Here is a 57,671-nt window from a genome sequence, read left to right on the forward strand (position 1 = left end):
TTGTGGCTATTTTTGTACTAACGCTCGCTGGAGTTTTTGGCTGGCGTTATTGGCAATCTCATCAAATTGCGCAAAATCAACAACGTTCAGTGCAATATGAGCAACTTGCCAGCCAATTCCAAGCAGATAAAGTAAACGTGGATAGTGTAGAACAATTTGCACAAAGTAATGATAAAACCGCTTATGCCGTGTTTGCTTTATTGGATGCAGCAAATGTTTCTGTGCAAAAACAGGATTATGCTCAAGCAGAAAATTTATTAAAACAAGCGGTAACTAATGCCAATGATGACATTTTGCGTTCTGTGAGTGCATTACGTTTGGCGGCAGTACAATTCCAACAACAGCAATTCGATAATGCGTTAGCCTCGCTTGATCTCATTAAAGGAGAGGCGTGGAACAGCGCAGCTTTCTTATTAAAAGGGGATATTCAACTCGCTAAAGGCGATAAACAAAACGCCAAAGCCAGTTTTGAACAAGGGCTAAAAAATGCCAGCCCAGTGGAAACAGATTTAATCCAAGTGCGGTTAAATAATCTCTAATCTTTTCAAGGCTTGCCAAGTGCAAGCCTTTTTCTTATAGCTAACTTTGCCAAACATTAAAAGCGTATGTAATGTGTATGGATGTATCCGTCCGCGAATTTTGGGAAACGTAACTACTAAAAGTGAGAAATTTGAAAAATTGAACGTTTCCCATGTTAAGCGGTTATTGTTCGCTAAAAGTGAGAAACAAAAACGCCCTTTAAATCATCATTAAAGGGCGTTTAAAATTTATACTTTATAACTTGTAAACCATATTATCCTCATACTTACCTGAATAGCTTGCTGAGGTATTGACTACAATTTATTAGAGTTTGTATCTTTAAAAGAATTCAATTGTTTTAATTATTTAACTGCTGATGGTGGTTGAGGTTTAGGTGGGTGAGAATCTCCTTTTTGAGGTGATACTCTAACTTTAAAGTTTAGTCCTTCATTGAGGGGGCGTAGTGTTATCCCTTCCATGGAAACTACATTATTTTTTATTGGGTTAGTATTTTTTTTATCTGCCATTTAATTCCTACCATTTATAGCTTGAAGGTGGTCTATTGGGTGATTGCAAGATCAGGTCTTTATAACTACAAGCTAAGCAGACATGATCCATTTCAGATATTGGTTTTAAATTACCACTATCTTCAATCCTATATAGTGTTACATCTCTTAAAATCAACTCATATTCATTTTCTTTTTCATTGATAGAATCAATAATTCCTCGGTACATCAGATTTTTGCTATAAAATAGAGCATCTATGTAATTACCTTCGTATTTTTTTGACATTAGGACAAAAACACTATAGATTCCATACTTATCAGTAATACCACATTTTTGCAAAAATCTGGATAAAACCTCTGTTTTCTCTAATCGACATAAAAGCATGGCATTAATCAATGCAACAACTCCAGCCCACATAATTTCCGAATAAGGGATTTCATTCTTTTGCGAAACATTGTACACAAATTGCCAAGAATCAAGGAAAACCACCTTATATTCTTTCCAATTATCTATGCCTACATGTAGAAATTGGCAAAAAAGTTGTATTAGTTGCAAGGTAAAATAAGCCAAGATTCCATAAAAAATGATCAATAATGAGTAGATATAGTTCCCCCAAGGTTTATGTTCTGTAAATTTATCAAGAAATATCGTTGTAATAATACCAGGAAATAGTAGCATCACGATTTTTATACTTAATTCATCCATATAAAGACTCCTTTACGCCTATTTCCTGTATTCTACATTAAATGTTTTTCAAAAAGCAGCTATTTCACAAATCTTTCTGAATTATTCAAATACTTCAAAATCTTGCAATTTTCGATATTTTTGAATTGTTTAGCCGCTTGTGTGTAACAACCTTTGCCACCATCAAATAAAGCCCATCCAATAACTTTTGTTTGCTTGTCGAGATTGTCTGATTTTCGTTTGTTGTTTCAACCATTAAATTTTCCCTTTCTTAAACATTGCCGCCAACTGATTCGGGCTAAATAGCCAGCCTTCTTCATTGCCTGAAAGCGCATTAAAACACCATTCAGAACAAAAATACTTACTGCGTTTTTGCTTAATGCTCAACACAATGCCAAGCGCTCCCCACCAATCATAAGTTTAAACGACTATAATGAATGAGTAGTCTGATGGCTAAAGTGATAAATAAGCCATTATTAGTGGATGAGCAGTATTTAGCGTTCTTTAGTGATACTTAATGTTCATAGGATTGTGGGAAAGCTGAAAATCCACATCAGTTAGATGTGGATTATGGTCTTGGTGCAGAGGAAAAAGAAAAGTCGTATATAAAGGGCAAACTTTATATTTTAACTTACTCTTCCATATATCCTAGACTACGCAATGCTCTTTCATCATCAGCCCAGCCGGATTTTACTTTTACCCAAAGTTCTAGATGCACTTTGTTGTCAAATAAACGTTCCATATCAGCACGCGCTTCTGTGCCAATGACTTTGATTTTTTGTCCCTTATTTCCAATCACCATTTTTTTCTGACCTTCTCGCTCAACGAGGATGAGTCCATTGATTTCATAAGTGCCGCGTTCATTTGTTTTGAATTGTTCAATTTCTACCGTAACCGAATAAGGGAGTTCTTCGCCCATAAAACGCATTAATTTTTCACGAATGATTTCTGATGCCATAAAGCGTTGCGAGCGGTCGGTAACGTAATCTTCAGGGAAGTGATGAACCCCTTGACGTAATGATTGGCGTACAATTTTCTCTAGTTCTTGTACGTTATTGCCACGTTGTGCAGAAATAGGAATAATGGCTTTAAAGTCAAATTTTTGGCTGATTTCTGTGATGAAAGGCAATAAGGCTTCTTTATCTTTGATGTTGTCAATTTTGTTTATCGCTAACACCACGGGTGCTTTGGCTCGGCGAAGTTTATTCAATACCATTTCATCATCGTCGTTCCAGTGCGTGCCATCTACCACAAAGATAATTAAATCCACATCGCCAATTGCACTGCTTGCTGCTCGGTTCATTAAGCGGTTAATTGCACGTTTTTCTTCAATATGTAATCCGGGGGTATCAACATAGATAGCTTGATAAGCGCCTTCAGTGTGAATTCCCACAATACGATGACGTGTTGTTTGTGCTTTTCTTGAAGTAATGGAAATCTTTTGCCCTAAGATTTTATTTAATAAGGTTGATTTTCCAACATTTGGGCGCCCTACGATAGCAATAAATCCACAATAAGTGGGATGTTCGTACTGATGTTCTGTTATTTGTGTCATTTTATATCCAATATTTTTAAGATTTGTTGCGCGGCGGCTTGTTCGGCTTTGCGACGGCTAGAACCAACGCCAATAAAAGTGCGGTCAATTTTTTTTACGTTTTCCACACGGCATTCAACGGTGAAAGTTTGATTATGTGCTTCACCTCTGATATTGACGACATTGTAGCTAGGAAGTGGCAGATGATCTGCTTGCAAATATTCTTGTAAACGAGTTTTCGGATCTTTCTGATTTTCCCCCGGCTTAATCTCGCGTAATAACCGTTGATACCATAAGCGTGTTACTTCGGTACTTGTGGCAAGATCGCGATCGAGTGAAATTGCGCCAATAATCGCTTCCATACAATCAGCAAGGATAGAGGCTCGACGAAAACCGCCGCTTTTTAACTCGCCAGAGCCTAATAGCATATACTCGCCTAATTCAAATTCTTTGGCGAGTTGAGCCAACGTTGGTTCGCGCACAAGGGTTGCACGCATACGTGTGAGTTCGCCTTCATTGCATTGAGGAAATTGTTGATATAAAGCATTGGCGATAGTGTAGTTCAAAATTGCATCACCTAAAAATTCCAAGCGTTCATTATGGTTTTTTGCGGCACTTCGGTGAGTCAGTGCTTGTTTGAGCCAATTGATATCTTGGAATTGATAGCCGATGTTACGCTGTAAGCGATCTAAGTTTTTTGTCATTGTGTTGATTATTCAATTTTTTATTTAATTGTGCTAAACATTCTGTCAAAACGCAGACCCGTTGGCCATTCGCCTTGTTTTTTATCAAGGCTTAACCAAATATATTTTGCTTTGCCTACAATATTTTTTTCTGGCACAAAACCCCAAAAACGGCTGTCTGCACTGTGATTACGGTTATCTCCCATTACAAAATATTCGCCTTGTGGCACAACCCATTCTGTAATGTAATTTTGTTGCTTGTCATAGCCTTGATATAAATAAGTCGCATTCGGTGGCTGTGGATCCCAATGAATTTGATGTGTAACATCGCCTGTTTCGGTTACTTTCAATGGGTGCATATCGCTATATATCGGTTTACCTTGACGGTCTTGCCCAATAATAATGTTGAAATCTGTATCGGGCTGCGGTTCGTTATAGGTAAATTCTTTTGTTACGCAATTTTCTGTACATTCTTTGCCATCTTTGCCATAAGTAATTGTGATGTGGCGATCGACTTCATTATATTTAATGCGATCCCCAGGAATGCCAACAATGCGTTTAATGTAATCTACGCTCGGCTCTGGCGGGGCTTTAAACACGATAATATCACCACGTTGCGGTTTGCCTGTTTCAATCAAGGTGTTTTGAAAAACAGGATCTTTAATACCGTAAGCATATTTTTCTACCAGTAGAAAATCGCCAACTCGTAAAGTCGGCTCCATAGAACCCGATGGAATTTGGAATGGCTCAAATAAGAAAGAGCGTAAAATTAAGACAAATGCGAGTACTGGAAAAAGTGAAGCTAAAAATTCACCGCCTTCTGAAATCGGTTCAATGCTGGCTTTTTCTTCCTCAGTTAAAGGTTTTCCACTACGTTGCTCTGCACGGGTAATTTGGCGGAGACGTTTTGGCAAAACAGCAAAACGGTAATAGCACCATAAGATCCCGCAAACTGCAGTGAATAAAATAAGTACAATGGTGAACGTATTCGGTAAGGCTAAATGTTCTAAATATCGCCAAATACCATAACCGACTGCGACAAGTAGCACAAAAAATAAATTTGATTTTGACATAATGCTTCCTTATTAGTCTTTACCAACGTGTAAGATAGCTAAAAATGCTTCTTGTGGCACTTCAACGTTACCTAAAGACTTCATTCGTTTTTTACCTTCTTTTTGTTTCTGCAACAATTTTTTCTTACGACTGACATCGCCACCGTAACATTTAGCTAGGACGTTTTTACGTAATTGTTTCACCGTTGAACGTGCGATAATGTGGTTACCAATAGCCGCTTGAATGGCAATATCAAATTGCTGACGTGGAATGAGTTCACGCATTTTTTCAACCAATTCACGACCACGATAAGGGGCGTTATCTTTGTGTACAATTAACGCAAGGGCATCAACACGCTCACCATTGATCATAATATCCACACGTACCATTTCTGAGGCTTGGAAACGTTTGAAACCATAATCTAATGATGCATAGCCACGAGACGTAGATTTAAGACGATCAAAGAAATCAAGCACCACTTCTCCCATTGGGATTTCATAAGTCAGCGCTACTTGGTTGCCGTGATAGACCATATTGGTCTGCACACCTCGTTTTTCAACACAGAGCGTGATGACATTACCTAAATAAGTTTGTGGCAAGAGCATATTACATTCTGCAATCGGCTCACGAATTTCACTAATATTATTAAGTGGTGGCAATTTTGATGGACTGTCCACATAAATCACTTCACCATTGGTTTGCAACACTTCATACACTACTGTTGGGGCAGTGGTAATTAAATCAAGATTATATTCACGTTCTAAACGCTCTTGAATAATTTCCATATGCAATAAGCCTAAGAATCCGCAACGGAAACCAAAGCCCAGAGCGGTAGAATTTTCTGGCTCATAGAATAGAGAGGCATCATTTAGGCTCAATTTGCCTAAGGCATCACGGAATGCTTCATAATCATCTGAACTAATTGGGAATAAGCCCGCATAAACCTGCGGTTTGACTTTTTTAAAGCCCGGTAACGCGGTGCTTGCTGGATTATTATGTAGGGTTAAGGTATCCCCTACTGGCGCGCCTAAAATATCTTTAATCGCACACACAACCCAACCAACTTCACCACAATTTAATACTTGAGTATCCACTTGTTTCGGGGTGAAAATGCCTAAGCGATCTACATTGTAAGATTGTCCTGTGGACATCACTTTAATCTTATCGCCTTTGCGTAAAGTACCGTTTTTAATACGTACAAGAGAAACCACGCCAAGGTAATTATCGAACCAAGAATCAATAATTAAGGCTTGTAGTGGGGCATTAGGGTCGCCTTCAGGTGCGGGGATTTTTTTTACGATTTCTTCTAGTACATCTTCAATGCCTTGCCCGGTTTTGGCAGAACAACGTACCGCATCCAGCGCATCAATACCAACAATATCTTCAATCTCTTCCGCAACACGCTCTGGCTCAGCCGCAGGCAAGTCAATCTTATTGAGAATTGGTACGACTTCCAAATCCATTTCAATGGCGGTATAACAGTTTGCCAAGGTTTGGGCTTCCACGCCTTGTCCCGCATCAACCACTAACAATGCCCCTTCACAAGCCGCAAGAGAACGCGATACCTCGTAAGAAAAATCCACGTGTCCCGGCGTATCAATAAAATTCAGCTGATAGGTTTCGCCATCTTTCGCTTTATAATTGAGCGTGACGCTTTGCGCTTTAATGGTGATCCCACGCTCACGCTCTAAATCCATTGAATCTAACACTTGCTCTGCCATTTCACGGTCAGACAGCCCCCCACAGGTCTGAATTAAACGATCTGAAAGGGTTGATTTCCCGTGGTCAATATGCGCAATGATTGAAAAGTTACGAATGTTTTTCATATTATTCTAAATAAACTAAACTCTAAAATTTGACAAAATTTAACTGGTCGATTGTACCTGAATATCGGTTTTTACGCTATATAAAAGGGAAAGTATTTGTGCGTTTAGAAGAGTTGTTAAAGAAAGCACCAATGTTATTGTTTAATGAAATTTATTTTTTTGTTTTAAATAAAAAAAATCAAGAAATTACAAGAACTTTCTGGGTTATTGCTATTCTAACAAGCACATACTTTTTCTTTTTAAGGGCTATTATGAACAGTCTTAAAAAACGGCTTAGTGCATTTTTTCCCATTTTTATTTTTTTCTGTATTAATCTCATTATCTTATCTATTAGCCGAGTCGCCCTTGGGATATGGCAAGCCGATCGAATTTCTGCCGTTAATGGCTGGTTTTCGTTATTCTTACAAGGCGTTAGGATTGATGTTGCAAGTCTATGCTGGTTATTTTCTTTTCCTATTTTGCTTACTTGTTTTTTTGCTGGCAACTGTTTGATTGGGCGAGTAGTAAACGGATTTGTGCGTTTATGGCTTGTGCTAAGTAGTGTGTTTATTATTTTTATGGAAATTGTTACGCCAGCTTTTATTGAAACCTATGATTTTCGTCCAAATCGTTTGTTTGTGGAATATTTAGTTCATCCGAAAGAAGTGTTTACAATGCTGGCAAACGGGCATTTTGTGGTGTTAATTTTAACGCTAATTTTGACCGCACTTTTTGCTTATAGCTTTTGGCGTTTGTCTGTGAATTTATGGAAAAATTTATCTTATCCTAAATGGTATTGGCGTCCTGTCGTTTTCTTGCTTATTGGGGCAATGACCTTTATCGGAGCAAGATCGAGCTTTCAGCACCGCGGTATTAACCCAGCAATGGTAGCATTTTCTTCCGATCCTTTGGTGAATTCTTTGGTATTGAATTCCAGTTATTCCGTGCTATTTGCCGTTCAACAAATGAAAGATGAAGATCATTCTTCAGAAATTTACGGCAAAATGCCGTTAGATGAAGTTGTGGCAATCCTTAAACAGGCGAGAGGACGACCAGCAAGTGACTATATTTCTGATATTTTGCCAACAATGACACACAATGTGGCGAGTTATCAAGGTAAAGCAAAAAATTTAGTCATTATTTTGGAAGAAAGTTTTGGGGCGCAATTTGTCCAAACCTTAGGGGGGAAACCACTTTCCCCTTATTTTGATGCATTGGCGAAAGAAGGCTGGCTATTTGAAAATCTTTATGCCACAGGGACACGTTCTGTGCGTGGTATTGAAGCAATAACGGCAGGTTTTACGCCAACACCCGCGCGCTCGGTGGTGAAATTATCAGGTTCACAAACTAATTTCTTTACCATTGCGGATTTTCTTAAGAAACAAGGCTATCACACCTCTTTCATCTATGGTGGAGAAAAACATTTCGACAATATGGCGAGCTTTTTCTATGGTAATGGTTTTGAAACCATTATTGATGAAAAAGATTATAAACACCCCCACTTTACTGCGACTTGGGGGGTAAGCGATGAAGATCTTTTTGCCGAAGCCAATGAACAATTTACCCGATGGCAAGAAAGCGGAAAGCCATTTTTCAGCCTTGTGTTTAGTTCCAGCAATCACGATCCTTTTGAATTTCCAGATGGCAAAATTGAACTTTATGAGCAACCAAAACAAACCCGTAACAATGCGGCGAAATATGCTGATTATGCGTTGGGTTATTTTTTCCAATTAGCGAAAAAATCTAATTATTGGCAAGATACCGTGTTTTTAGTGATTGCAGATCACGATTCGAGGGTAAATGGGAGTGCCTTAGTGCCAATCAAGCATTTCCATATTCCAGCTCTAATTTTAGGAGAGGGGATTACACCGCGCCGTGATAACCGTTTAGTGAGCCAAATTGATATGCCTACTACCTTGCTTTCTTTAATTGGTGCAAGTGGTAATTATCCAATGTTAGGTTATGATCTAACCCAACCGCAAGATCCTAATCGTGCGTTAATGCAATTTGACCGTACAATGGCGTATCGCAAAGGTAACGATGTTGCAATTTTACAGCAAAATCAACCCATTCAAGGTTTTCATTATGATACGCAAGCTGGTAAATTAACCCCTACAGAGATTCCTGAATTAATCAAAAAAGAAGCCTTAGCTTATGCATTATGGGGTAGTTATGCCTATAAACAAAAGCTGTATCGCCCAGAATCTCCTGTAAAAGAGCAATAAACAAAGTGCGGTACTTTTTTGTCGTATTTCATTTTTTTGAGGGTAAGGAAAATCTTCATAATCGCTTGCCCCGTAGTTAAGTTTTGATATGATAGTGCGGACATATTTTGATTAAACCTCCCTCAATTAACGATAAGAGAGAACAAAATGACCGATGATAGCCAAAATACTGGCTTAGAAACCACAAATAAAAAGAATTTTTTGCAATCCCTATTTGGGCGATTTTTCCAAGGTGAGTTGAAAAACCGTGAGGAATTAGTGGAAGTGATCCGTGATTCCGAACAAAATGAATTAATTGATCAAGATACCCGTGAAATGATTGAAGGGGTAATGGAAATCGCTGAATTACGTGTGCGTGATATTATGATCCCGCGTTCGCAAATTGTGTTTATTGAAGCCGATCAGGATCTGGATGCTTGCTTGGAAACCATTATTGAAAGTGCGCATTCACGTTTTCCAGTGATTACCGATGAAAAAGACAATATCGCTGGGATTTTACACGCGAAAGACTTGCTAAAATTTTTGCGTTCTAATGCGGAAGAATTTGATTTACTTTCTCTGCTTCGCCCAGTGGTCATCGTGCCGGAAAGTAAGCGTGTAGATAGAATGTTAAAAGATTTCCGTTCTGAGCGCTTTCATATGGCGATTGTGGTTGATGAATTTGGCGCGGTGTCAGGATTAGTAACTATTGAAGATATTTTAGAGCAAATTGTTGGTGATATTGAAGATGAATTTGATGAAGAAGATGTGGCAGATATTCGTCAGCTTTCTCGTCATACTTACGCTGTGCGTGCATTAACGGATATTGAAGATTTCAACCAGCAATTCCACACGCATTTTACGGATGAAGAAGTGGATACGGTGGGTGGTGTGGTAATGCAAGCCTTCGGTCATTTACCAAAACGGGGGGAAGAGATTACCCTTGAAAACTTACACTTTAAAGTGACTTCCGCAGACAGTCGTCGCATTATTCAGTTGCGTGTTACCGTGCCTGATGAATGTTTGGAAGAAATAGCAACTCACGAAGAAAATTACAATAGCGCGCAATGAAATCACAATTAATTTATCTTATTGCTTTATTATCTGGGGGATTAGGTGTTTTTGCTTTTTCTCCTTTTGATTTTTGGGGCGTCGCCTATCTTTCCCTATTAGGGTTATTATGGGTGGCAAAAACAGCGAAAAAAAGCACCGCACTTTGTGGTGCATTTTTATGGGGCCTGAGCTTTTTTAGCTTTGGCGTGAATTGGCTACACGTGAGCATTCACCAATTTGGAGGCTCACCGTTGTGGCTCAGCTATGTGTTAGTGGTATTGCTGGCGGCGTATCTTGCCTTATTTCCAACACTGTTTGCCTATTTTATTCAACGCTTTAAGGTGAATAATCTCGCACTGTATCCTGTGCTTTGGACATTCACAGAGTTTTTACGCGGTTGGTTATTTACCGGTTTTCCGTGGCTACAATTGGGTTACACACAAATTGACAGTCCATTTTCAGGACTTGCGCCAATTTTTGGTGTACAGGGGCTAACTTTCTTTGTTATGTGGGTAAGTGCGGTGCTTTTTTCACTGATTTCTCACTTATTACAGAAAGATAAAAAATGGTTAATGATTGCTTCACAATCGGTGTTATGTCTGATTATTAGCGGTTTAGCAATGTGGCCATCTTCCGCGAATTATGTGCAGGAAAAGCCAGAGAAAGCCTTAACCATCACCCTTGTGCAAGGGAATATTGAGCAAAACTTGAAGTGGGAACCACATTATCTTAGCCAAACCTTAGGAATTTATGGGCGTCTTATTGCTCAGTATTTAGGTAAAACAGATCTTATCATTTTGCCTGAGGCCGCATTACCAACTTTAGAAAATGATATTCAGCGATTTTTACTTTCCTTACAGCAAGCAACCAAAGATACAGGGACGCAAGTGATGATTGGAACCATTTATCAAGATTGGCAAAAAGGAAAATTATTTAATTCTATCATAAACTTAGGTGATCCTGATTTACCTTATAGCGAGCAAACTCACAACCGCTATAATAAACATCATCTTGTCCCATTTGGTGAATATGTGCCATTGGAAAACCTCTTGCGTCCGCTGGGTTCGGTGTTTAATTTACCGATGTCGGCATTCCAATCAGGGGAAGAAGTACAAAAGCCATTTTTAGCTAAACAACGGAAATTTACCCCAGCAATTTGCTATGAAATTATTTTTGGTTCACAAGTGCAGAAAAATCTGAACGTGGAAACCGATTTCTTGCTGACCATTTCCAATGACGCGTGGTTTGGCAACAGCATCGGTCCTTGGCAACATTTACAAATGGCAAGAATGCGTGCTTTAGAATTTGGGAAACCTGAAATTCGCGCCACCAATACTGGAATCACCGCCTTTATTAATGCGAAAGGTGAGGTGATCGCTCAAGCTCCACAGTTTGTGGAAACCACTTTAACACAACGTATTGCACCAACAGTAGGTAAAACGCCTTATGCTCAATTAGGTGATATGCCTTTGTATTTCTTATGCTTTTTACTAATGCTATTGCGTGGCGTGAACCTATTATTATGGCGAATACTAAAACGAACAGCGGTGTAAATTTAACGGATTTTTTCCTTTGGTAAAAGAAAGTGAGCAAGTGAATTAATGCTTGCTTTCTAAACGAAAAAGCGTATTATAGCCGTCTAGACGCAAAAACATCTAAAATTTAATTTTAATCTTTTAAGGAAAGCTATGTCATCTTATTTATTTACTTCCGAATCAGTGTCAGAAGGGCATCCAGATAAAATTGCTGACCAAATTTCTGATGCGGTATTAGACGAAATTCTCAAACAAGATCCCAAAGCTCGTGTGGCGTGTGAGACCTATGTGAAAACAGGTATGGCACTTGTAGGGGGGGAAATCACCACCTCTGCTTGGGTGGATATTGAAAATCTAACACGCCAAGTAATTTGTGATATTGGTTACAAACATTCTGATATGGGGTTTGATGGCCATTCTTGTGCGGTGTTAAATGCTATTGGAAAACAATCTTCCGACATTAATCAAGGGGTGGATCGTGAAAGCCCATTAGATCAAGGTGCAGGCGACCAAGGTATTATGTTTGGCTATGCCACCAATGAAACTGATGTATTAATGCCGGCAGCGATTACTTATGCACATCGCTTAATGGAACGCCAAGCACAAGTACGTAAAGACGGCACCTTGCCTTGGTTACGTCCAGATGCGAAAAGCCAAGTTACCCTAAAATATGAAAATGATAAAATTGTTGGCATTGATGCAGTGGTGCTTTCTACTCAACACGCAGATAGCGTGAGCCAACAAGACATCTATGACGGTGTAATGGAAGAAATTATTAAACCAGTCTTACCAACTGAATGGTTTGGCAAAGATACCAAGTATTTCATTAACCCAACAGGGCGTTTTGTAATTGGTGGTCCAATGGGAGATTGTGGGCTAACTGGACGTAAGATCATTGTTGATACCTATGGTGGCGCTGCTCGTCACGGTGGGGGGGCATTTTCGGGCAAAGATCCTTCAAAAGTGGATCGCTCTGCCGCTTATGCCGCACGTTATGTAGCAAAAAATATTGTTGCCGCCGGTTTAGCTGATCGTTGTGAAATTCAGCTTTCTTATGCCATCGGTGTGGCTGAGCCGACTTCCATTATGGTGGAAACCTTTGGCACGGGCAAAGTGAGCAATGCATTATTGGTAAATTTAGTGCGTGAGTTTTTTGATTTACGCCCTTATGGATTAATTAAAATGCTTGATCTCATTCAACCAATCTACCGCCAAACCGCAGCTTATGGGCATTTTGGACGTGAGCAATTCCCTTGGGAAAAAACGGATCGTGCTGAAGAATTGAGAGTTGCTGCAGGCATAAATTAAGATAGTCTGAAAAAGCGCTATTGCAATGATGTGTGATCTGCACCCCAAAAGTTGGACTAAACAACTAACTGATTAAGGTGCAGATTTTTTATGACGAAATATACTTAAAGTTTCAAACAACAAGTGCTTTGGGTCAGATCAGTGTAGTAGTGCTTTTTATTACTTAGGCTGGCTAAAAATAAGCGATAAAAATGTAAATAAGGCAATATGTGAGCTGGCGGAGAGTTTTGTTAAATTTAGTTTATTTTTATTTTCTTAGCAATTTTTTTATGATTGATTTTTGGTCAGTTATTTTTTATTCATTTTATTTATGTATAGATAAAACCTCGTAGCTATTATTTATAGCTATATTTAACCTACTTACTAGGTCTTGATATAAGGGAATATAACTTGAAAATTGAGAAATATTTATTGAAATGGTAAAAAGATTGGCGGAACGGACGGGACTCGAACCCGCGACCCCCTGCGTGACAGGCAGGTATTCTAACCAGCTGAACTACCGCTCCGAATCTAGGATGCTAAATTGGCGGAATGGACGGGACTCGAACCCGCGACCCCCTGCGTGACAGGCAGGTATTCTAACCAGCTGAACTACCACTCCGCATTAGCGAGAGGCATAATAATAGTGAACGAAAAGTTCGTCAAGCAATTTTTATGCCTCACTGTTTAACTGATTAATGAATGAGCGTTAATGTAAGGTTTCGTCCTCAGTTCGCTTCATCCATAGGCAATTATCTTTGCTTTTTTTGTTAATCAATTTTAAATAATCTAAATGTGCTTGCTCTTCTGCATCGTCAGGGGTAATCACCGTGAAATCTTGCGAAAAAAGCACCGCACTTTCAATTTGTACCTCTTCCTCAATTTGTTGTATTGGCTCTTCGGTTTCTGCTTCGTCAAATAAACTCGTTTGCCCACCGGTCATGGCTAAATAGACATCACCCAGGATCTCCGCATCAAGCAACGCCCCGTGTAAGGTACGTTTGCTATTATCAATGTGAAGGCGATCACAAAGGGCATCTAAGCTATTGCGTTTGCCGGGATATTGTTGGCGAGCCATTTGTAAGGTATCGGTAACGGTACAAATATCGCTGGTTTTCACATTGCATTTATGCTTTTGAAATTCATAATCCATAAACCCGACATCGAAGGGCGCGTTATGAATAAGCAATTCAGCCCCTTGGATAAAATCAATAAATTCCTGCGCAATTTCAGAAAAATTTGGTTTATCAGCCAACATTTCATCGGTAATCCCGTGAACTTTAATTGCCTCGGGATCAACGGGGCGATCTGGTTTGATGTATAAATGCAGTTTTCGCCCTGTGTATTTGCGATTGATTAATTCAACCGCACCAATCTCAATAATGCAATGTCCTTCATAGTGCGCACCAAATTGGTTCATCCCCGTAGTTTCGGTATCCAGTACAATTTGACGTTCAGGAAGAAGTGGCGTTGTCATAGTTTTCCTATCTCTTTACTCAATTTTGCGGTATTATCGCCCCATTTGAAAAAAAATTATAGCTAAATTTATTTGAATTTATGTTAAAGCATATTGACGTTTTCACTGATGGTTCGTGTTTAGGCAATCCCGGCAGGGGGGGCATTGGTATTCTATTGCGCTACAAACAGCACGAAAAACAAATTTCACAAGGTTATTTCAAAACAACAAATAACCGAATGGAACTGCGAGCCGTCATAGCGGCTTTAGCGAGCTTAAAAGAACCTTGTCAGGTAACGCTACATAGCGATAGTCAATATATGAAAAATGGTATGACTAAGTGGATTTTTAATTGGAAAAAAAATAATTGGAAATCTAGCACGGGTAAACCTGTGAAAAATCAAGATTTATGGCTATTGCTCGATAATGAAACACAACGACACCAAATTCATTGGCAGTGGGTGAAAGGACATAGTGGACATCGAGAAAATGAAATTTGTGATCAACTTGCAAAACAAGGTGCAGAAAATCCAACGTTGGAAGATGTGGGCTATGAATCTTAAAAATATAAAGCGGTGAAGGAAAGTTCACCGCTTTTTCTTGATGTAAGGAGCATTATAATTGTGTTGGTAACCTCGCAATCACAGCGTAGCCTTCTTCAATTCCTGTTATTGAATATTCAGAGTCTGCGCTGATAAAGGTGGATTGACCTTGTTTTAAGTGAAGTGCGGTGGAATTTTCGCTAATTTTTAATTCGCCACGCATTACTAATAAAATTTCTGCACTTTGTGAATGTAAACGATGTTGTTCACCTTGTTGATAGCTCACTTGAGTGAGGGCAAAGTCTTTTGCGGGTGTTTGGTAAGTAAAAACTGGCTCATTTTTTGGTGCAATAGGGATAATTTGCGGTATGACTTCTCGGTAGTCAATAACTTTCAACAATTCAGCAATATCAACGTGTTTTGGGGTTAAACCACCACGAATAACATTGTCGGAGCAAGCCATTAATTCAATATTTTGACCGCGTAAATAGGCGTGTGGAATCCCCGCATCTTGGAAAATACCTTCACCTTTTTTTACTTCGACAATATTAAATAAGTAGAAGCAAATCAGTCCTACATCAAGTTTTTCAGGTGGAATTTGCATCGCTTCCATCGTGTAAAGTACCCAATAATCAGGATTATCAAGGCTAAGTTGCTGTTGTGAATAAGCCGTTTGATTAGCTTGAATAATCGGATTAAGCCACATAGCGAGTGCTTGTTGCTCTGCTTGCATCAGATCAGCATAAAAATCCGCTAAAGATTGTTGTGCAAGTTTTTCAGCAAGCGGTACAAGAGACGGGCGAGCTTGTAGTGTTTTGATAATTGCTTGCTTGGTTTTGAAGCCGTGTAAGAGCCAAAAATTGGACAGCGCGATCATCATTTCCGGCTTATGATTATTATCTTTATAAGTTCGCGTTGGATCATTAAGTGCAATACCGAGGGCATTTTCTTTAGCAAAACCCGCTTCTGCTTGTGCTTTTGTTGGGTGAAGCTGAATTGAGAGGGGCTGTTTTACATCTAAAATTTTGAGTAAATAAGGTAAGCTGCGACCAAATTGAGCTTGGCTTGCTTCCCCAAGTGCGGTGGGATTTTTGGCTAAAAATGCGTTTAATGGTTGTGATGTACCATTTTCTTCAATGAGCGATGGCGCAGAATTGTGATCGCCTAACCACCATTCGGCGTAATATTGATTTTTTTGCGCAGGAATGCCCAGAAATTCTGGTAAAAATTGCTGTCCGCCCCAAACATAATGTTGAAGCTTGCCGTTTAATGGGTAAAGCATAGTTATTTTCCTTTTTTATTTTGTTTTTCGCTGTGGTGTGCGGTAGATTTTTGTTTTGCTTGCTCTACAGCATTTTGAGCTTGTGAAATGCGTCCGCTATCAGTGAGATATTGCAAAATTTTTTCCACATCTTTAGGATTTTGTGCGGCTAAAGATACCGCTTTTCCATTTTTTAGCACTAACTGCAAGAAACTATTTTCACCAATATTAATGGTATTAATGTAAGCATATTGCAAATAAAGATTATTTAAGAAAAAGCCTTCTTTTTTCAAAATAAAGACAGGGTAGCGGATAAAGAAATGATAAATCATTAAAATGCCAAACATTACCAATAAAAACATTGTGTAAGGTTCAATGCCTTGTGGTAAGGCTTGATAAATCGCGATACCAACTAGCGCAAGCATAATAATGCCTTCAATTTTTGATTTACGACGTAAACGCACATTTAAGACCGTTTCACCAAAGCGTTTTTCCATAAGGAATTGATCGTAGAAAGCATATAAAAAATAAAGAATGATAAAGACTAATAAAGCGGTATTGATCATAACAACGTCCGTATTCTGATTATGTAAAAAATAAACTCTCCACGAAAGTTCGAGGAGAGTTTAATTTTATCATTATTCTGTCTTTAAGTAACGATTAAGCGAGAATACCTGTTGCTGCACCGATGATACCGATGACAAAAATACCCACGATAATCCATAACGCATTGACACGATTGCGTAATAGCCACATACAAGCAAAGGTAAATAGCAATGGCAGTAAACCCGGCATCAAGCTATCGAGGATAGATTGCACGGTGGTAACCTCAATCGTACCATCTTGTTTTTCAATGGTAGAAACCACCAGAGGTACATTAATGCTTGTCCATTTTTGTACCAACGCCCCCATTATAAAGAGACCGAGAATAGATGCACCTTCGGTCAGTTTTTGCAATAATCCGCCACTCATATCTTGTACAACATCAAGCCCTTTCTTATAGCCATAAACCACACCGTAATAGCGGGTTGCTAAACGTACAAGGTTAAATAAAAAGAAGAATAATAATGGGCCAAGAATGCTTCCACTTAGTGCTAAACCTGCGCCGAGTGCAGCAAATACAGGGCGTGCTGTTCCCCAGAAAATCGGATCACCCACACCAGCTAGAGGCCCCATTAGCCCTACTTTAATCCCGTTGATTGCCGCATCATCAATTTCTTTCCCATTGGCTCGCTCTTCTTCCATCGCAATGGTTACACCAAGAACAGGTGCAGCAACAAAGGGTTGAGTATTGAAAAATTCTAAATGGCGTTTGATTGCATCTTTACGTTCTTGTGAATTCGCATCAGGGTATAAGCGTTTAATCACGGGAACCATTGAATAAGCAAAACCGAGCGCTTGCATACGTTCAAAGTTCCAAGAGCCTTGGAAAAGGTTAGAACGCATTACGACTTTATTTAAATCACTTTGGGTTACTTTTTTCATTTCTATTGTCATTTTTCTTACCCCATTAATCTAATCTGTTATCAAGATCATTGTTACCATTAGAAACCACTTGCACCACTTGTTTACTTTGGTTGTATTTTGGGTGAAGTTGGATATAAAGTGCTGCCATAATTGCACCTAGCACACCTAAGGCAACAAGGTTAAAATTCGTAAAGGCGGCAACCACAAAACCTGCGTAGAAAAATGGCATTAAATGCCCTGCACGCATCATATTAATCACCATTGCATAACCTACCACGGCGATAATTCCACCGGCAATTTTTAGACCTGTTGTAACTACTGCTGGAATCGCATTTAGCATTGATTGTACAGCGTCTGTTCCTGCGGTTAAGGCAACAATCAAGGCTGGAATAGCGATACGCATTGCTTGTAAAATTAAGGCACTGCAATGAATCCAGTCTAAGCGGTTTAAATTACCATCTTCAATGGATTTATCGGCAGCGTGTTGGAAACCAACGGTGATTGCACGCACAACATAAGTTAGCACTTGACCTGCGGCTGCAAGTGGGATAGCCAAGGCAATTGCGGTGGTAATTTCTTGACCGCCAACAATCACAAGGATCGTAGAAACGACGGAAGCAAGGGCGGCATCTGGCGCAAGTGCTGCACCAATATTCATCCAACCCAGAGCGAGTAATTCTAACGAACCACCAACGATAATCCCTGTTTTAATATCACCGAGGACTAAACCAACAAGCGTACAAGCAATTAATGGGCGGTGAGTTTGGAATTCATCAAGGATTGATCCCATACCTGAAATACAGGCAACAATAAAGACAAGAATAATTTGTAGTGTTGAAATTTCCATTATAGTCATCCCTTATACAAGATTGTTTTTCTTTAATAAATCCATCATATATTGACGGCTATCATTTGATACTTTACGCACATCAAGTTCCACACCCATTGCGTCAATGGCTTTGAATGCGTCAATATCTTTATCATCAACGGATACGGCACTGGTAATCATTTTTTTACCATCTTTGTATGCCATACCGCCAATATTGATCGATTTCATATCAAATCCTGCTTCAAGCAGTTTTAGCACATCGGTTGGATTAGTAAATAACAGCATCATACGCTCGCCAGCATATTCTGGGTTATTATAAACGCGGATCATTTTTTCTACGCCTACAACGTGTGCTGTTACCCCGGGAGGGGCAACGCTTTTCAGCATTGTGGCACGAACGCTATCTTTTGCTACATCGTCATTGACGACAACAATGCGAGAAACCTTGCTTTCTTTTGTCCAGCGAGTGGCAACTTGACCGTGAATTAATCGGTCATCAATACGCGCAAGCCCAATAACGAGATGTCCCTCTTTATTTGGCGTTACGACTTCTGGTTGGCTTGATGCAGGTGCGGCTTGAGCAACGGCTTGTGGCGCTTGCTCTGGCTCTTCTTCCACATATCTTAAGGCACGGACACCGGTTCGTCCTGTTTCTAAGGCGATTGCCACCAATTCTTGCAAACTAGGGCCATCATCGCGAGCCATAAAGGTTTCTACCAACATTGGCACGTTTACCCCAGTAACAATATCCATATTGTCTTTTCCTTCTGATACTCGGTTTGCCGCATTAAACGGACTACCACCCCAAGTATCGACAAGGAATAACACTTCATCACAATGCGCAAGCGTTGTGCTGAGTTTTTCCTGATATTTTGCCATAATCGTTTCTGCATTTTCGCCGGGAACAAAATCAATTGTGGCAACATTTTCTTGTTCACCAATCAACATTTCGGTCGTTTTGAGCAGTTGTTCTGCCGCTACGCCGTGTGTTGCGATGATGATCGCAATAGCCATAAGGACTCCTTATACAAGTGGTTATGGTTTAAGTACTATAAAATTAGGCGCGCATTCTAAACTAAAATGCTCCAAAATAATGTGATGAAGATCACGGATTTTGCACTGTATTAAATAAAAATTGTGATTCATCTCATCTTTTTTATTATGTGGTTAAAAAACACACTTTTTTTGATGAATTATTTCAATACTTTTTGGAGTGAAATTTTATAAATTCTTATCTTATTGAATTTTTTTCAACAAAAAATGCTCAATAAAGTAGCAGAATATTTTTAATATGCAAGATGACTATTTATTTTTGCGATCTTGATCGTAAAAATAAAGTGCGGTGGTTTTTTTGTGGATTTTTTGGGATAGGCTAAACATAGCGACTGCGGATAAATGAACGAAGGAATAATGAAACTGTTTAATTGGCAAGCCTATAATTTTTTACAACAAAAACAACAAGGAATGATCGTGGCTGAGAATGTTGAAATGGCACGACAAGCTTTGTTTCAACGCCAGTTGCAAAATATCAAATTGCAGCGCAACTGGCAATTGCCGCGCAAGCCAAAAGCAAATGAGTTATATGAATTGATTAACCAGCTCGCATTATTGCTAAAATCTGCTGTGCCGATGAAGCAAAGTTTGCAGTTATTAGCACAGAATTGTACGGTCATTTCCTTAAATCTTTGGCTTGGGCAATTGATTAATGATCTTGAAAGTGGATTAAGTTTTTCACAAGGGATTGAAAAACAAGGAAAATATTTTTCACAGCAAGAACAGCAACTCATTCAAGTTGGCGAAATGACAGGCAAGCTCGCACAGGTGTGCGAGCAAATCGCCCAACATCGTCAGCGCTCTTTAATTTTGCAACGAAAAATCCAAAAAATTTTACTTTACCCAATGCTGGTGCTAGGTATTTCCCTGCTTTTAACGTTGTTACTGCTAATTTTTATCGTGCCACAATTTGCCGAGATGTACGCGAATAATAGTGCCAGTTTGCCTGTATTTACCGCGTTTTTATTGCATCTTTCAGAAGGGCTACAACAACACTTTTGGCAGCTAGGTTGTTTGTTTATACTTACTTTGGTCTTTATTCGTTTTCGTTTAAAACACTCGTCAATGTTGATCAAATGGAAAAATCAATGTCTCAGTAAAATGCCAATTTTAGGCAAGATCACGCAATTAGCGCGCCTGATTCGCTTTAGTCAAGCGCTTGCGTTAATGTTGCGTTCCGGTGTGCCGTTAAATGTGGCATTACAATCTTTTTTGCCAAAACGGCAAAGTTGGCAAGTAGAAAAAAATGATGTGGCAGATCAGGTGTTAAATCAAGCCGTAGAAACGGCGTTATATTGGCTTAATCAGGGCTATAAACTTTCTGACAGCGTAGCCAGTGATTTTTTTCCAATGACTGCGCAACAAATGCTAAAAATTGGTGAAGAAAGCGGACAGGTCGCCCAAATGCTACAACATATTGCTGATAAATATCAGCAAGATCTCAATCACCAAGTGGATCTCCTCTCTCAATTGCTTGAACCACTTTTGATGCTGATTATTGGTGGCCTGATCGGGGCTGTTTTACTCGGAATGTATTTACCAATTTTCAATATGGGATCAATGATTCAATGATAGATGTTGCGACATTTTTGTTTGGTGGATTAGTGGGGCTACTGATTTTTATATTTGTTGCTACATTTGCTCAACGATTAAAGCAAAGCGTGTGGCACGATTATTGTACACTTTTCCAACCACAGCAAAAAGAAATGCCTATGCCACATTCCTTGTGGCAAAATAAAAAGTGCGGTGGTTTTTTGTATTATATTTTTGCCTTTGCGGGACTATTTGTATTGTGTTGCAAGCTAAATACTGATCCTTATATCGCATTATGGTGGGCAATTTGGCTCAGTTTTGTTATTTTAATCAGTATTATTGATTGGCTTTACCGATTAATTTCTCCGTTGTTATGTATTTGGCTGTTCTTATGGACCTTGCTAGGCGTACATTGGCAAATTGTATCTGTATCGTTAGCGCAAGGTTTAACAAGTGCGGTGATAATTTTGCTTATTTTTTATGGAATTTGTGGCATAAGTCAAATAATGTTGCATAAAACAATGTTAGGCGAAGGCGATGCTTGGCTTGCCTTTGCGCTTGGAGCGGGAATAGCCTTACCACAATTGCCTCACTTTGTTTTTCTTGCTTCTTTTTATGGGCTTCTTTTTTGTAGCATACAAAAATTACGTAAGCGTGATTATCAACAAATTCCTTTCGCACCTTTTTTAAATCTTTCGGCATTTAGCCTCTTATTGCTTCAGTAAACAAGAGCGCGTATGATTTAAGCAAAATAAGACAAGGGTAGAAAAGAATGAGCTATATTGTTGGCGTAACGGGGGGCATTGGCAGTGGTAAAAGTACCATTGTGGATTTATTTGCCGAGTTAGGGGTAGAAATTATTGATGCAGATATTGTAGCACGAGAGGTTGTGGCGAAAGGCTCTCCGTTACTGGGGAAAATTGCTGAGCATTTTGGTGCGGAAATTTTATTGGATTCGGGGGAATTAAACCGCCAAGCCTTACGCCAAATTGTCTTTGAGCGTCCGCAGGAAAAAGTTTGGCTAAACAATTTACTTCACCCAGCAATTCGCCGTGAAATGTTGCATCAGCTCGCTCAAAGTCAATCTCTTTATGTGTTGTGGGTTGTGCCATTGTTAATCGAAAATGATCTCACCGCATTTTGTGATCGCGTGCTAGTTATTGATGTGTTGCCAGAAACCCAGTTGTTACGTGCTGCGAAGCGAGATCAAAATAAAATAGTCTTGATTAAAAAGATTATGGCATCACAAGTAAGCCGAGAAAAACGCTTATCTGTTGCAGATGATGTGGTGAATAACGAGCCAGAATTAAGCCAAAATCTGCCTTATTTAAGGCAAAAAGTGTTAGAATTGCACTATCAATATTTACAATTTGCGAAGGAAAAAACGAAAAATAATGCGTGAAGAAATTTTTGAAGTACCTTGTCCAGTGTGCCAAAAAGCCGTACCTTGGACGCCAGAAAGTCAGTATCGCCCTTTTTGTAGCAAGCGTTGCCAGCTTATTGATTTAGGTGAATGGGCAAATGAAGAAAAAGCCATTCCTTGTGAAACAGCGGATTTTGCCACCAATGCGAATTTCGATGAAGATTGGCGTGGCTAGTTAAAAAATATAGCAAATAAGGAAAAAAATGAATATTCAACATCAACAAAATGAACAAGATGGCGAGTTTTTTGTACTTGATGATCAAGGGCAGAAAGTGGCAAAACTCACTTATTACTTTATTGACACCCATAGTATTAATGCCAATCACACGTATGTATCGGAGCGTTTACGTGGGCAAGGGGTGGCAGATAAACTTTATCAAGCGTTAGTGCAATTTGTGCGAGAATATCAATTAAATTTAGTACCAAGTTGTAGCTATATTGAAAGAAAATGGCTGCGTGAAACCCGTTAATCTCTTACCCTCTCCAAATTTTCACTGGAAATTCATCTATTTTGCGTAGTAATGGTGTGTTATTAAAACAGTATTACTACCATTTTCTATACATTGCCGTCAATTCTCGTAAAGGGATTGAGAAATGAAAATTATCTTGCTAAAATCCACCGCACTTTTTTATAAAAGTATGTTCGGACGAAGGTAGCTGGAGAGTAGGGAATTAACCCTGCACCGACGAGGAAAAATCTTTCAGGTGCTATTAAGTTAGCGAGGACTGTTACTGGACGAACCCTTGGAGAGATCCATTGCATAGGCAAATGGACGCCGAAGGCGCAAAAGAGCGGTGTAAATTTTCATCGTTTTTCAAACGCTCAGGCAAAAGGACAGGGGCAAGAGATTATTTCAGGTGATATAACGCAAGGCTTTGCGTTGTCTTTTTTCTATTCGCCAAACTCTTTTCGCCTCCTTGTAAACCGCAATTTTTTTACGAGGAACATTCAATGTCAATGACACAATTATTATCATCAATTAACGCCTTTATTTGGGGACCGCCCTTATTAATTTTATTGTCTGGCGTAGGGCTTTATTTCACCTTTCGTTTAGGGTTTATTCAAGTTTTTCAATTGCCGAGAGCGTTAAGTTATTTATTTAAACGTGAAAAAGGGACGCAAAAAGGAAAAGGTGATGTTTCCGCCTTTGCTGCTTTAAGTACGGCATTAGCGGCTACCATTGGAACGGGAAATATTGTTGGGGTGGCAACTGCAGTGCAGGCTGGTGGTCCCGGCGCAATTTTTTGGATGTGGTTAGTGGCATTGTTTGGTATGGCAACGAAATACGCCGAATGTTTGCTGGCGGTGAAATATCGCATTATTGATAAACGTGGTTTTGTTGCCGGTGGCCCGATGTACTACATTGAACGTGGGCTAGGTATAAAATGGCTTGCAAAAATGTTTGCAATTTGTGGTATTTTGGTGGCCTTTTTCGGTATTGGGACGTTTCCGCAGGTGCAAGCCATTACGCACGCAATGCAGAATAGCTTTCATATTCCTGTGGAAATAATGGCACCAATTATCACCTTGTTGGTTGCAGCGATCATTTTAGGCGGCATTAAACGCATTTCTTCTGTGGCGGCCATCATTGTGCCTTTTATGGCCGTGCTTTATGTTGCGATTTCTATCGTCATTATCACCTTGAACTGGCAGCAAGTTCCTGCCGCAGTAGGATTAATTATTGAAAGTGCGTTCAATCCACAATCTGCCTTAGGGGGAGCATTAGGCTATACCGTAATGAAAGCGATTCAATCGGGTGTGGCACGAGGCATTTTCTCAAATGAATCAGGCTTAGGAAGTGCGCCAATTGCAGCCGCTGCGGCACAAACCAAAGAACCTGCGCGTCAAGGTTTGATTTCAATGACGGGAACATTCTTAGATACCCTTATCGTTTGTACGATGACGGGCATTGTCATTGTGCTAACAGGTGCTTGGCAATCACCAGAAGCCGGTGCGGCAGTAACCAATCTTGCCTTTTCGGAAGGTCTGGGAACAACAGCAGGTGGCACGATTGTAACCCTTGGATTATTATTCTTTGCATTCACCACGATTTTAGGCTGGTGTTATTATGGTGAGCGCTGTTTTGTGTATCTTGCCGGTGTTAAAGGGGTAAAAGCGTACCGTTTTATCTTTATTATTATGGTGGCTTGTGGGGCGTTTATTCATCTTGAAACCATTTGGATTCTGGCAGATATTGTAAATGGATTAATGGCATTCCCAAATCTTATTGCGTTAATTGGTTTACGCAAAGTCGTACTTGACGAAACAAGAAGCTATTTTGAACGTTTAAGTGTCGCACATCAAGATGCAGACGATTAGAAAACGTTAAATAAACATTGGTCATTCATTGAAGCACAGTAAAAAATCGCCTTTTACTGTGCTTTTTGCTATTTTGAAAGAGGGAACCGGAAATTGATTGAACACATTATTCAACGTTTATTTAGCGAATGGCTACTTAAAAGAGAAGCCATTTATGAATATGAACCTAGGAATAATAACAACTTTTCCATAAAATGAAAGTCTCTTTTTTGAAATCTTCTACTTAGATCATAAATTTACATTTTTCTTTTTTATTCTTAAATAAAGCCCTTGAAAAGTTCCTCTAACAGGACTATGTTGTAGGTATGAGATTTCACACAAGTAGAAATACTTACAATCAAAAGAGAGGTAAATGCTATGACTCTAAATATCACAAGTAAACAAATGGACATCACCCCAGCAATCCGCGCTCATATTGAAGAAAGACTTGCTAAATTAGGAAAATGGCAAACTCAACTGATTAATCCTCATTTTATTTTGAATAAAGTACCAAAAGGCTTTGCGGTGGAAGCCTCTATCGGCACACCATTTGGTGATTTATTTGCAAGTAGTGAAGCTGATGATATGTATAAGGCGATTAATGAAGTGGAAGAGAAACTTGAACGTCAGCTGAATAAATTACAACATAAAAATGAATCTCGCCGTGCAGAGGAACGTTTAAAAGATTCGTTTAATTAAAAACTTTTCTATTTTAGCCCGCACTTTTGCGGGCTTTTTCTTTGCCTCATTTCCCCTTTGTTGTACAATATCGCCCTTATTTCGTGGCTGGATAAAATCTAGCTGTACCCGTGGTTCGCAACCCTCCCACGCAAAAAAACTAGGAAATTTTATGACAACATTCAAAAATCACAACCGTAAAGCGGTTGTTATCTTTTCTGGTGGGCAAGATTCCACCACCTGTTTAATTCAAGCCATTGCGGATTATGGTGTTGAAAATGTGGAAACCGTCACTTTCCACTATGGACAACGCCACGCCATAGAATTAGAAAAGGCGAAATGGATCGCACAAGATCTTGGCGTAAAACAAACTTTCATTGATACCTCCGTGATCAAAGCCATCACAACAAATGCATTAATGAACAAAGACGCAGAAATCAAGCAAGAAAAAGATCAACTGCCAAACACCTTTGTAGATGGACGCAACGCATTATTTTTGCTTTACACCGCCATTTATGCAAAAGGACAAGGCATTTCTGACATTATCACGGGCGTGTGTGAAACCGATTTCAGTGGTTATCCTGATTGCCGTGATGTATTTATCAAGTCGATGAATGTAACGCTTAACTTAGCGATGGATTACCATTTTAATCTTCGCACACCGTTGATGTATCTTACCAAAGCACAAACTTGGGCATTGGCAGATAGCCTAGGTGCGTTGGATTATGTTCGCAATCATACTCACACCTGTTATATGGGCGTGGAAGGTGGTTGTGGCGAATGCCCGAGCTGTGTATTGCGTAATAAAGGCTTAAGCGAATATTTACAACAAAAAAGTGCGGGGCAAAATGTTTAAAGTTTCTAAAGAATTCAGTTTTGATATGGCACATTTATTAGATGGACACGATGGCAAATGTCAAAATCTGCACGGACATACTTATAAATTGCAAGTGGAAGTACAGGGAGAGCTACACGCCAGCGGGGCAAAAAAAGGAATGGTGATGGATTTTTCCGATCTAAAACAGATCGTAAAAGAACAGATTCTTAGCCCAATGGATCACGCGTTTATTTATGATGAAACGAGCGAACGAGAAAGCAAAATTGCACGATTATTACAAGATCTTAATTCCAAAACCTTTGCTATGCCAACCCGTACCACCGCAGAAGAAATGGCTCGCTTTATTTTTCAACGCTTGAGCGAACACTTGCCGATTAGTGCCATTCGCTTGTGGGAAACGCCCACTTCATTTTGTGAATATCGGGAAGAGTAATGGTGGAATTGATCTCTAATCCAAGCTATCCCATTGTAGAAATTTTCCAGAGTTTGCAAGGCGAAGGGGCAAATACGGGAATGCCTTGTATTTTTATCCGCTTTGGAAAGTGTAATTTAACTTGTCCTTGGTGCGATACGCCCTACAATGATTTTGAACCGTGGTCGTTACAGCAAATCTTAGCGAAAGTGCGGTCGTTTTCGGCGAAAAATATTATTATCACAGGGGGAGAGCCGACGATTCAACCGCAACTTAGCTTATTGCTTGAACAACTTAAGGCGGACGGTTATTTTCTTGCCATTGAAACCAATGGATTAAAACCGATTCCCGCACAAATTGATTATATCGCCACCAGCCCTAAGCGTGCTTATGTTGAGAAATACCGCCAACGCTGTATTGCTCAAGCCAATGAAGTTCGCATTGTGGCAGATGCAGATGTACAAGCATTTTGTGCATTCATTGAAAAGCAAATTGAGGCAGAGCATTATTACCTTTCACCTTGCGAAACCAATGGCGAAATGAATTTGCTCCACACCATCACACAATTAGGTTTACTAAACCAACGCCCGAATAAACCAAAATGGCAATTAAGTCTTCAAACACATAAGCTGATTGGGATTGAATAAAATCTAAGAAAAAACCACCGCACTTTAGAAAGTGCGGTGGTTTTTTAACGAGTTTTAATTATTGTTGGTTGTAATATTGATATGCTTCATCAATGGAAGGAAAATCTAATAATTTTCCTTTTTCTAATACCTTAGCATTATCACAATATTCACGAATTGCAGAAGGACTGTGAGAAACCAGAATAATAGAACGATCTTTGCGTTTTTCAAAAAGCTCATAACGACATTTCTCACTAAAGCGAGAATCCCCAACGGCAATTACTTCATCAATAAGATAGCAGTCAAACTCTACGGATAAAGATAATGCAAAGGCTAAACGCGCTTTCATTCCCGATGAATAACTTCTTACAGGTTCATAAAGATAGTTACCTAATTCTGAGAACGCTTCGGTAAATGCTGTTACATAGTCAATATCAGCATTATAAATTCGGCAAATAAAACGCAAATTATCCATTCCCGTTAAGCTCCCTTGGAATGCCCCACTAAAAGCGAGTGGCCAAGATATGCTCATTTCACGGCGAATAATACCTGCTGTTGGCGCTTCAACCCCGCTCATTAAACGAATTAGAGTTGATTTACCCGCACCATTTCGTCCTAAAATCCCTACTTTTTCGCCTTTCTCCAGTTTAAAATTAATATCGTTTAAAACTGTGACAGAACCTGTTCTTGTGTGATATTTCTTGTAAACATTTTCTACACTGATCATCTTGCATTAATCCTATTACTAAAACTGCGTACCATTAATAATCCAATTAAAAGCATGACTAAATCACAGGCAAGAAGGTAACTAGGTGATTCCATTGTCACAATGCTTGAGCCAAAATAGCCGTGCCTAAACATTTCTGTTCCGTGAATCATTGGAAACCATAGCAACATAGATTGAGCATTGCTAGGTAAACTGCTTACTAAAAAGAATGCGCCTGAAATAGGAAACATCAAAAAGGTCAATGTTCCCCAGATCTTGCCAAAAAATTCTAAATAATAAGCTAGCGAACAAATGATTAAACCTAGACCAATCGCAAACAGCGCCATTAAAAACCAAGCGAAAAGCATATATAGCACATCGTTTGGCATTTCAATCCAACCAATCATTACAAGAAAAGCAAGCATCAAAATCTGTGCAACGGTGGCCCCCATAATTTCCAACGTCATTCTGGAAAAAAGCGTATCTAAAGGACGAACATTACGGTGATATAATAAGGCCATATTCGCATCAATTGCACCAATAGCTCTATTAGACGCATTACGCCACATCATTAATAATGGATAGCCTGTGATAGCAAAAGCAACAATATTTAGCGTAGAAAATCTATCAGCCCTAAAAAAGTGCCACATTAATACAATCACAAGGGTCATCATAAAGGGTTCGACAAATAGCCATAAGAACCCTAAATTTTTACGCCCATAACGAGTAATAATTTCACGTAGCAATAATGCTTTTAACACTCGCCATTGAATCTGAAATGATTCTCGTAATGAAGTTTGTTCACCATACTGCATTAGTTTTTATGCTCTCTCACACCTGCTAATAATAGTGTTAATACACCATAAAGCACTAAGCCAAGAATCAATGTTGCTAAAATATTGTATAAACGATGTGGCTCTAAAGCCAAATCAGGATGATTAGGTTTAGCAATAATTTCCAAATATAATTGCTGTCTGCCTGCTTCTTCTTTTGCACTTTGCAATGCTGATATCGCTGCAGTTAATTGTTGCTTCGCTAAAGTATCATCTAAAATCAAACGCTGATACTCGGCAGATTGTGTGGTTAAAGATTTTTTTCCTTCAAACACCACATCTAACTGCTGTGATAATTCTTCACGAATACTTTTTTGTCTTGCTTGTAATACTTTGACTTGCGGGTTATTTGGTGATAATGCTCTTACTTGATCAAGCTGAGTTTGAATTGAAATTAATTCATTTTGTAATTTCTGTACCAAGGTTAAAACAGATTCTGATTGGCTTGCTACATCAAAGATTTCATTTTTAACACGATATTGGCTTAATGCGACAGAAGTTTCAGTTAAATGATTTTCCGCTTCATTAACTGATTGTTCTGCAAATTTAATGGTATCTCTACGCGCACGATCATTAAGTTGATTCACTAATTTTTCAGCTAGATTGAGCAAGGCATTATTAATTTCTTGCGCTGATGTTGCATCAAAAGTACGCACTCTTAATGTTGCAATCCCCGATAATGAATCAATACTGATTGACAAGTGATCGCGGAAATATTGATAGAACGCTTCTTGGGAGTCGAATAATCCTAGTGGATCAAAACGACTGAAAAAATCCCCTTCGTCATAATATTTTCTAAGCGGCAGATCGCTTTCTAAGGTGCTTAAGGCATTGCGAGAACGCATAAACTCCTGCACAGTAAAAGTATCATCTTGAGAACGTGCAAAGCCGATACTTTGCAACAATGCTCCCATTCCGCCTAAACTCGCTTGGCTACGCGATGAACGCACAATAAAGCTAGATTCAGAAATATAGACATCTGAAGCCCAGATAGAAAAATAAAAAATTGAGCAGAAAGTAGGAATGATCACTGTTATCCACAATAGTGGATTAATTTTCTTTAAATTCAATTTTTTCTTACGTTTTGTAATGGGTTGATCAATATTTTGTTCCATTCTTTATATACCTACATTCTATTAATGCTATTGATCGTTGATAATGCTGGGTTTACTGTTCCAAAGATCATACGAATAAATTTTTGGTATTCAGCCAATGGTGCATTAGATACATAAACAATATCTTTATCTTTAATTGGAAATTGTTGAATCCAAAACATTGATTGAGGTTCAAGTAAATTTGCTTGATATACTGTTGGAATTTTCATTCCGTTGTGATATCCCTTGGCTTCCCATTCATTTTGTTTATTTAATGACATTTCTTCAAATGGAACATAACGGAAGATAAATACACCTCTTGGATCGGCACGATTATCATTCAAACCGCCAAGACGACCTATTGCCTCTGCTAAGCTTAAACCTTCTGCTGAAAAACGAATTTCTTTACTATTTCCTACCGCACCCATTGCCGTGAATGAAAGTGGATTATTTATTAAACTTAAGACATCACCAGAACGTAAAAGGATATTTTCTTGTGGATCCCGTGCTAATTTTGCTAAAGAAATGGTTCTTACTTGATGACTGCGAGTAAGTTGCACTGCAATATCTTGTAATTCTCCGCTTGTTCCACCTGCTGCTGTTACCGCATCTAGCACACGTTCACCATAAGTTGTTAATGGCATACGCACAGTTGATGATTTAGTTAATACAGTTACATTCGCAGAATTATTTTTTACAACGCGCACAATCGCTTGCGGCTGATTTGCGATAGACTGTAAACGATTAACAATGTCAGTTTGAATTTGCTCTGGCGTTTTTCCTGCCACACGCAAAGAACCAACAAATGGAATGGTAATGCGTCCATTATAGCTGACCATTTGCTCGGGCAAATGCGTACTTTGGCTAGATGATATACCACTTTCGTTTAACACACTACCAAATAAAATTGCAGGAGGTGCTTCCCAAAGGGTTATATCAAGTAAATCACCTGAGTTTACCACGCCTTGGTAGCGTTGTTTAGAAGAACCTAACTGTTTAAAAGATTCAACTTGAAAAGGAGTATCACCTACAACCTTATCATCTAACTTAATTAATTGAACGGCAGACACATTGGCATTTTGTTGCTCTACTTTTTCTATTTCGCCCTTATTTGGGCCTGATGTGGGTAAAGTTGAACAGGATACTAATAAACTATAGCTTAAAAAAATGAATAATTTGTACATAAGGACAACCTTAAAGATTTTTTGTAAATTTTTGTAAATAAATTTTATGTTTTTTATCTATGATATAGTATAACTGAGTATTTTCTATAGGTCTATATTCTATTATATAGCTTGATATAGCTTGCTTGATTTTTTACAATGAAAAAATAAGATAGTCAATTTTTTTAAGGTTAAATATATGGGATTTTCAAACAATAAAGAGAAAGTTGTTGCAGTTATTCTCGCTGGTGGAGTCGGTTCTCGTATGGGGTTAGGGTACCCTAAGCAATTTTCTAAGATAGCGGGGAAAACTGCACTAGAACATACAATTAATGTATTTCAACAACATTCAGAAATTGATGAAATAGTTATTGTTGCTGAACGTAATCATTATAGAAGAATTGAAGAATTAGTTACAAAAGTTGGATTTTCAAAAGTTAATAGAATTATATTTGGAGGAAAAGAACGCACTGATTCCACTTTGTCAGCTATTCAAGCTCTACAAGAAGAAGATGATAACTGTAAATTAATTATTCATGATTCAGTCCGTCCATTGTTATCAGCTGAAATTATCAGTAAGTGTATAGAGAAGTTAGACAGCTATGGTGCTGTGGATGTTGCTATTCCTGCAACAGATACTATTGTCCATGTCAATCCAGAAACTAAAGAAATTTTAGATATTCCGAAACGAAGTGAATATTACCAAGGACAAACTCCTCAAGCCTTTAGATTAGGTCTTTTAAAAGAGGCTTATAATATTTATCTACAATCAGATATTCAAGGGACTTGTGATTGCGGTATAGTGTTGAAAACAATACCTAGTGAAAGAATTGCAATTGTTGATGGATCAGAAACAAATATAAAATTAACTCGTCCTGTTGATCTTTTTATTGCGGATAAATTATTTCAGAGTCGAAGCCATTTTTCGTTAAGAAATATAACTTCCTTAGAAAGACTATATAATATGAAAAATAATGTGTTAGTTGTTGTTGGTGGAAGTTATGGTATAGGCGCAAACATTGTTCAAATTGCAAAAAAATTTGGTATAAAAACATATAGTTTAAGCCGTTCAAATGGAGTTAATGTAACAGATGTAGATGCTTTAAAAAAAGCATTTTCTGATATTTATCAAAAAGAAAAGCGTATTGACTATATTGTAAATACTGCTGCAATCTTAAATCATAAATCCTTATCATTAATGGATTATGAAGAAATTTCAAATAGCATCAATGTAAACTACATAGGAATGGTTAATGTTGCTGTAGCATCTTACCCTTATTTAAAAGAATCACATGGTTCATTACTAAGTTTCACATCTAGTTCTTATACGCGAGGAAGGGCATTTTATGCCATTTACTCTTCTACAAAAGCAGCAATAGTAAATTTAACTCAAGCACTATCGGAAGAATGGATGCCAGATAATATTAAAATTAACTGTATCAATCCAGAGCGAACTAAAACTCCGATGAGAACAAAAGCTTTTGGTATTGAACCAGAAGGAACTTTGCTTAATCCTAAAACTGTGGCATTTGCTTCATTAATGATATTAGAAAGTAAAGAGACTGGTAATATTATTGATGTTGTTTTAAACGATGAGCTGTATATTTCAGAACTATTAAAAGAATTAGAATATAATGAAAAATAAACCCTATTTTATTTACTTAGATAGTAAAATTGTTGGTACAGCAAAACAGATTATGACTTTTTTCGAGAATGGTATTTTCCCTAGGGAAAATACCACTCTTCTTATTAAAAAATATAAGCATAGATCAGCAAAAGTAATTTCTCATCTTTTTCAAAAGGCAAATGTTACACATCGTTTTGTAAAAGCGGCCGATCTTGATGCTTTACGAGAGGGTATTATTTTTTATCCATTTAATGCGCAATCTAATTGCCGTGCTGTTGCAAATCGAAATTTAATACATATATTTATCACTCATGGAGAAAGTAGCAAAATATCTTCAGTAAAACCGATTATTCGGATCTATGATTATGTAATGACAGCCGGAGATGCTGGAATTGATCGCTTTTTTAACCATAAAATATTTTTTCCTGCAGATTTAGAAAGATTAATTACAGGAGGGGATACATTCGTAGGTAAAACGGGACTATCTGATTCGTCAGATAATACTACACCTGTAATCTTTTATGCTCCAACTTGGGAAGGGGGGATTCCCCAAGAAAATTATTCAAGTTTATCTTATACGGAACTAGTTACGCGAGTGATTTTACAACTAAGTCAATGTTATCACACTGATCATATTGTAATTCGCTCTCATCCTAATACGGGTTATAGATTAGCGGAGTATAAAGAATTTCTACTACATCTTATTGAAAATTTACTTAAAGAATCTAAGAAATTGATTCTATTTAAACCGCACTTGAATTTTTCTTTACTTCAGACTTGGAAACTCAAAAGAAAAGGTGTGTGTTTAGTTGATACCTTGCAACACTTTAATGCTGTTTTTGGATTGTGTGATATATCAGCAGTTGAAACACAGCTATTAAATGAAAATATTCCCTATTATCTTTTTTGTTCGAAAAAACATAGCGAATATTTACTGAGTTTGAAATGTAACCAATACTATCAAAGAAACTTGATATATTTTCAAGAGCATTTCTCAAGGCCCCCATTTTCAATGGAAGGATTTTTCCAGCTAAAAGATTATATAATTGATAACTCATATTCGAAAATTCCACTTAATAAAAGAATAGTATCTATTTTAGAAAATTTATAAAAGGAAATATTATTATGAAACTTTGGCTATTTGGTACCTATGCTTGGCAAGGAAACCCTAAGGCTCTCTTTCTTTATATGAATCAGCATTGTAAAGAAACTCACGAATGTTGGTGGGTTGCTGATAATGAAGAAGATGCAAAAGAAATTAAAAAGAATACGGGAATTAACAATATTACTTTCTTAACCAGTGAAAAAAGCAAAAAGTTATTTTCCTCTGCAGATGTATATGTCACAGAAAATTTCAGAGAATCATATCCTGCGGAAATGAATGAAAATATCAAAATTTTTAATACTTGGCACGGTGTTGGTTTAAAGCATATTGAACTGGCACTAGGTATGAATTCGGTATTAGCTGATAGTATTGTTCGTAAATATATTAAAAACTATAACCTTTATAAAAATAATGTTCTGTTTCTTACCACATCTGAAACTATGGAAAACCATTTTCTAGAAGATACTGCCATTAGTAAAGAATTGATTATTCGTGGTCAATATCCACGCAATGAAGTATATAAAGCAGGCGGTATTCATACCTACGAATTGGACTCATTATTACCGAAGTCCGCAAACAAATATGACAATCTGATTTTATTTGCCCCAACTTACCGTATTGGTGCGGTTGAAGGTGTATTAGGTAGTCTATTGCCTGATTTTGCACAGCTAGAACAAATATGTATTCGTAATAATCATCTATTTATTGTAAAAGTTCATCCTTTTATGAAGAAAGATAATTACTTCATTGAAATGACCGAAAAATATCGTTGCAGTAATCATATTTTATTTTGGAATGATGATTATGATATCTATGAGGCTTTTTATGCTATTGATGTTGCAATTATTGACTATTCAAGTATTTTTTACGACTTACTTGATGCGGGCGTAGAAAAGTTTATCCGCTATGTACCTGATCTAGATAGCTATCAAAAGGATTTGGAGCTTATCGGTGATTATATGGACTTAACTGAAGGTGTAATTATTAAAAATTACCAAATCTTACTTCAACAGCTTAACAGCAGAAACATTCCTACGATTTCAGACGAGCGCAAAGCTTATTTACAAAAATATTTTTTTAGTTTTGTTGAAAAATACAATGCGATACCTAAACTTATTGCGACAGTAGATAATCACTCTCTTAACCCAGTACCTTTAAAACAGTTACATTCATTTGATATTTTTGACACACTGATTCGCCGCTCCACACTTAAGCCATTGAGCATTTTTGATTACGTCCGAGATCGTGCTAAAGCCTCAAACATTCAATTTCCGCTACAAATTATAGAAAACTGGGTAACTTTACGTAACAGAGCTGAACATGATGTTCGTGATATGATGCGTAAAACTGTATTTGAACGTAAAACAGATAAAATCGAAGTCACTCTAGATGATATCTATCGCCGTTTACAAAAAAATTTACAGCTAACTGATGTACAAACAAACTTTCTCAAACAAGCAGAAATTGACGCTGAAATTACCCATGTTGAGCCAATTAAACAACGCATCGACTATCTTTTCAGCTTAAAGCAAGAAGGCCATGATGTCATTATGGTCAGCGATATGTATCTACCAGAAAAAGTGATTCGAGTTATGCTTGATCGTGCAGATAGCCGTCTTAAAGAGATTCCTTTATATCTTTCATCAACAATCGGGCATCAAAAATCGACAGGCAAACTTTATCAACACATTTTCTTTGAAATTGGTTACCAATACAGCAAATGGACGCATTATGGTGATAACAAACACGCAGATGGCTCAGTACCACGCCGTTATGGTATTCAAACTGCAACGCACGATATAGACGATTTTATCCCATTTGAAAACGCTCTCGTGAATGCTATGGATAATCATAACCGTTATCCAGCCTATCGCTTGGCGACCAAAATGCATCGCTATCGTAGCGAACTGATTAAAAACATGGATAATTCTTTTCTAGAAACCAAGTATTACAACTATGCTTATGTTGGTTCTGCACTTGTCAGCTATATCAACTGGGTTGTTCGTGATGCCATTAAGCGCAAATATGAAACCCTATACTTTATTTCTCGAGACGGTCATTTTCTCAAACAGATTGCTGATAAAATCATTGCTACACAAAAATATAAACTTAAAACGAAATATATCTATGGCTCACGCAAAGCATGGCGTTTGCCTTCTTTTATCAATAAAGTTGATGATGAAACCTTTTGGCAGTTTGGAAATTTTGTTGGAATGGATAGTTTTGACGATCTTGTAAAAGCAAGCTATCTAAGTGAGGAAGAATTGCTTGAACTCTTTCCAGAATTTGAAAGCCTCAAAACCGCTAAGCATTTGCGGGGCTCTGTGGCAGAAAATATCCGCAAAATTTTGTCAGACTCTCAAAAATACCGCCAAAAAGTGTTGGATATTGCATGCGAGAAACGCAAAATTGTTCGTCGCTATCTTCAGCAAGAAATCAATCCAAATGAAAAATTTGCCTTTGTTGAATTTTGGGGAAGAGGCTACACGCAAGATACTTTCAGTCGTTTACTCAATGATGCTTTTGATAAAGAAATCACCAATCCATTTTATTATGTACGCAGTTTCACTGATGACATCGGTACATCAGTGCGTCACAACTTTATCTTAGCGCCTCAAAACTTTTCATTTTTTGAGCCTATTTTTGCTCAAACCCCATACGATAGTATCCCAGGCTATATTGAAATAAATGGTCGCATAGAACCTATTATCAATCATCGCGATAAAACTACAAGCGAATTAATTTCAGACGGTCTATTAAAATTTACTGAAGACTTTTTATCCCTAGATCTTGTTGATGAAGACTACTTCACCTCATCATTAGCACAATTTACCTATCAATATCAAATGAGTCGCAATGATGATCAATTTATCTGCGACGTATTTAGTGAGCTAAAAGACAACATTTCCAGCTTTGGTGTCGAGAAGGCTTATGCACCAACTCTTACACTTGAACAATTGCAAGGAATTGCATCTAAACAAGAGCTAGATAAATTAACTCAGTCTATTCAAATTTCTTTGGCTAAAAGTAATCAAAAAACCATTGATTATTATCAACGTATTCAGAAAAACTACAACTTACCCAAATTCAACGGCAAAGTGATAAAAAAAGCCTATGCTGTTAATCCACTAGAAACTTATGTTATCAGTGATAAACTGCCATTTACTGTAGAATCTATTCAAAATAACAGCTTTTACTTGGATGTTAATTTTAATGACACAAACAAGCGTAAAGATTTATATTTGAAAAAAGGTCATACTATAGAAATAGTAGCAATTGACTGGCTTAAAGGTGGCGTACCACGATTGCTTACTGAGTACGGCTATATTACTGCTCATAAAGATTGGGTGTGTAATATTGATGGCATTCACATAAACTCAGAACTCACTGTTGAACAGAAAAAAGCGCACAAAAAGACCGCACTTGCTAAAGGTGAAAATTCAATAGATTTCAGCAAATCAAGACATAGCAGCCGAAAAATGCGTAAATTGGCTCGTGATCCTTATACATTTTTTAAAGATGCAAAAAATCCTGCTGTATCAAAGCTAAAACATTTATTCAATGAACAACATTCTTTTGGCCGAACTATGAGTAGGTTTATTAGAAAAAACTTAAATCGCTCAACATAAGAACATTTTATTTTAAACAAGGAGTTATCATTATGATTGATAAAAAAGAAAACGCTATAGTATTTATTGTCAATAGTGACTATCGTTTTGCACTAGCTACTACATTGATTAACTTACAGAAAACTAATCCAAATATCTATGATGGAATTGTAGTTTATCATGATGATTTAACTGTTGATGATATGGTTCAATTAAAAAAAATTGAACCTAAAATTAAGTTCATAGAATATGCTTATGATACATGGGAAAAAGAGCATAAAAAACCAACAACTCCACTTTCTCAAAACTTTTTAAACCGTTATTCACATTTAGCTTGGTCTAAATACAAGGTAATTGAACAACTTAGAAATTATCACCGTGTTTTATATATTGATCTTGATATCGTGATTAGAGGAGATATTTCAGAGCTATTTAACATTAATGGGGTTGCTTGGCGTAATGGAGATTCTTTTCACAAAAAATTTGGTAGTCGCCAAAAAATTACAGACCATGCAGAAACTAAAAGGATTCCTGTAGAACATTCCTCTCCTAATGGAGGGCTTTTCTATATTTCAGGTGTAGGAAATTGGGAAAAATATATTGAAGATGGTCGTAATTTCTTATTAAAGTTTATGGATTTCTATGATGCAGGTATAGATGAATTAGTTTTAGCATGGATTGTTTTTAAGAATAAACTACCTCTGACCTCTTTAGATTATAAAAAATACAATACTTTCCCACAGTTACATAATTCTGATACTCGTATTATCCATTTTATGGGGAAAGATAAGCCTTGGAATAGTGAGTTGATGCAAGCTATTTTTCCTGGATGGATGAAATATTACAAAGAAACAGTAAAACTTGTAGAATTTCCAGATGATCTAGTTATCGAATTTAATAATCCCGGAGCATTTGTTAAGAAAAAATTAAATGAACAACGCTGGCTAAGCTTTTTACGAGAATCAAACTTTCAAATTCCGAAAGAATTAAGATTAAATTATGTGTTTGAAAATGAATGGTTAATTATGCACCATTCGAAAAGTATTTACTATGAACTAAAATTTGATCAATACTCTGGAGGTTTTTTAGTTGGTTTATGGATCAAAGATAGAAACTTGTTGGAAGATAAATGGGTAAAACAATCTCTTAAAGATTTAAATACGCGTAATAGTAAAGTATTTAAAAATTTAGAGGATCATCGAGGATTATATATTTATTCAGAGAAACGTAGTACAGAAAATGTACCTGCTATGTTTGATTATTTCTATAATAACACAATTAAATTTATACCAACTCAGTCATAAAATTTTATACTCTAATATATTCAATTAACTTAAAAGGCTATTACGATGTTAACATCAATCAAAAAAGCTGTTTTCCCAGTAGCTGGCATGGGAACTCGTTTCTTACCCGCAACTAAAGCCAGCGCAAAAGAAATGCTGCCAATAGTGGATAAGCCATTAATTCAATATGCTGCTGAAGAAGCTGTGGCAGCAGGCTGTACAGAATTAATCTTCGTTACCGGACGTAATAAACGCGCAATTGAAGATCATTTCGACAAAGCTTATGAACTAGAAACCGAATTGGAAATGCGTGAAAAGCATAAATTGCTAGGCTATGTGAAAAATATTCTACCAGACCATGTAAGCTGTATTTTTATTCGCCAAGCCGAAGCCTTGGGGTTGGGGCATGCTGTATTATGCGCTCGCCCTGCTGTAGGAAATGAACCATTTGCCGTCATTTTAGCAGATGACTTAATTGATGCTCCACAAGGAGCACTCAAACAAATGGTCGATATTTATAATCAAAGCGGTAACAGTGTATTAGGTGTAGAAACAGTTGACCCCACACAAACTGGCTCATATGGCATTGTTGAAGTAGAGCAGCTCAAAAATTATCAACGAATTACAAATATTGTAGAAAAGCCAAAACCAGAAGAAGCACCATCAAATCTTGCCGTGGTCGGTCGTTACATTCTTACACCGCGCATTTTTGATTTGCTCACAGACTTGCCTCGTGGCGCTGGCGGTGAAATTCAACTTACCGATGGCATTGCCCGCCTGCTTGATCATGAGTTTGTCTTAGCACATGCTTTCGAAGGCAAACGTTATGATTGCGGCAGTAAACTAGGCTACCTAGAAGCAACGGTTGCTTATGGATTAAAACATCCCGAATTAAGAGATGATTTTAAAGAATTACTGAAACAGTTTGTATAAATATTGAGTTGCATATATTTTAAAACAGCAGATAAGCTACCAATTGATTTAAATAAAAAGATAGCAACCATTATTTTATAGATAACTATGATCCCAATTATCTTTTCCTCTGGAATAAAAAAAATCCCGAACCTATCCAATTTTCTAAAGGATAGCTCAACATTTTCTTTTGAGAATTCGGTGATAGGTTGGGGATTTCGCCCAACGGCAAACAAGGCGCGCAATTATGCTGTAAAGCATAATCTTCGCTATATTGCACTTGAAGACGGCTTTCTCCGTTCTATCGGATTAGGAGTTAAAGGATACCCACCATTTTCTTTGGTTGTGGATGATGTGGGTATTTACTATGCGGCAGAAAAACCTTCACGGCTGGAAAAGTTAATTGCTGATTGCAACTTAAATGATGAGCAAGTCGAGCAGTCTCATCAAGCAATGGCATTGATTCGTGAATGGCAATTATCCAAATATAATCACGCACCTTGTGAGCCAATAGCTACAAAACATAAAAATCACATTGTATTAGTTATTGATCAAACATTTGGTGATATGGCGGTGCAATATGGTTTGGCTGATGGGAATAGTTTCCGTCAGATGTTGCAATCAGCTTTACAAGAAAACCCCTGTGCTGAGATTTGGGTGAAAACCCATCCTGATGTGATTGCAGGAAAGAAACGTGGATATCTAACTGATTTATTAGATCAACCGCGTGTGAGAATTATTAGCCAAGATATCAATCCACCAACCTTGTTATCGCAGGTAGATAAAGTGTATTGCGTTACATCGCAAATGGGATTTGAAGCATTACTACAAGGCAAAGAAGTCGTAACCTTTGGTGTGCCTTGGTTTGCCGGCTGGGGATTAACCGATGATCGACACCCTTTTGTTGCTGAACTGATCACACAACAACGCCGCAACTCGCGTGCGTTAAATGAAGTGTTTTATGCCGCTTATTTTCAGTATAGCCGCTATATTAATCCGTTTACGGGTGAAACTGGCGATATTTTTGATGTCATTCATTATCTAAGTTGGGTTAAGCATTGGCAATCTGTATTAGTAGGCGATTTTTATTGTATTGGACTTTCTTTGTGGAAAAAAACGGTATTAAAACCTTTTTTTCACTTGCCAAATTGTCAATTGCATTTCGTCCGTTCGTTTTCTAAATTTAAGAAAATCCCGCTGGGTGAAAATGCTAAATTATTGTTATGGGGACAAGGTAAAGATGAATTTATTACCTACGCTGAACAAAATAATATTCCAATTTGGCGAATGGAAGATGGCTTTATTCGTTCCGTTGGACTGGGTTCTAACCTTGTTGCACCACTTTCTTTAGTGGTGGATCCTTTGGGGATTTATTTTAATCCGCAACAACCTTCGCAATTAGAATATATTTTGCAAAATGCAGATTTTTCAGAAAAAGATGAATATGTAGCACGAGAAATACAGCAACAATTAATCCAAGCGAATATCGGCAAATATAATGTAGGTTCTGCGGGATTTGTCCGTCCAAACAGTAGTAAAAAACTTATTTTAGTGCCGGGGCAAGTAGAAGATGATGCCTCTATTCGTTTTGGTTCACCAAAATGTCAATCAAACCTCACCTTATTACAACAGGTTAGAAAAGCTCATTCTGATGCTTATATTATTTATAAACCACATCCAGATGTATTAAGTGGAAACCGAAAAGGTAATGTAGCACAAGAGCAAGCATTAATTTACGCTGATCAAATTGTTACTGATGCGAATATTTTAGATTGTATTCAAGCGGTCGATGAAGTACATACAATGACGTCCTTAGCCGGTTTTGAAGCGCTATTGCGGGGTAAAACGGTATATTGTTACGGTTCACCTTTTTATGCCCATTGGGGATTAACCATTGATGCTTATACGTTACCGCGCAGAAAAAGAAAATTAACATTAACGCAGTTAATCGCTGGAACTCTGTTATACTATCCACTTTACCTTAACCCTAATACAATGCAATTAACCAATGCAAGCACCGCAGTTAAGATATTGTTTGAACAAAAAAATCAATTGAAAGATACGGGCTTATATAAGAGTTGGTTAAGCAAAAAAATAGGGAAATATTGTTACTTTTTACGCACATTTTGGCTGAAATAGCTATTTTATACCTAAGGGAACACAATGGTTGTAAATAATTTAAACGAATTAGTGGTAAGCTCAAAACGGATTTTATTATTACAAGGACCTGTTGGACATTTTTTTAAAGAGTTTGCTGATTGGTTATCGGAAATACAGCAAAAAACAGTATATAAATTAAATTTTAATGCAGGGGATAAATTCTTTTTTTCCACCGCACTTAAAAATCAATTTATTTTTGACTATAACAACACATTAGAGCACTTTGATGCATTTTTATTGCAGTTTTGCAAAGAGCATAACATTGATACAATAGTGTGTTTTGGAGATAATCGCCGTTACCATCGTATCGCAAAGGCAGTAACTAAAAAATTAGGATGTGCCTTTTGGGTGTTTGAAGAAGGGTATTTTCGTCCACATTATGTTACCTTAGAAAAAGAAGGCGTAAATGCCTATTCATCATTGCCACGAGATAAACAATTCTTTTTACAACAAGTTAAAGATTTATCCCAAAATCCTCAACCTATTCCTGTTGCAAACGGGTTTTTCCCAATGGCGAAACTTGCTACAAAATATTATGTTGTCGCAAGAAATAAAGCAAACTACTTCCCTCACTATAAACACCATCGTATTTATAATCTTAATTATTATATAAAGTTATGGCTTATTTCAGGAATAAAGCATATTTATTATTCTACAAAAGAAAAATTTTTTATCCGTAAAATTGACCAAAATAAATTAGGTGATTTTTATATTTTACCGCTGCAAGTGTATGATGATAGCCAAGTAAAAGTACATTGTGATTTTGAAAGTGTGGAGCAGTTTTTAATTTACGTATTAGATTCTTTTGTAAAGCACGCCCCTCATTCACTCACGTTGATTGTAAAACATCATCCGATGGATAGAGGATTTATCAGTTATAAGCATATTATTGCACGTTACCTCTCTGAATACCCCGAATTAAAAGAGCGGTTGTTTTATGTCTATGATATTCCAATGCCCGTGTTACTTCGCCACGGGAAAGGTATGGTAACACTCAACAGCACAAGTGGTTTATCAGCGTTAATCCATAATATGCCCGTGCTTACACTCGGACGTGCTCATTACGACATTCCTGATATCACTTATCAAGGGACATTGGAAGAATTTTGGCATAATCCGCAAAAACCTGATGCAGAGGCATTCCGAGCTTATCATCTTTACCATTTACATAAAACCCAACTTAACGGCAGCTTTTACAATAAAGTTATCTTGCCTGAAGAAAAAATTGGTGGATAGCTATATGAGGCTATCAAAGTTGACGGGAAGGAAGTTAAATATTCTTTCTCTTTTAATCGTACATTGTATGATATATAATTTTATTGTTATAGCCCCTAAGTAAAATTTGATATGTATACAATTATTGAGCAAGAAAGCTTTAAGAAAAAAGCAGATCAGCTATGGAATGAAGAAGAAAGATCGATATTTTTTACTTTTATCGCTAACAATCCATTAGCTGGTGATGTTATTCCTAATGCTAACGGTTTACGCAAAATACGTTGGCGTATTTTAGGAAGAGGTAAGCGAGGAGGATTAAGAGTAATTTATTTTAACCTCTTAAATGATGGTATCATTGTTATGCTTGATATGTATGCTAAGAATACAAAGGAAAATGTTTCTCAAGCTGAATTAGGCAAATTAAAGCGAGGAAGAAAATGAGTGATATTCAAGAAAAAATTGCGTTTGCAACAAAAGGTTGGAATGTTGATGAAATTGTAAATGCGGTCATTGCTGATGACCCAGAAGCTGTGGTAATTAAGGATAGTTTAACGGACGCATTGGAGCAGACTCAGAAAGGCTATATAGCGAGAGAGAGAAAAATAAACTTATCTTCCATTGTTGAAACCCGAATAAAATCAGGACTTACACAAGATAAATTTGCTAATACATTAGGTATTTCAGTAAATACATTGCGATCTTGGGAGCAAGGTGTACGCAAACCTAGTGGTGCTGCAGCAACATTGCTTCGATTACTAGAAAAACGACCTGAATTAGTCGCTGAATTAAGTTTTTAATTGAATAAAAATCTTATAAAAAACCACCGCACTTTAGAAAGTGCGGTGGGTTTTTTACAAATTTTATCCCCTTGGGTGATATCTTTCGTGTAAGTGTTTTAAACGTTCTTTGGCAACGTGGGTGTAGATTTGTGTTGTGGAGAGATCGCTGTGGCCTAATAGCATTTGTACGACACGCAGATCGGCACCGTGATTAACTAAGTGGGTGGCGAAAGCGTGGCGTAAAACGTGTGGGGAGAGGGCTTGGCTGTCGATATTCGCTAAAATCGCATAATGTTTAATTCGATGCCAGAATGTTTGCCTTGTCATTTGTGTACCACGTCGGCTAGGGAATAACACATCTGAGCGTAATCCATCAAGTAATGCCATTCTGCCATAAAGGATAAATTGTTTTACCCAATAGGTTGCTTCTTCGCCGATGGGGACAATGCGTTCCTTGTTACCTTTACCAATAACACGCACAACGCCTTGTTGTACGCTGATGTTATCAAGGGTCAGTGAAACCAGCTCAGTAACCCGTAAGCCTGTGGCATAAAGCAATTCTAACATCGCTTTATCGCGTAATTCTAAGGGGACTTCCACACAAGGGGTGTTAAGTAAATCCGTAACCTGTTGTTCCGTTAAGTATTTGGGTAATCGGCTCGGTAATTTTGGTGAAGTTAAGAGGACACTTGGATCGTCCGCACGGTATTTTTCTCGATATAAATATTGAAAGAATTTTCGCAATGCACTCAATAATCTTGCGGTGCTTGTGGCTTTGTAACCCGCCTCCAATCGCTCTCCAAGAAAACCTTGTAAATCAATGGCGTCTAAGCTTTCAAAGGTGAGATTTTGTTTTTCCAGCCAATTTGCTACCGCATTAAGATCTAAGCGGTAGGATTGAATGGTATTCTCTGAAAGTCCTTTCTCTAGCCATTGTTCGTTAAGAAAAAGATCGATTAATGCACTGTCTTTCATTACGAATCCTATTCTACTCTTCGCACTAAAAAGGCTTCCACTTTACGTGGAATAATGGGTAGGGCAAGTAAGGCAAAAATCATCATTGAAGTAAAGGCCATTTGTGGCGAAATCGGGTATAACACGCCAGCCAACGCGGTGAGCAAGGCAATCACCGCCGAACCTGAAATACCATTATAAAGCCCTTGTAATTTAGCCATCGTATTTTGTGGCTGTGTGGTGATGTAACGCACCATAGCATAATGTCCGAGCGCATAGGTTAAGCTGTGCAATAATTGCACTAAGGCAATTAACCAAAGGCTTGTTGCATTGCCTAACACGCCCCAACGCACCACGCAGGCGATAGCGGCGCAGTAAAACAGTGTACTGACTTTCCAGAAACGGAATAATTTGGTCGAAAAGAAAAAGAGCAAAATTTCTGCGACGACACTTAAGCCCCACAGCAAACTGGTTGTTTGCACAGAAATGCCGATACTTTGCCAATACAGCACGCTATACGCATAATAAGCCGCGTGTGATCCTTGAATGAGCGAAATGGCAATAATTAAACGTAGTGTGCATTTATTCTTTAATAATTGCAAAAATCCAATGGAATTTTCCACCGCACTTGCTTGGGTATCTTGTGGCAAAATCTTAGGCGTTGGCATTTGCATTATGGCATAAAGGGCTAAAAGTGCGGTTAAAATCCATACCGTAGAATGTTCACCAATAAAGCCAATGAGATTACCAAACAATGTTACGCCTACGACAAAGGCGGCTGAGCCGATCAATCGTGCTTTGCCATAATCTAGATTGATTTGCTGTTGCCAAGTGGTTGCAAGGGTATCACTTAATGGCATTCCCGCCGCATTAATCATTGCAAATAAGGCAATGCCAAGGCAGAGCAAAGGGAAACTTTCCGCCACAAAGCTTATATAAAGCATTACGCCACAACTTGCCCAAGCGAGATAACGTAAAGCATTGAGCAAATGTCCTGCTTTTTTTATCATTGCAGAAAAGCCGATCCCGCCTAAAAAGCGGAAGACATAAGAGCTGGCAATAATAAAGCCAATAATTTCCTCGTTGTAAGATTGAGATTTTAACCACGCAGGAAAAAATGGCACAAACACGCCATAGGCACAGTAATAGCCAAAAAAGCTCAAGGCTAACCAATTAAAAGGGCTAATTTTCATTAAAATAATTTTTCCATTTCTTGTGAGCGTTGCACGCACGCTTCGATGGCTTGTTGCACCGTGTGCGATAATTGCTGTTGCTGGAAGACATTTAGTGCCGCTGCCGTTGTGCCACCTTTTGAGGTAACATTTTCCCGTAAGGTCGAAATTGCCATATCAGGCTGTTGTTGCACCATTTTTGCTGCACCCAATGCCGATTGTTGTATCAATAGGCGAGCGGTTTGTGCCTCTAACCCTAAGTTTTTTAAGGCGTGTTCCATTGCTTCCATAAACAGAAAAAAATAAGCGGGGCTACTCCCAGAACCTGCGGTAACAAGATGCATTTGTGCTTCATTTTCTACCCAGCAAGATTTCCCCACTGCATTCATCAGATCTTGAGCAAAGGTTTTGAAAGGGGTAGGAACGTTCTTGTCTGCAAATAAGCCTGCCATTCCTTCAGAAACGAGTGCCGGCGTATTCGGCATTACACGAATAATATGCTGTGCAGAAGGTAAAAGTGCGGTCAGTTTTTGCACGGAAATCGCTGCCGCAATAGAAATCACTAATTTTTCGCCAAAATCCACCGCACTTAAGGGTTGGCACACTTCCGCAAGGGCTTGTGGTTTCACGGCTAGCACCACGACTTCCGCATTTTGTATGGCTTGTAGATTATTTTGCGAAATATTGACTTGGCGCTCAGCAAACAATGCCAGTTTATCTGCGTTAGGATCGCTCACGGTAATTTTATCCGCAGGATAGCCATTTTTCAGTAAACCAAACACAATTGCTTGTGCCATATTTCCGCCACCGATAAATGTAATCAATTTCTGTTGCATATTTTTGCCTTAGATCAGTTACAATAAGTTTTTATCTGCTCATTTTACCTGAATAAGTAAGGAATGCCTATGTGGTTTAAGAACGTTATGACCTATCGTTTAACAAAAGAATTAGATTGGTCAGCTGAATATTTACAAGCCCAGCTTGCGCAATGTGAGTTTCATCCTTGTGGACAGGGAGATATGCAAAAGTTTGGTTGGATTTCTCCATTAAAAACCAGTGAATTGTTGCATTTCTCTGTGGGAAAACAGATTTTATTCGTTGCACGTAAAGAAGAAAAAATGCTCCCAGCGCAAGTGATAAAACGGGAATTAGCGCAACGTATAAATGAACTTGAGCAAAAAGAAAATCGCAAATTAAAGAAAGTAGAAAAGCAAGCGCTAAAAGATGATGTGGTGGCAATGTTGCTGCCGCGTGCTTTTAGCAAGTATCAGGAAACGGCGATTTGGGTGGATAGTGAAAATCAGCTAATTTATGTCGATGCTGCCTCCAGCAAAAGAGCAGAAGATGCCTTAGCTTTATTGCGAAAATCTCTCGGTTCTTTGCCTGTTGTGCCACTTGCTTTTGCTTATGAGCCAAGTGCAGTAATGAGTAAATGGGTGAGCGAGGAAGATACGCCAGAATGGTTAATTCCTTTAGAAGATGCAGAATTACGGGGCGATCAAGATAACGCTATTATTCGTTGCAAACAACAAGCATTAGATGCGCAGGAAATTTTGTTGCTTTTGCAATCAGGTAAAGTGATTACAAAGCTGGCTTTAGAATGGGAGGCGCATCTTATGTTTGTACTCAATGAAGATGGCACCTTAAAACGTTTGAAGTTTGCCGATGAAGTGCGGGAAAAAAATGACGATATTTTGAAAGAAGATGTCGCACAACGTTTTGACGCTGATTTTGTATTAATGACCGGCATTTTAGCCAAGCTGACAGAAAATCTACTTGATGAGTTTGGTGGTGAAAAAGAGCGGTTGTAATTTTATTCTTTTTTGTAATGGATAAAAGCAAAATGGCGGAACATCAGATTCCGCCATTTTTTTCTTTTAACAGCTTACAGCTTATTTCTTATATTGATAAGTCCCATTAGCCTGACGAATAAAGGTGCTGCCATTTGCTAAGCGAAGTTGTTGCACACGCCCTTGTGAATTGACTGAAATCTGTACTTTATCACCAGGTTTAAAGCTACTTAAGGCATTGCCAGCGCCATTTGCTTTTGTCATCGCATTCACATCTGAAATATTCAGGTTGTTATCACGGAATACCTGCATAAGTGAAACACCTTGTGGAATGGTCAGGGTTTTGCTCGTGCCAGCTGTTTTGCTTGTCGCTGGTTTTGCTTCAACCACAGGCACTTTTTTCTCAACTTTCGCTTCCACTTTTTTCACGGTTTGTGCTTTGTTTTCCGCTTTTGGCTTACTGGTATTGGTTGTTTGTGTTGTTGCTTTTACCACCGGTTTAGGTTGTGCTTTTGGTGTGGTTTGTGTAGCTGGTTTGCTTGCGGTTTTTGCTGTATCTACCACTGGTTTTGGCTCAACGGAGGTTGGTTGTGGTTTCACCGCTGGCACAGGTTGCTCTGTTTGAGGGCTTGGTTGCGCAACAGGTTCAGGGCTTGTAGCTGGATTGCTTTGCGCATTGTCTGCATTATTTTCTGCACTTGCGGTTGTTGCTGTTTGGGCATTCTCATTGTTGCTTTGTGTGTTTTGTGCATCTGCTTGCTGTGCCGGTTGTTGCCCTTGGTTTAAGTTATCCAACACATTATTTTCCAAAGGTTGTTCTTGATTAAGTGATTGGAACTGGGTTGGAATGCTGTTTGATGGCTGTTCAAAAGCATTTACGGTATCCGCACTTGGTTTTAGCCAAGAGATAATCAATAAAATGATCACCGCAAGTAATAAAACAATAAAAATACGGCGGTATTTTGCTGGAATAAAGCCTAAAATTGCCCAACGTTCAGGTTTATTTATTTTGCTAATAGGAGCTGGTTCATTTTGTGTTTGGGTGTTTTCTTCTGCAAGACTTTCTTCAACATTCTTCTGCTCGTTACTCGTGGTTGTTTCTGCAATCACGGGTTCAGCCTGTTCAGTTGCTTGTTCTTTTTTTCCTAACCCTTCCATCAGCGCTTTGGCTTTATCAAGTAAAGAGGGTTCGTGAGTAATGTGTTTTTTCGGCGTGATAGGTTCCATTTGATTAAATTCTAAATTTAATTCATTTTGAGCCGCGCTATCTGTGTTATTTTGAGGTTTATGTTGTTCAGTCACAGTGATTCCTTAATATTAATTAAAAGCACTTAGCGTAAGTGCGGTGTAAATTTCGCTTATTTTAAAGGATATTTTGTCATTGTTCTATGCCGAATTACGCGGAATATAATGTTTTATTTGGTTCATTCGCTATTTCTCGTGCTAATTTAGGCACTAAATAGCCTGACGTGAGTGTTTGTAATTCTTTGTAAATTTTTACCGCACTTTCATCATCAAGATAAAAATGGCTTGCCCCTTCCACTTTATCAAACAAATGTAAGTAATAAGGCAAAATACCAATACGAAAAAGTTGCTCACCTAAGGTTTTAAGAGTGTGGGCGTTGTCATTAATCTTTTTCAGTATGACCGCTTGGTTAAGCAAAGTGATACCGGATTTTTTCAGCTTCGCCATTGCTTGTGCTAAATTTTCATCAATTTCATTGGGGTGATTGATGTGGGTAACCAGCACCGTTTGTAAGCGAGATTGTGCCAGCAACGCACAAAGTGTGGTGGTAATCCGCTGTGGAATAACCACCGGCAAGCGACTATGAATACGTAAACGTTGTAAGTGCGGAATTTTTTCTAATTGTTTTATGAGCCATTCTAGCTCGTGATCTTTCGCCATAAGTGGATCGCCACCTGAAAAAATCACCTCATCAATTTCTGAATGTTGCGCAATATAATCTAGGGCTTTTTGCCAATTTTTTTTATCGCCCTTGTTTTCAGCATAAGGAAAGTGGCGGCGAAAACAATAGCGACAATTAATTGCACAGCTATTTTTTACCATAAACAACAAACGATTATGGTATTTATGCAAAATATTGGGCGCGGGTGTATGCTGTTCATCTAATGGATCTTTGCTAAATCCTTCTGCCAGCACAAATTCTAAATGGGAAGTCATCGCCTGTAAAAAGAGCGGATCGTTTGGGTTACCTTTTTCCATTCGCGCTACAAAAGGCAACGGAACACGCAAAGGAAATAGCTTGCGTGCGGCAAAATCTTTTTCAAAAAGAGAAAGAGGAAGGTTTAATTGTTCCAACAAGATTTTTGGATCTGAAATGGCATTGGCGAGATGATCAGCCCAATTTTCTACTTCTCTAATGGGGATATTTCGGGTTAAAATACGCACTTTTAAAAACAATCTCTTTTTATTTGAGGATAATATGGCTACATATACTACCACTGACTTCAAACCAGGTCTAAAATTTATGCAAGATGGTGAACCTTGCGTTATTGTTGAAAATGAATTTGTAAAACCGGGTAAAGGTCAGGCATTTACTCGCACTCGTATTCGTAAATTAATTTCAGGTAAAGTGTTAGATGTCAACTTTAAATCGGGTACTTCCGTCGAAGCCGCAGATGTGATGGATCTTAACTTAACCTATTCTTACAAAGATGATGCGTTCTGGTATTTTATGCACCCAGAAACATTTGAACAATATTCTGCCGATGCAAAAGCAGTCGGCGATGCAGAAAAATGGTTATTAGATCAAGCAGATTGTATCGTTACTTTATGGAACGGCGCGCCAATTTCTGTTACCCCACCAAACTTCGTTGAATTAGAAATTGTAGAAACAGATCCGGGCTTAAAAGGCGATACAGCAGGTACAGGCGGTAAACCAGCGACATTAAGCACCGGTGCGGTAGTGCGTGTTCCATTATTCGTACAAACAGGCGAAGTCATCAAAGTAGATACCCGTTCAGGTGAATATGTTTCGCGTGTGAAATAATCACAAAATTGAATGATTGAAAGCCGTTATGATTGACGGCTTTTTGTTTATATATAACTTATTAACGAAAGTGCGGTGCAAATTTTTCTGATTTTTGCACCGCACTTTCGTATTTATTCATCATCTTGCAAGAAATGATAAATCGGTACAATAGCGGCACCAATAGAAATATCTTCAAATTTTATCTTTGATGCGCTCAGTTGTGCTGAGGTGCGGTTGATGTTTTGTAGTTGTTCTGCATTTTTAACGTAATCAATCAGTTGATTGATTAAGGTTTGAGGCAACATTCCAGTTAGGGCGATGACTTTGGGGTCAAGCCACGCAATGGCGGAGAGAATGAGAGACAGCACTTGGGGCTGGCTATGTGCTAGCCAAGTTTTTACCGCGGTGTTGTCTAATAAGTTTGTTTGATGATTATCTTCGCCAAGTTTTTCGGTGAGATCTTTCCAACTTGGTCTAGGCGAGTTATAGGGGAATAATAAGCCGATTTCTCCCGCGTTACCAAATCCACCACGGATTAGTTTACCTTGTGAAATAATGCCTGCACCAATACCAAAATCAAGGCTGATAACCACCATATCGTCAATATCATTCCATAAACCTGAATAATATTCACCTAAGGCTACGGTGTTGATGTTGTTTTCAATATAACAAGGGTAGCCCAATTTTTCGCTCAATACTGTGGCTAAATTAGGAATATTTTGTAATAAAGGAAACCAAGGGGAGGAAATTGATTTGTCTTCCAAGAGATAGCCAGAAAGGGAGAAACCAATACCAAGGATTTTGGCTTCAGACAAAAATTTCTTTTCAAGCAATTGCGTAACAGCACTATGAATTTTTTGGCATAATTCATCAAATTGTACGATATTGTCATATACATAGCGTTCATTCGCAATTTTATTACCAACAAAATCCACAATCGCCAGCTGAAATGCGTGATCAGAAAAGGTAACCCCAATAGAGCAACAGGCGTTGGGATTTAAGGTTAAATGAAAAGAAGGCGTTCCCCGTTTTTTTACCATTTTTTCCGTTTCTTTGATTAAGCCAAGAAACAAGAGTTTGCGACAATATTGTGTTACTGCCCCGGCGGTTAAGCCTGATAATGTACTGAGTTCCTTGCGTGAAGGGGCATATTGGCGAATAAGGCGTAATAACAATTTTTCGCTAGATTTTAAATTGAATACGGAATTATCTTTTTTCATTTTTCTGTCTTTATGAAATAAAAGCCTCACTTTGGCGATCAGAGAGGCTTCTCAGTCAATTTTACCTTAATTTACACAGATAAAAGTGCGGTATTATTTTAACGCATTTTCAACGGCTTGATAAAAATCAGCCATTTTACATAAACCTTGCGCATTGGTTGGGCAATCTTCTAGCTGTAAGGTAATACGATTTGGTGGATTAGTCAAAGTGAGTTTCGTGCCATTACGTAATTGATCAATGGTTTGATAAACGTATTCTACTTTCATAAAGGCTTCGCCATTTGGCGCGACCCATTTTTCAAAGGCAACTTTGCCACTAATTGGTGTCGTTTCCAGTTGATCGGGTAGGTGGTAAGGTTTTACTTTTAATAATGGTAAGAGCGAACCAACATTAGAATCGTGTCCGACCAACAATACGACCTTGGCATTGCGTGCGTTTTCAATATAAGGGTGTTGGTAACCGTAGTCTTTAAAACTATTTTGAATAAAGGTGAGCAGCGGCGTGGCGGCTTCTTTTGCCATTACTTGCGTGCCGAATAATAATTGGTTGTAGCGTTCTTTGATATCAACAATTTTTTTCCAATCTTGTTGATTATTAATGCGACCCCAAGCCACATCTTTAGCAGGAAAGCCTTCATAATATTGCAGTAGGAAGCTATCAGCTGCCCCTGTTCCATCGCGTAATGCACCTGTGGTTTTCGGTTCTTTTCCTTGAGTGAAGGTGAGGGTATTAGGTTCTTGGTCTAAATTACATAAGTGTTTTTCTTGGCATAAGGGTGATTGTGTTTGATTTAACGTTTGTGCAAGGGCGTTGAAATTACTTTGTAGATGTGCGTTTAGCTGAGCAAATCCTCCTTTACCGACTAATTCATCGACTGCGTTGCGGGCTTTTTGTTCAAAGGCTTTATCTACTTTGCTGCGAATTACGGGATTAAAGGTGTTATCCATCGTGTTATATTTGCCAAGATAATTCACTCTAATGGCGCAATGGGAATATGCTCCTTTAGCAAAACTTACCCCTGTATCAATGGTGCGTGGGCGAGCGTTGGTATAAATAAAAAGATCATCTTTCGGGCATTGTGATGACAGAATGCCAGTTTGTTGCAACCATTCAGACCAGTAAGCCGCGAATAATTTTTCTAATCTTGCCCCTTTAGCAGTGAGATAGCCTGTTTTATCTTGCCATTTCACCCATTGATAGGGCGTGGCTTGAGATAAAACGCTGTCTTTTCCCACTAAGGGTGTGCGAATACCGTGTCGGCTGAAAATCACGATTTTTTCTAATTGTAGCGCTTCTGCTTGGTGATTGTCTGGCACATTAGGCGCTGCATTAAGATTTGTGGCATAAAAGAATGTGCTGCTAAGTAAACTAAGGCTTAAGGTGAGCTTTTTCATAGAATGTCCTCCAAGATTAGGATAGAAAGGAAGGGGCATTATTGGCACGAAATGCCCTAAAAATTGCAAAATTTTTAACCGCACTTTTGCACTAACAATATTAAATCTAACTTGATTTTGTTGGAACAATAATCAAAAAAAGAGAGAAAAAAATGAGTTAAGGCAGAACCTTAACTCATCAACAATGTTATTTAGCGATCACTTCTTTGGTGAAATCTGCAATCGCGGCTTTGCTCCAATCTAATGGGAAGAATGGAATATCCGCTTCGCCGACTTCCGCATTTAATGGGCGAATACCAAAATGAGCGGCTAATTTTTGTTGGGTTTCTGGGGAGACTAGCCAGTTGGCGAACACCAAACTTGCTGCTGGGTGTGGCGCATTTTGTGCGACAACGACGACATTCCCACCGCCCGGCATACCAAATTTTGGCACATAGAATTTCAATCTTGGTGTTACCGCGCCTTGTTTTTGTAAGCTAAATAAATGATCTTGCCACGCAGAAACAATATCTAATTCCCCATCATTTAAGCGTGTTAAGCTATCTGCGTTAGAGGCGGTACGAACCATATTTTGTTTGTTTTGGTTAAACCAATCCCACGTGCTTTGCCAGTTTTTCGTTTGGGTAGCATCAAATGGCGTGTTTTGATAATCATATTGACCGCTTACATTAAGTAAGGCTTGAAAAATAAACGCTTTACCTGAAGCCCCTCCATTTGGATCGGCATAACCAAATTTTTTCGGGTGAGTTTGAATGTAGGTAACGGTTTCTTGCCAACTTTGTGGTAATTGATCTTCTGAAACCCGTAATGGATCATAAGCAAAGCCTGTTTGATTGCCCCAAAATCCCATTGCTTGATTGGCAAATTTTACCCCTTGTAAGGCGTGGTTAGCTTGGGCGAAATTTGGCAATTTATCGAGATTTCTTAATACCTCATTTTTCTGCACAATCGGGTAGTTATCCGCCGCAATGGCGATCACATCCATTTTGCCTTTGCTTAGTGATTTTTCAGCAATGAGCTTGTTCATATTGCCATCTAGCGTTCCTTCTGGGATTTTCACTTTGATGCCATAGGTTTTTTCAAATTCTTTCACAAAAAGACGGAATTGTGGTTGTAAATACCATACGCTAAAGGTGACGGAGCCTTCTTGTTTGGCTTGTGCCATAATATCTTCCCAGCTTTTTTGGCTGAGGTCTTGGGAGGCCGATACGGATAAGGCAGTGGTTAGCCCTAAACTGATTAATGCGGTTTTGATAAGACGAGTTTTCATCATTGTGTTCTCCTATGATTTACAAGGCTATGGTTTACAAAATTAGGCTTTACCTGTGGATTGAGATAAATAGTTACCTTTTAATAAACGTTCAATAATTAACAATAAGATCACGTTTGGAATTAATAAGATGATTGAGACCACGGCGGCATTTGGGCGAATGAAAGAATAGCCCAAGAAAGAATAAAGTATGGTTGGCACGGTGATAAAATCTGGCGAACCGATAACAAAGGAAATACTAAATTCTTCAATACTTTTGACTAAACAGAAAATAATGGACGCCAAAAATGCGGGTTTTAGCATTGGCAAGTACACATCTTTAAAGGTCGTAAATTTTGATGCCCCAAGATCGCGACTTGCATCAATCAGATCTTGCGGAACGGCTGAAAATCCTGAAGACAAAATACGAATAGCGTAGGGTAACGTCATTACCGTATGTCCGATAATAATACCGATCATTGGATTGTTAATATTTAACTGAATTAACACCGCACTAAAGAATAAGGCAATGATCATTCCCGGAATTACTAAGGGAATAAGGGTAATCAGTTCGGCAATTTTTTTACCGCGGAATTCCATTCGACCAAAAGCATAAGCGGTTGGCAAGGCGAGAGTGATGGCGATTAAAGAAACAATCGGCGCGATGGTGTAGCTATTAAACATCGCTTCTTTAAGTGCGGTGTTTTCCCATACATAACTCCAGCGTTCAAAAGAAAGCACGGGTGGAAAAATATCAGGGTAGCTCCAAGGGTGTTGTGGATCAACAAGCGACCATAAGCCCGCCATTAAGAAAGGCAAAACAAGCCAAACAAAATTCACCAGCACAAAAAAGATCAGCACAATGCGGTTAATTAAACGTGTGTTTTTGCTTTGTATTTTGTTCATTTTACCGCTCCTCGTTTAACAGATAATGGACGAATAATCAGCGTAATTAAAATTGAAGCAAGTGCAGAAGTGAGCATTATCACCATTGCGAGTACCGCACTTTGATTCCATTCTTCAAATTCATAAGCACTCATTTGCATAAAGCGAGCTAAAGAATAGGTATCACGTGGGCCTGCAATGCTATAAAAGGCGAAATCACCTAATGCACCGATAAAAATCAAAATAAACGAAACTTGTACTGCACTGAGAGTGAGTGGGAAAATCACATAAATAAAACGTTGCCAACTGTTTGAACCTAGGTTTGAAGCGGCATCAAAGAGATCGCTTTTTAACGAATTGACTGCACCGCCAACAAGAATTAAGGCGAATGGAATATTTTTCCACATTTGTAAAATCACAATTCCCCAACCAAAGCTGTCATTTTGCAAGGATTTTGGTTGTTCCCAAATGCCTAACCAAACTAAGGTTTCATTAAGAATACCGTGGTAGGAAATCATATTCATAAATAAGAATGCCGCCACTAATCCCGGCACAAGCATTGGCATACGGAAAAAGGTAACGATAAATTCTTTGCCTTTAATCGGATTACGTAACCATAATGCAATGGGGTAAGCCACTAAAATGGAAAATACCGCACCCAGAAAAGAAACCCGCACCGAATACCAAAATGATTTATGAAAGATAGGGTTACTTAACACTTCTTGCCAATAATCAAACGTGAAGTGAGACGGTTCGCCATACATATTCTGTAAGCCAAAGCTTTGGGCAACCACTAAATAAAAGGTCGAACCCATTAATAATAAAATGGTGCCAAGCCCTGTTCCAAGCAGTAGCCAGGCTTTGAGATCTTGTTTTAAGGATTTCATACCGCCTCCAAGAAACGAATGGCATCACGAGCAAGGGTGAAATGTAATTGTTCTGACTGATTTAATAACGGTGAAAACTTGGTTAATTGCAACCGCACTTTCTCATTTGGCAAGCCAGAGGTAACCAAGCCTTGCACTTCAGTCATATTACCCATAAAGGCGGTTTGTAGAACCTTGACACTAAATTTATTTTCTACATTGCTATCAGCTTCACAAGGGATCGCATCTTCAGGACGGAAACAAATATAAATATTCTCAGCCACAGGTTTATGTGCCGATTGCACAACGAATTTGCCCCATAAGGAATCCACCTGATAGAGATCCTCTTGCCAGTGTTTTACGTTTGCTTTGGTGATGTTTGCGACACCAATGAAATCAGCAATAAAGCGGTTGTTCGGTTGATAATAAATTTCTTGTGGTGTTCCCACTTGCTCAATTGATCCCTTATTTAGCACGATAATTTTATCTGACATTGACAAGGCTTCCGCCTGATCGTGGGTAACATAAATACTGGTCAGATTATATTGATGAGAAAGTTGCTTAATTTCAAAGCGTACGCTTTCACGCAGTTTGGCATCAAGATTAGAGAGTGGTTCATCGAATAAAATCACATCAGGACGGGTAACCATTGCACGGGCAAGGGCAACACGCTGTTGCTGACCACCTGAAAGCTCAGAAGGTAATTTTAGTTTCTGGGTTTCTAAATCCATTTGTTTTAATGCCACATTTAAGCGTGCGATTTGTTCATCAATAGGAATTTTCTTTTGTTTCAAGCCATAACAAATATTGTGGGAAACATTTAAGTGAGGAAAAAGCGCATAGGATTGAAAACACATTGCGGTATTCCGTTTTTCTGGTGGAATGTCATTGACTTGACGATCGCCAATGACAATTTCCCCCTCATCGGCACGGTGAAAGCCTGCAATTAATTTAAGCAAAGAGGTTTTCCCACAGCCACTAGGACCGAGTAGCGTAACGAATTCCCCTTCTTCAGCAGTAAAAGAGATGTTATTTGCTGCATAGAAATCACCAAATTTTTTGGTGATATTGCGTAATTCTAGTTTTGCCATAATCGATTTCTCCTCGATGATAATTTCGTGAATACTCTAAACTAGAAGATAAAGCGCGATCAATTACAATTTAAAAAATAAACTCATTTAAGTTTGTTTTTGTGAGTTTGATCACGAAAATTAGATATTTTTTCCATTTGATTGCAATAGTGTTTGCGTGATATTTCTATTGTCTCTAAAATGAGTTTAGTTTTTAAATTGAATGTAAGAGAGAGGTTAAAAATGGCATTTGAATTTAATGTAACAGAGAAAGGAATCATTCTCGCAAATAGCCACCGTGGTTATAGTGC

Annotated in this window: 55 protein-coding genes, 2 tRNA genes, 1 pseudogene and 2 riboswitches (2 of these 60 cut by a window edge); of the genes and pseudogenes, 28 read left to right on the forward strand and 30 right to left on the reverse strand. The window is 38.2% G+C overall.

Translation table 11 applies throughout. The features are described from left to right. A protein-coding gene (locus L4F91_RS02665; RefSeq protein WP_250364222.1) for a YfgM family protein crosses the window boundary here: on the forward strand, nt 1–539 show its 3' portion. Its footprint begins 73 nt before the window's first position; the window shows 539 of its 612 coding nt (coding positions 74–612); the start codon falls outside the window, past its left edge; its stop codon occupies nt 537–539. Nucleotides 540–881: 342 nt separating this feature from the next. Here L4F91_RS02665 and L4F91_RS02670 read toward each other — a convergent pair whose 3' ends face one another. From L4F91_RS02670 to lepA, 7 genes and pseudogenes are all read right to left on the reverse strand, one after another. Further along, nucleotides 882–1,046, reverse strand: coding sequence for a hypothetical protein (locus L4F91_RS02670; protein ID WP_395897116.1), 165 nt, complete (start codon nt 1,044–1,046; stop codon nt 882–884). Between the two features lie 7 nt (nt 1,047–1,053). After that, nucleotides 1,054–1,731 carry a hypothetical protein gene (locus L4F91_RS02675; protein WP_395897118.1) on the reverse strand — a complete coding sequence of 226 codons (678 nt, stop codon included), beginning with the start codon at nt 1,729–1,731 and terminating at the stop codon, nt 1,054–1,056. A 234-nt stretch (nt 1,732–1,965) separates the two neighbouring features. Then, nucleotides 1,966–2,127, reverse strand: a pseudogene (locus tag L4F91_RS02680) (enoyl-CoA hydratase); the annotation flags it as partial. Between the two features lie 214 nt (nt 2,128–2,341). Further along, nucleotides 2,342–3,265: a GTPase Era gene (gene era / locus L4F91_RS02685; RefSeq protein WP_265762193.1), complete on the reverse strand. Its 924-nt coding sequence runs from the start codon at nt 3,263–3,265 to the stop codon at nt 2,342–2,344. Further along, nucleotides 3,262–3,948: a ribonuclease III gene (rnc, locus tag L4F91_RS02690; protein ID WP_250364223.1), complete on the reverse strand. Its 687-nt coding sequence runs from the start codon at nt 3,946–3,948 to the stop codon at nt 3,262–3,264. Before rnc ends, era begins: the two co-directional genes overlap by 4 nt. 20 nt (nt 3,949–3,968) lie before the next feature. Continuing rightward, entirely contained in the window at nt 3,969–5,000 is a 1,032-nt protein-coding gene (gene lepB, locus L4F91_RS02695) for a signal peptidase I (protein WP_250364224.1), read from the reverse strand. Between the two features lie 12 nt (nt 5,001–5,012). Then, on the reverse strand, nt 5,013–6,806 hold the full coding sequence (gene lepA, locus L4F91_RS02700) for a translation elongation factor 4 (RefSeq protein WP_250350760.1): 1,794 nt from the start codon (nt 6,804–6,806) through the stop codon (nt 5,013–5,015). 251 nt (nt 6,807–7,057) lie between these two features. On the opposite strand from lepA, the gene L4F91_RS02705 reads away from it, so the two are divergent. The 4 genes from L4F91_RS02705 (at nt 7,058) to metK (ending at nt 12,885) form a co-directional block, all read left to right on the forward strand. After that, nucleotides 7,058–9,010 carry an LTA synthase family protein gene (locus L4F91_RS02705; RefSeq protein WP_265762192.1) on the forward strand — a complete coding sequence of 651 codons (1,953 nt, stop codon included), beginning with the start codon at nt 7,058–7,060 and terminating at the stop codon, nt 9,008–9,010. Between the two features lie 147 nt (nt 9,011–9,157). After that, nucleotides 9,158–10,060, forward strand: coding sequence for a CNNM family magnesium/cobalt transport protein CorC (gene corC, locus L4F91_RS02710; RefSeq protein ID WP_250350758.1), 903 nt, complete (start codon nt 9,158–9,160; stop codon nt 10,058–10,060). Continuing rightward, on the forward strand, nt 10,057–11,595 hold the full coding sequence (gene lnt, locus L4F91_RS02715; protein WP_395897122.1) for an apolipoprotein N-acyltransferase: 1,539 nt from the start codon (nt 10,057–10,059) through the stop codon (nt 11,593–11,595). Before corC ends, lnt begins: the two co-directional genes overlap by 4 nt. Before the next feature lie 135 nt (nt 11,596–11,730). Next, entirely contained in the window at nt 11,731–12,885 is a 1,155-nt protein-coding gene (gene metK, locus L4F91_RS02720; protein ID WP_250350756.1) for a methionine adenosyltransferase, read from the forward strand. A gap of 429 nt (nt 12,886–13,314) precedes the next feature. Here the strand turns inward: metK and L4F91_RS02725 are convergent. The 3 genes from L4F91_RS02725 to dnaQ form a co-directional block, all read right to left on the reverse strand. Then, nucleotides 13,315–13,391 (reverse strand) — tRNA-Asp (locus tag L4F91_RS02725). A gap of 18 nt (nt 13,392–13,409) precedes the next feature. Further along, nucleotides 13,410–13,486: transfer RNA gene (locus L4F91_RS02730), tRNA-Asp, on the reverse strand. An 87-nt stretch (nt 13,487–13,573) separates the two neighbouring features. Beyond that, nucleotides 13,574–14,341, reverse strand: a complete 768-nt coding sequence (gene dnaQ, locus L4F91_RS02735; RefSeq protein WP_250350755.1) for a DNA polymerase III subunit epsilon — start codon at nt 14,339–14,341, stop codon at nt 13,574–13,576. Between the two features lie 80 nt (nt 14,342–14,421). Here dnaQ and rnhA point away from each other — a divergent pair, with 80 nt between their 5' ends. Next, a complete protein-coding gene (gene rnhA, locus L4F91_RS02740; RefSeq protein ID WP_250350754.1) occupies nt 14,422–14,883 on the forward strand; it encodes a ribonuclease HI in 462 nt (153 codons plus the stop codon). A gap of 52 nt (nt 14,884–14,935) precedes the next feature. Here rnhA and manA read toward each other — a convergent pair whose 3' ends face one another. From manA to manX, 5 genes are all read right to left on the reverse strand, one after another. Continuing rightward, nucleotides 14,936–16,144, reverse strand: a complete 1,209-nt coding sequence (gene manA, locus L4F91_RS02745; protein WP_395897125.1) for a mannose-6-phosphate isomerase, class I — start codon at nt 16,142–16,144, stop codon at nt 14,936–14,938. A gap of 2 nt (nt 16,145–16,146) precedes the next feature. Next, nucleotides 16,147–16,689, reverse strand: a complete 543-nt coding sequence (locus L4F91_RS02750; RefSeq protein ID WP_395897127.1) for a YobD family protein — start codon at nt 16,687–16,689, stop codon at nt 16,147–16,149. Between the two features lie 94 nt (nt 16,690–16,783). Further along, nucleotides 16,784–17,620, reverse strand: coding sequence for a PTS mannose transporter subunit IID (locus L4F91_RS02755; protein WP_250350751.1), 837 nt, complete (start codon nt 17,618–17,620; stop codon nt 16,784–16,786). A 13-nt stretch (nt 17,621–17,633) separates the two neighbouring features. After that, nucleotides 17,634–18,437: a PTS mannose/fructose/sorbose transporter subunit IIC gene (locus tag L4F91_RS02760; RefSeq protein ID WP_250350750.1), complete on the reverse strand. Its 804-nt coding sequence runs from the start codon at nt 18,435–18,437 to the stop codon at nt 17,634–17,636. A gap of 12 nt (nt 18,438–18,449) precedes the next feature. Next, a complete protein-coding gene (gene manX, locus L4F91_RS02765) occupies nt 18,450–19,433 on the reverse strand; it encodes a PTS mannose transporter subunit IIAB (RefSeq protein ID WP_250350749.1) in 984 nt (327 codons plus the stop codon). Nucleotides 19,434–19,829: 396 nt separating this feature from the next. Here manX and L4F91_RS02770 point away from each other — a divergent pair, with 396 nt between their 5' ends. From L4F91_RS02770 to L4F91_RS02815, 10 genes are all read left to right on the forward strand, one after another. Further along, nucleotides 19,830–21,044, forward strand: coding sequence for a type II secretion system F family protein (locus L4F91_RS02770; protein WP_395897130.1), 1,215 nt, complete (start codon nt 19,830–19,832; stop codon nt 21,042–21,044). After that, nucleotides 21,041–21,730, forward strand: a complete 690-nt coding sequence (locus L4F91_RS02775) for a prepilin peptidase (RefSeq protein WP_395897132.1) — start codon at nt 21,041–21,043, stop codon at nt 21,728–21,730. Before L4F91_RS02770 ends, L4F91_RS02775 begins: the two co-directional genes overlap by 4 nt. 47 nt (nt 21,731–21,777) lie before the next feature. Continuing rightward, the gene (coaE, locus tag L4F91_RS02780; protein ID WP_395897134.1) at nt 21,778–22,407 is read left to right on the forward strand and encodes a dephospho-CoA kinase; all 630 of its coding nucleotides are present in this window, start codon (nt 21,778–21,780) and stop codon (nt 22,405–22,407) included. Next, entirely contained in the window at nt 22,400–22,603 is a 204-nt protein-coding gene (gene yacG / locus L4F91_RS02785) for a DNA gyrase inhibitor YacG (RefSeq protein WP_250350745.1), read from the forward strand. The genes coaE and yacG overlap by 8 nt, the downstream gene beginning before the upstream one ends. Nucleotides 22,604–22,631: 28 nt before the next feature. After that, a complete protein-coding gene (locus tag L4F91_RS02790) occupies nt 22,632–22,898 on the forward strand; it encodes a GNAT family N-acetyltransferase (protein WP_395897136.1) in 267 nt (88 codons plus the stop codon). 264 nt (nt 22,899–23,162) lie between these two features. Next, nucleotides 23,163–23,277, forward strand: a riboswitch (glycine riboswitch). A 103-nt stretch (nt 23,278–23,380) separates the two neighbouring features. Then, entirely contained in the window at nt 23,381–24,748 is a 1,368-nt protein-coding gene (locus tag L4F91_RS02795; protein WP_395897138.1) for an alanine/glycine:cation symporter family protein, read from the forward strand. 357 nt (nt 24,749–25,105) lie between these two features. Beyond that, nucleotides 25,106–25,426 (forward strand): ribosome hibernation-promoting factor, HPF/YfiA family, encoded by a 321-nt coding sequence (gene hpf / locus L4F91_RS02800; RefSeq protein WP_250350742.1) that lies wholly within the window; start codon nt 25,106–25,108, stop codon nt 25,424–25,426. Nucleotides 25,427–25,530: 104 nt separating this feature from the next. Continuing rightward, nucleotides 25,531–25,575, forward strand: a riboswitch (PreQ1 riboswitch). A gap of 2 nt (nt 25,576–25,577) precedes the next feature. Continuing rightward, nucleotides 25,578–26,261, forward strand: a complete 684-nt coding sequence (queC, locus tag L4F91_RS02805) for a 7-cyano-7-deazaguanine synthase QueC (protein ID WP_250350741.1) — start codon at nt 25,578–25,580, stop codon at nt 26,259–26,261. After that, nucleotides 26,254–26,676 carry a 6-carboxytetrahydropterin synthase QueD gene (gene queD, locus L4F91_RS02810; protein ID WP_250364241.1) on the forward strand — a complete coding sequence of 141 codons (423 nt, stop codon included), beginning with the start codon at nt 26,254–26,256 and terminating at the stop codon, nt 26,674–26,676. Before queC ends, queD begins: the two co-directional genes overlap by 8 nt. Then, the gene (locus tag L4F91_RS02815) at nt 26,676–27,302 is read left to right on the forward strand and encodes a 7-carboxy-7-deazaguanine synthase QueE (protein WP_395897141.1); all 627 of its coding nucleotides are present in this window, start codon (nt 26,676–26,678) and stop codon (nt 27,300–27,302) included. The genes queD and L4F91_RS02815 overlap by 1 nt, the downstream gene beginning before the upstream one ends. A 58-nt stretch (nt 27,303–27,360) precedes the next feature. Here L4F91_RS02815 and L4F91_RS02820 read toward each other — a convergent pair whose 3' ends face one another. The 4 genes from L4F91_RS02820 to L4F91_RS02835 are packed head-to-tail and all read right to left on the reverse strand — an operon-like array spanning nt 27,361 to nt 31,098. Beyond that, nucleotides 27,361–28,008, reverse strand: a complete 648-nt coding sequence (locus tag L4F91_RS02820) for an ABC transporter ATP-binding protein (RefSeq protein WP_265777787.1) — start codon at nt 28,006–28,008, stop codon at nt 27,361–27,363. Continuing rightward, nucleotides 28,005–28,802: an ABC transporter permease gene (locus tag L4F91_RS02825; RefSeq protein WP_265777788.1), complete on the reverse strand. Its 798-nt coding sequence runs from the start codon at nt 28,800–28,802 to the stop codon at nt 28,005–28,007. The genes L4F91_RS02820 and L4F91_RS02825 overlap by 4 nt, the downstream gene beginning before the upstream one ends. Beyond that, nucleotides 28,802–29,935, reverse strand: coding sequence for a capsule biosynthesis protein (locus L4F91_RS02830; RefSeq protein WP_395897144.1), 1,134 nt, complete (start codon nt 29,933–29,935; stop codon nt 28,802–28,804). Before L4F91_RS02830 ends, L4F91_RS02825 begins: the two co-directional genes overlap by 1 nt. An 11-nt stretch (nt 29,936–29,946) precedes the next feature. Further along, complete coding sequence (locus L4F91_RS02835; protein ID WP_395897146.1) at nt 29,947–31,098, reverse strand: polysaccharide biosynthesis/export family protein; 1,152 nt, start codon at nt 31,096–31,098, stop codon at nt 29,947–29,949. A gap of 178 nt (nt 31,099–31,276) precedes the next feature. Here L4F91_RS02835 and L4F91_RS02840 point away from each other — a divergent pair, with 178 nt between their 5' ends. From L4F91_RS02840 to L4F91_RS02880, 9 genes are all read left to right on the forward strand, one after another. Continuing rightward, on the forward strand, nt 31,277–32,722 hold the full coding sequence (locus tag L4F91_RS02840) for a bifunctional cytidylyltransferase/SDR family oxidoreductase (protein ID WP_395897148.1): 1,446 nt from the start codon (nt 31,277–31,279) through the stop codon (nt 32,720–32,722). Then, complete coding sequence (locus L4F91_RS02845; RefSeq protein WP_395897150.1) at nt 32,712–33,815, forward strand: CDP-glycerol glycerophosphotransferase; 1,104 nt, start codon at nt 32,712–32,714, stop codon at nt 33,813–33,815. The genes L4F91_RS02840 and L4F91_RS02845 overlap by 11 nt, the downstream gene beginning before the upstream one ends. Nucleotides 33,816–33,829: 14 nt before the next feature. Next, complete coding sequence (locus L4F91_RS02850) at nt 33,830–37,438, forward strand: CDP-glycerol glycerophosphotransferase family protein (protein WP_395897152.1); 3,609 nt, start codon at nt 33,830–33,832, stop codon at nt 37,436–37,438. Nucleotides 37,439–37,470: 32 nt separating this feature from the next. Next, nucleotides 37,471–38,721, forward strand: a complete 1,251-nt coding sequence (locus L4F91_RS02855) for a glycosyltransferase (RefSeq protein ID WP_395897154.1) — start codon at nt 37,471–37,473, stop codon at nt 38,719–38,721. A gap of 45 nt (nt 38,722–38,766) precedes the next feature. Beyond that, nucleotides 38,767–39,633: a UTP--glucose-1-phosphate uridylyltransferase GalU gene (galU, locus tag L4F91_RS02860; protein ID WP_395897156.1), complete on the forward strand. Its 867-nt coding sequence runs from the start codon at nt 38,767–38,769 to the stop codon at nt 39,631–39,633. A gap of 87 nt (nt 39,634–39,720) precedes the next feature. Further along, complete coding sequence (locus L4F91_RS02865; RefSeq protein ID WP_395897158.1) at nt 39,721–41,751, forward strand: capsular polysaccharide biosynthesis protein; 2,031 nt, start codon at nt 39,721–39,723, stop codon at nt 41,749–41,751. 24 nt (nt 41,752–41,775) lie between these two features. Continuing rightward, nucleotides 41,776–43,008, forward strand: coding sequence for a capsule biosynthesis protein (locus L4F91_RS02870; RefSeq protein ID WP_395897160.1), 1,233 nt, complete (start codon nt 41,776–41,778; stop codon nt 43,006–43,008). A gap of 111 nt (nt 43,009–43,119) precedes the next feature. Further along, a complete protein-coding gene (locus L4F91_RS02875; RefSeq protein ID WP_395897163.1) occupies nt 43,120–43,428 on the forward strand; it encodes a DNA-binding protein in 309 nt (102 codons plus the stop codon). After that, the gene (locus tag L4F91_RS02880; protein WP_395897165.1) at nt 43,425–43,784 is read left to right on the forward strand and encodes a helix-turn-helix domain-containing protein; all 360 of its coding nucleotides are present in this window, start codon (nt 43,425–43,427) and stop codon (nt 43,782–43,784) included. The genes L4F91_RS02875 and L4F91_RS02880 overlap by 4 nt, the downstream gene beginning before the upstream one ends. 63 nt (nt 43,785–43,847) lie before the next feature. Here L4F91_RS02880 and xerD read toward each other — a convergent pair whose 3' ends face one another. Genes xerD through proC form a run of 3 tightly spaced genes read right to left on the reverse strand, consistent with a single transcriptional unit; the run spans nt 43,848 to nt 46,728 of the window. After that, nucleotides 43,848–44,741 (reverse strand): site-specific tyrosine recombinase XerD, encoded by an 894-nt coding sequence (xerD, locus tag L4F91_RS02885; protein ID WP_395897167.1) that lies wholly within the window; start codon nt 44,739–44,741, stop codon nt 43,848–43,850. A gap of 8 nt (nt 44,742–44,749) precedes the next feature. Then, nucleotides 44,750–45,913: a 3-phenylpropionate MFS transporter gene (locus L4F91_RS02890; protein WP_395897169.1), complete on the reverse strand. Its 1,164-nt coding sequence runs from the start codon at nt 45,911–45,913 to the stop codon at nt 44,750–44,752. Next, on the reverse strand, nt 45,913–46,728 hold the full coding sequence (gene proC / locus L4F91_RS02895; RefSeq protein WP_395897171.1) for a pyrroline-5-carboxylate reductase: 816 nt from the start codon (nt 46,726–46,728) through the stop codon (nt 45,913–45,915). Before proC ends, L4F91_RS02890 begins: the two co-directional genes overlap by 1 nt. Before the next feature lie 69 nt (nt 46,729–46,797). On the opposite strand from proC, the gene rdgC reads away from it, so the two are divergent. Next, entirely contained in the window at nt 46,798–47,703 is a 906-nt protein-coding gene (gene rdgC / locus L4F91_RS02900; protein ID WP_395897173.1) for a recombination-associated protein RdgC, read from the forward strand. Nucleotides 47,704–47,784: 81 nt separating this feature from the next. Here rdgC and L4F91_RS02905 read toward each other — a convergent pair whose 3' ends face one another. Together L4F91_RS02905 and epmB are read right to left on the reverse strand one after the other, a co-directional pair. Next, complete coding sequence (locus tag L4F91_RS02905) at nt 47,785–48,984, reverse strand: LysM-like peptidoglycan-binding domain-containing protein (RefSeq protein WP_395897174.1); 1,200 nt, start codon at nt 48,982–48,984, stop codon at nt 47,785–47,787. A gap of 94 nt (nt 48,985–49,078) precedes the next feature. Further along, entirely contained in the window at nt 49,079–50,092 is a 1,014-nt protein-coding gene (gene epmB / locus L4F91_RS02910; RefSeq protein WP_395897176.1) for an EF-P beta-lysylation protein EpmB, read from the reverse strand. Nucleotides 50,093–50,126: 34 nt separating this feature from the next. Here epmB and efp point away from each other — a divergent pair, with 34 nt between their 5' ends. Continuing rightward, nucleotides 50,127–50,693 (forward strand): elongation factor P, encoded by a 567-nt coding sequence (gene efp / locus L4F91_RS02915; RefSeq protein WP_103854617.1) that lies wholly within the window; start codon nt 50,127–50,129, stop codon nt 50,691–50,693. A 113-nt stretch (nt 50,694–50,806) separates the two neighbouring features. On the opposite strand, the gene L4F91_RS02920 is transcribed toward efp, so the two are convergent. The 6 genes from L4F91_RS02920 to L4F91_RS02945 all read right to left on the reverse strand — a co-directional run bounded on the left by L4F91_RS02920 (nt 50,807) and on the right by L4F91_RS02945 (nt 57,381). Further along, a complete protein-coding gene (locus L4F91_RS02920) occupies nt 50,807–51,895 on the reverse strand; it encodes an ROK family protein (RefSeq protein WP_265777290.1) in 1,089 nt (362 codons plus the stop codon). A gap of 93 nt (nt 51,896–51,988) precedes the next feature. After that, entirely contained in the window at nt 51,989–53,290 is a 1,302-nt protein-coding gene (locus L4F91_RS02925) for a histidine-type phosphatase (protein WP_395897179.1), read from the reverse strand. Between the two features lie 187 nt (nt 53,291–53,477). Continuing rightward, nucleotides 53,478–54,560, reverse strand: a complete 1,083-nt coding sequence (locus tag L4F91_RS02930; RefSeq protein ID WP_250351717.1) for an extracellular solute-binding protein — start codon at nt 54,558–54,560, stop codon at nt 53,478–53,480. A 42-nt stretch (nt 54,561–54,602) separates the two neighbouring features. Further along, the gene (locus L4F91_RS02935; RefSeq protein ID WP_250350718.1) at nt 54,603–55,445 is read right to left on the reverse strand and encodes an ABC transporter permease; all 843 of its coding nucleotides are present in this window, start codon (nt 55,443–55,445) and stop codon (nt 54,603–54,605) included. Then, on the reverse strand, nt 55,442–56,311 hold the full coding sequence (locus L4F91_RS02940; protein WP_250350717.1) for an ABC transporter permease: 870 nt from the start codon (nt 56,309–56,311) through the stop codon (nt 55,442–55,444). Before L4F91_RS02940 ends, L4F91_RS02935 begins: the two co-directional genes overlap by 4 nt. Then, nucleotides 56,308–57,381, reverse strand: a complete 1,074-nt coding sequence (locus L4F91_RS02945; RefSeq protein WP_250350716.1) for an ABC transporter ATP-binding protein — start codon at nt 57,379–57,381, stop codon at nt 56,308–56,310. The genes L4F91_RS02940 and L4F91_RS02945 overlap by 4 nt, the downstream gene beginning before the upstream one ends. Nucleotides 57,382–57,603: 222 nt before the next feature. Between L4F91_RS02945 and L4F91_RS02950 the strand changes: the two genes are divergently transcribed. Beyond that, nucleotides 57,604–57,671, forward strand: the start of a protein-coding gene (locus tag L4F91_RS02950) for a glycerophosphodiester phosphodiesterase family protein (RefSeq protein WP_250350715.1). It continues 757 nt past the right edge of the window; 68 of the gene's 825 nt are visible here — the first part of the coding sequence; its start codon is at nt 57,604–57,606; the stop codon falls past the right edge of the window.

The sequence above is a fragment of the Avibacterium sp. 20-126 genome (assembly GCF_044358625.1).
Classification (GTDB): domain Bacteria; phylum Pseudomonadota; class Gammaproteobacteria; order Enterobacterales; family Pasteurellaceae; genus Avibacterium.

What these genes read in the sequence shown, in the direction of transcription:
- L4F91_RS02670 (WP_395897116.1), bottom strand. Translation starts at nt 1,046, where the DNA reads ATGGCAGATAAAAAAAATACTAACCCAATAAAAAATAATGTAGTTTCC.
- L4F91_RS02675 (WP_395897118.1), bottom strand. Translation starts at nt 1,731, where the DNA reads ATGGATGAATTAAGTATAAAAATCGTGATGCTACTATTTCCTGGTATT.
- era (WP_265762193.1), bottom strand. Translation starts at nt 3,265, where the DNA reads ATGACACAAATAACAGAACATCAGTACGAACATCCCACTTATTGTGGA.
- rnc (WP_250364223.1), bottom strand. Translation starts at nt 3,948, where the DNA reads ATGACAAAAAACTTAGATCGCTTACAGCGTAACATCGGCTATCAATTC.
- lepB (WP_250364224.1), bottom strand. Translation starts at nt 5,000, where the DNA reads ATGTCAAAATCAAATTTATTTTTTGTGCTACTTGTCGCAGTCGGTTAT.
- lepA (WP_250350760.1), bottom strand. Translation starts at nt 6,806, where the DNA reads ATGAAAAACATTCGTAACTTTTCAATCATTGCGCATATTGACCACGGG.
- L4F91_RS02705 (WP_265762192.1), top strand. Translation starts at nt 7,058, where the DNA reads ATGAACAGTCTTAAAAAACGGCTTAGTGCATTTTTTCCCATTTTTATT.
- corC (WP_250350758.1), top strand. Translation starts at nt 9,158, where the DNA reads ATGACCGATGATAGCCAAAATACTGGCTTAGAAACCACAAATAAAAAG.
- lnt (WP_395897122.1), top strand. Translation starts at nt 10,057, where the DNA reads ATGAAATCACAATTAATTTATCTTATTGCTTTATTATCTGGGGGATTA.
- metK (WP_250350756.1), top strand. Translation starts at nt 11,731, where the DNA reads ATGTCATCTTATTTATTTACTTCCGAATCAGTGTCAGAAGGGCATCCA.
- dnaQ (WP_250350755.1), bottom strand. Translation starts at nt 14,341, where the DNA reads ATGACAACGCCACTTCTTCCTGAACGTCAAATTGTACTGGATACCGAA.
- rnhA (WP_250350754.1), top strand. Translation starts at nt 14,422, where the DNA reads ATGTTAAAGCATATTGACGTTTTCACTGATGGTTCGTGTTTAGGCAAT.
- manA (WP_395897125.1), bottom strand. Translation starts at nt 16,144, where the DNA reads ATGCTTTACCCATTAAACGGCAAGCTTCAACATTATGTTTGGGGCGGA.
- L4F91_RS02750 (WP_395897127.1), bottom strand. Translation starts at nt 16,689, where the DNA reads ATGATCAATACCGCTTTATTAGTCTTTATCATTCTTTATTTTTTATAT.
- L4F91_RS02755 (WP_250350751.1), bottom strand. Translation starts at nt 17,620, where the DNA reads ATGACAATAGAAATGAAAAAAGTAACCCAAAGTGATTTAAATAAAGTC.
- L4F91_RS02760 (WP_250350750.1), bottom strand. Translation starts at nt 18,437, where the DNA reads ATGGAAATTTCAACACTACAAATTATTCTTGTCTTTATTGTTGCCTGT.
- manX (WP_250350749.1), bottom strand. Translation starts at nt 19,433, where the DNA reads ATGGCTATTGCGATCATCATCGCAACACACGGCGTAGCGGCAGAACAA.
- L4F91_RS02770 (WP_395897130.1), top strand. Translation starts at nt 19,830, where the DNA reads ATGAAACTGTTTAATTGGCAAGCCTATAATTTTTTACAACAAAAACAA.
- L4F91_RS02775 (WP_395897132.1), top strand. Translation starts at nt 21,041, where the DNA reads ATGATAGATGTTGCGACATTTTTGTTTGGTGGATTAGTGGGGCTACTG.
- coaE (WP_395897134.1), top strand. Translation starts at nt 21,778, where the DNA reads ATGAGCTATATTGTTGGCGTAACGGGGGGCATTGGCAGTGGTAAAAGT.
- yacG (WP_250350745.1), top strand. Translation starts at nt 22,400, where the DNA reads ATGCGTGAAGAAATTTTTGAAGTACCTTGTCCAGTGTGCCAAAAAGCC.
- L4F91_RS02790 (WP_395897136.1), top strand. Translation starts at nt 22,632, where the DNA reads ATGAATATTCAACATCAACAAAATGAACAAGATGGCGAGTTTTTTGTA.
- L4F91_RS02795 (WP_395897138.1), top strand. Translation starts at nt 23,381, where the DNA reads ATGTCAATGACACAATTATTATCATCAATTAACGCCTTTATTTGGGGA.
- hpf (WP_250350742.1), top strand. Translation starts at nt 25,106, where the DNA reads ATGACTCTAAATATCACAAGTAAACAAATGGACATCACCCCAGCAATC.
- queC (WP_250350741.1), top strand. Translation starts at nt 25,578, where the DNA reads ATGACAACATTCAAAAATCACAACCGTAAAGCGGTTGTTATCTTTTCT.
- queD (WP_250364241.1), top strand. Translation starts at nt 26,254, where the DNA reads ATGTTTAAAGTTTCTAAAGAATTCAGTTTTGATATGGCACATTTATTA.
- L4F91_RS02815 (WP_395897141.1), top strand. Translation starts at nt 26,676, where the DNA reads ATGGTGGAATTGATCTCTAATCCAAGCTATCCCATTGTAGAAATTTTC.
- L4F91_RS02820 (WP_265777787.1), bottom strand. Translation starts at nt 28,008, where the DNA reads ATGATCAGTGTAGAAAATGTTTACAAGAAATATCACACAAGAACAGGT.
- L4F91_RS02825 (WP_265777788.1), bottom strand. Translation starts at nt 28,802, where the DNA reads ATGCAGTATGGTGAACAAACTTCATTACGAGAATCATTTCAGATTCAA.
- L4F91_RS02830 (WP_395897144.1), bottom strand. Translation starts at nt 29,935, where the DNA reads ATGGAACAAAATATTGATCAACCCATTACAAAACGTAAGAAAAAATTG.
- L4F91_RS02835 (WP_395897146.1), bottom strand. Translation starts at nt 31,098, where the DNA reads ATGTACAAATTATTCATTTTTTTAAGCTATAGTTTATTAGTATCCTGT.
- L4F91_RS02840 (WP_395897148.1), top strand. Translation starts at nt 31,277, where the DNA reads ATGGGATTTTCAAACAATAAAGAGAAAGTTGTTGCAGTTATTCTCGCT.
- L4F91_RS02845 (WP_395897150.1), top strand. Translation starts at nt 32,712, where the DNA reads ATGAAAAATAAACCCTATTTTATTTACTTAGATAGTAAAATTGTTGGT.
- L4F91_RS02850 (WP_395897152.1), top strand. Translation starts at nt 33,830, where the DNA reads ATGAAACTTTGGCTATTTGGTACCTATGCTTGGCAAGGAAACCCTAAG.
- L4F91_RS02855 (WP_395897154.1), top strand. Translation starts at nt 37,471, where the DNA reads ATGATTGATAAAAAAGAAAACGCTATAGTATTTATTGTCAATAGTGAC.
- galU (WP_395897156.1), top strand. Translation starts at nt 38,767, where the DNA reads ATGTTAACATCAATCAAAAAAGCTGTTTTCCCAGTAGCTGGCATGGGA.
- L4F91_RS02865 (WP_395897158.1), top strand. Translation starts at nt 39,721, where the DNA reads ATGATCCCAATTATCTTTTCCTCTGGAATAAAAAAAATCCCGAACCTA.
- L4F91_RS02870 (WP_395897160.1), top strand. Translation starts at nt 41,776, where the DNA reads ATGGTTGTAAATAATTTAAACGAATTAGTGGTAAGCTCAAAACGGATT.
- L4F91_RS02875 (WP_395897163.1), top strand. Translation starts at nt 43,120, where the DNA reads ATGTATACAATTATTGAGCAAGAAAGCTTTAAGAAAAAAGCAGATCAG.
- L4F91_RS02880 (WP_395897165.1), top strand. Translation starts at nt 43,425, where the DNA reads ATGAGTGATATTCAAGAAAAAATTGCGTTTGCAACAAAAGGTTGGAAT.
- xerD (WP_395897167.1), bottom strand. Translation starts at nt 44,741, where the DNA reads ATGAAAGACAGTGCATTAATCGATCTTTTTCTTAACGAACAATGGCTA.
- L4F91_RS02890 (WP_395897169.1), bottom strand. Translation starts at nt 45,913, where the DNA reads ATGAAAATTAGCCCTTTTAATTGGTTAGCCTTGAGCTTTTTTGGCTAT.
- proC (WP_395897171.1), bottom strand. Translation starts at nt 46,728, where the DNA reads ATGCAACAGAAATTGATTACATTTATCGGTGGCGGAAATATGGCACAA.
- rdgC (WP_395897173.1), top strand. Translation starts at nt 46,798, where the DNA reads ATGTGGTTTAAGAACGTTATGACCTATCGTTTAACAAAAGAATTAGAT.
- efp (WP_103854617.1), top strand. Translation starts at nt 50,127, where the DNA reads ATGGCTACATATACTACCACTGACTTCAAACCAGGTCTAAAATTTATG.
- L4F91_RS02920 (WP_265777290.1), bottom strand. Translation starts at nt 51,895, where the DNA reads ATGAAAAAAGATAATTCCGTATTCAATTTAAAATCTAGCGAAAAATTG.
- L4F91_RS02925 (WP_395897179.1), bottom strand. Translation starts at nt 53,290, where the DNA reads ATGAAAAAGCTCACCTTAAGCCTTAGTTTACTTAGCAGCACATTCTTT.
- L4F91_RS02930 (WP_250351717.1), bottom strand. Translation starts at nt 54,560, where the DNA reads ATGAAAACTCGTCTTATCAAAACCGCATTAATCAGTTTAGGGCTAACC.
- L4F91_RS02935 (WP_250350718.1), bottom strand. Translation starts at nt 55,445, where the DNA reads ATGAACAAAATACAAAGCAAAAACACACGTTTAATTAACCGCATTGTG.
- L4F91_RS02940 (WP_250350717.1), bottom strand. Translation starts at nt 56,311, where the DNA reads ATGAAATCCTTAAAACAAGATCTCAAAGCCTGGCTACTGCTTGGAACA.
- L4F91_RS02945 (WP_250350716.1), bottom strand. Translation starts at nt 57,381, where the DNA reads ATGGCAAAACTAGAATTACGCAATATCACCAAAAAATTTGGTGATTTC.